Source organism: Pseudoalteromonas luteoviolacea S2607, assembly GCF_001625575.1.
GTDB classification, from domain to species: domain Bacteria; phylum Pseudomonadota; class Gammaproteobacteria; order Enterobacterales; family Alteromonadaceae; genus Pseudoalteromonas; species Pseudoalteromonas luteoviolacea_E.
On record NZ_AUXV01000056.1, the window covers coordinates 634386 to 692056 of the forward strand.

Sequence of the window (57671 nt, forward strand, 5' to 3'; positions counted from 1 at the left end):
GAAGGAATTTTTGCAGGACGCGCATTACCAGGTTGTTCATCGGTCGTTACTTCAACATCACCTTTGCGTGTAGAAATGATGTGTGGAATAACTTCATTGTCAAAACTGCCATTTTCAATTGCAGCATTGGCTTTGCTTAAAGAATTCAGTGCGAACTCATCCATATTTTCACGAGTAATACCGTACTGATCCGCAGTGTCTTGGGCAAAGCAACCCATTGCTTTTTTATCATATGCATCTTCAAGACCATCAGCCATCATGTGATCTACTACCTGACTATGGCCCATACGCATACCGCCACGAGCATTAGGCATGAAGTATGGCGCATTTGTCATACTTTCCATACCACCCGCTATCGCTGATTTGATGCTACCTGACTTGATTAGGTCATGCGCAAACATCGCCGCTTTAAGACCTGAACCACATACCTTATTGATAGTTGTTGCGCCAGTTGAACGTGCAAGACCCGCATGTAACATCGCTTGACGCGCAGGTGCTTGGCCAAGTCCTGCTGGTAATACACATCCCATGATAACTTCATCGATGCTGGCATCCGATAAACCAGTATCATTCATTACAGCTTTTATTGCAGTTGCACCTAAATCAGTTGCTGCTGCACCTGAAAGGCTCCCCATAAAACCACCCATAGGTGTACGTTTTGCTGCTACAATGACTACGGCTTCGTTACTCATTTAAAACTCCTGTTAACAAGCAAATAGCTTGCTTTTAGTAATCTATTACGTCGAGCATACCTAAAATTTACGTTTACGCCAACGTAAATCTAAAATCAAGCATTTTGCGTTTTTTAAAAATGTAAAGTTTACTTGCACAGTTATCTTGCCACGATGGCATTTTACTGCGCATTCCCTTGCTATATCCGATGTTGAAGAGCAATTTAACAAAGCATATAGTGCCTTATGCGAGCTAAAAGTAGTTCAAGATCCAGATTTTGCATATGCGACTAAAGCATGATGCAAAAACGACACTTTACCTTTACGTAAACTTCACTTATATTGGTCTAATCAGTTTCGAAGTAAGTGTGTAAATAATGCAAGACACCAATAAAGAACCAACCTACTCAATAAGCGAGCTCGCTAAGGAATTTGACATTACCACACGAAGTATTCGTTTTTATGAAGATCAAGGATTACTTTCGCCAGAGCGTAATGGCCAAACCCGAATATATTCAAAAAGGGACAAAGTTCGTCTCAAACTTATTTTGCGTGGTAAGCGACTTGGTTTTACGCTTGCCGAAACTGGCAGACTATTTGAGTTATATGATGCGGACAAGTCCAGCGAAAAGCAGCTACATACAATGCTGCAACTAATTGAAGAGAAAAAAGCAGATCTCAGTCAACAGATGGATGACATAAAAGTCGTATTGATGGAACTTGTCACGGCTGAAAGACGCTGCTTAGATACACTAAAAGAACTACAAGACTAATTAATAGACAGTAAGTGTCTGTCCGGAGTGGTTATATTAAATACACTCCGGTTCCCAAACGGGGACGAAGTACACAATCTCACACAGGATGACAACAAATGAGCACTGTATCACTATATAAAGAATTGAACTTTGGGCTTGGCGAAACAGCAGACATGATCCGTGATCATGTTAATAATTTTGCTACTAGCGAAATCGCGCCACTGGCTGAAAAGACAGACCAAGAAAACGCCTTCCCGAATGAGATGTGGCCAAAGTTTGGTGAAATGGGCCTACTGGGGATCACGGTGCCAGAAGAGTTTGGTGGCGCAAATATGGGCTACCTTGAGCATGTTATTGCGATGGAAGAAATTAGCCGTGCAAGTGCATCAATAGGTTTAAGCTATGGCGCACACTCAAACCTGTGTGTAAACCAAATTAACCGTAACGGTAACCAAGCACAAAAAGAAAAGTATTTACCAAAGCTAATCACTGGTGAGCACATTGGCGCATTAGCTATGAGTGAGCCAAATTCAGGCTCTGATGTGGTTTCTATGAAACTAAAAGCCGAGAAGAAAGGCGACAAATATGTTCTAAATGGCAATAAAATGTGGATCACAAATGGTCCAGATGCAGATGTTTTTGTTATCTACGCAAAAACTGAGCTAGACGCTGGTCCTCGTGGTATTACTGCTTTCATTGTAGAGCGCGATTTCCCTGGTTTCTCTACAGCTCAAAAACTAGATAAATTGGGGATGAGAGGCTCCAATACTTGTGAGCTGGTTTTCGAAGACTGTGAAGTACCTGAAGAGAATATCCTGGGTACCTTGAACGAAGGCGTAAAAGTATTGATGAGTGGTTTAGACTACGAGCGCGTCGTACTAGCTGGCGGCCCTCTGGGCATTATGCAAGCTTGTATGGATGTGGTTGTACCTTACATCCACGAACGTCAACAGTTTAACCAATCAATCGGCGAATTCCAGCTGGTGCAAGGTAAAATCGCAGATATGTATACACAAATGAATGCTGCACGCTCTTATGTGTATACCGTAGCAAAAGCGTGTGACCGTGGTGAAACAACCCGTAAAGACGCAGCGGGTGCAATTCTATATGCAGCCGAGCTAGCGACCAAATTGGCGCTAGATGCGATTCAACTTCTTGGCGGTAACGGTTACATCAACGAGTACTCAACTGGTCGCTTACTACGTGATGCAAAACTGTATGAGATTGGTGCCGGCACTTCAGAAATCCGTCGTATGCTTATCGGCCGTGAGCTATTCAACGAAAGCCGTTAAGGAGAATTGGCATGACAGTATTAAATACATCGATTAATACGCATGACCAACAGTTTAAAGACAACCATGACGCGATGGCGTCATTGGTTGCCGATTTAAACGATAAGGTCGCAAACCTGAGTCAAGGCGGTGGTGAAGCACTCATCGCCCGCCACCAAAGTCGCGGGAAGCTATTTGTCCGTGACCGTATAGATACCCTGCTCGACGAAGGCTCTCCATTTTTAGAAATATCCCAATTTGCAGCGTTTGGCGTGTATGAACAAGACATTCCTTGTGCTGGCGTTGTTGCAGGCATTGGCCGTGTTAAAGGCGTCGAATGCATGATTGTAGGTAATGACGCAACGGTGAAAGGTGGTACATATTTTCCTCTGACCGTTAAAAAGCATCTAAGAGCACAAGAAATTGCCGAGCGTTGCCACTTACCTTGTATCTACCTTGTTGATTCTGGTGGTGCAAACCTCCCCGAGCAAGATGAAGTATTCCCTGACAAACTTCACTTCGGGCGTATCTTTTACAATCAAGCGCGCATGTCAGCAAAAGGGATACCGCAAATTGCGGTAGTGATGGGCTTGTGTACAGCGGGTGGTGCATATGTGCCAGCTATGGCAGATGAAAGCATTATCGTAAAAGAGCAAGGGACAATTTTCTTGGCAGGTCCCCCCCTTGTGAAAGCAGCCACTGGCGAAGAAGTGAGTGCTGAGGACCTTGGTGGTGCTGATGTCCACTGTAAAGTATCCGGTGTTGCCGATCACTATGCAGAAAATGACGAGCATGCACTCTCCATAGCTCGCCAGTGTATTGAAAGACTGAACCACCAACGCCCTACCCAACCTATTCTAAAAGACGTTAAACCACCCAGATATGATATTCGTGAAGTTTACGGCATTGTCGGCACAGATCTTAAAAAGCCATTTGATGTTCGTGAAGTGATTGCACGTATTGTAGATGACTCTCAATTTGACGAGTTCAAACGCTATTTTGGTGAAACCCTCGTTACAGGATTTGCAGAAATATTTGGTCGTCCAGTTGGCATTGTGGCCAACAATGGCATTCTATTTTCTGAGTCTGCACAAAAAGGGGCTCACTTTATTCAACTTTGTGCGCAACGTGACATTCCACTACTGTTTTTGCAAAACATTACAGGGTTTATGGTTGGCCAGAAGTATGAAGCTGAGGGGATCGCCAAGCATGGTGCCAAAATGGTAACCGCTGTGTCTTGTGCTGATGTCCCTAAATTTACCGTTTTAATCGGTGGCTCATACGGCGCCGGCAACTACGGCATGTGTGGTCGAGCATACGAGCCGACCATGATGTGGATGTGGCCTAACGCGCGTATCTCAGTGATGGGTGGTGAGCAAGCAGCTGGCGTCTTAACACAAGTTCGTCAAGATGGTTTAGCACGCAAAGGCATGAGCATGAGTGATGACGAAGTCGCTGAATTCAAAAAGCCAATTGTTGAACAGTACGAAAAACAAGGCCACCCATACTATGCAAGTGCACGACTCTGGGATGATGGCATCATCGATCCAGCCGAGACAAGAAATGTGCTGGGGTTAGCGCTAGAAGCGGCTGCTAATGCACCGAGCAAAGAATCTAAGTTTGGTATTTTCAGAATGTAGGGGGCGTACATGTCTGTCACTTTAAATATTACAAAAAGCAAGGTGGCGATTTTAGAATTAAGTCGCCCTGAAAAACATAATGCATTCAACGCAGAAATCATCGCAGAACTCATCAAAACAATTGAGTACGCCAATGAACTCGACGTAAAAGCTCTAGTATTAAAAACCCAAGGTAAACACTTTTCTGCAGGTGCAGATTTAGCTTGGATGAAGTCAATGGCGGATAACAACTATGAAGAAAACGTCGCCGACTCCATGGAGCTTGCTAAGCTAATGCACGTGCTGGCCAGTTCATCGCACCCGACACTTTGTTTAGTGCAAGGTGCAGCATTTGGTGGCGCGCTGGGCCTAATCGCATGTTGTGACATTGCAATAGCTACAAGCGACGCAAAGTTTTGCCTAAGTGAAGTAAAGCTTGGACTTATTCCAGCAGTTATCAGTCCATACGTCATTAAAGCGATTGGTGAGAGACAAGCACGCCGTTACTTCTTAACAGCAGAGATATTTAAGGCTGAAAAAGCCCTTGAACTCGGTTTAATACATGAAATTACCGATGACCTAAGTCAAAGCGAAACCCACTTTATCGAAACGTTACTAAATAACGGACCTATGGCTGTGAAAAGTGCAAAGTCACTGATTAACGAAGTTGCGGGTAAGCAAGTTGATACATCTCTGATTGAGCACACCGCTAAACGTATTGCGCAAATCCGTGTTAGTGAGGAAGGACAAGAAGGCCTCAGCGCCTTTTTTGAAAAACGCGCACCCAACTGGCAACCTGCGGCTAGCGAATAAGGAGTTAAGCATGTTGAAAAAGATTTTAATCGCTAACCGTGGTGAAATTGCTTGTCGTGTTATGCGTACGGCAAAACGATTAGGGATGAGTACTGTCGCGGTCTATTCAGACGCGGACGCAAATTCACTTCACGTACAAAATGCGGACGAAGCCTACTACATTGGCGCAGCACCCAGCAAAGACTCCTATTTGGTTAGCGAACGCATATTAGAAGTCGCAAAACAAAGTGGTGCGGATTGCATTCACCCAGGTTATGGCTTTCTTTCAGAAAACGACACCTTTGCCAACGCATGTTATGATAATAATATTGTTTTTGTCGGTCCGCCTGCGAGTGCCATTGAAGCTATGGGTTCAAAAACTCGCGCTAAAGAGATCATGGCACAAGCCAATGTACCCCTAGTACCTGGCTATTACGGTCAACAGCAAGACACTGAATTTTTAACTGCCGAAGCCGAAAAAGTTGGTTACCCTGTACTTATCAAGGCTGCTTTTGGCGGCGGCGGTAAAGGCATGCGTGTCGTGAGAAGCGCGGATGAGTTTCTCAGTGCACTAGAAGGTGCTAAACGTGAGGCGCTTGCAAGCTTTGGTAACGACCTCGTTTTATTAGAACGCTTTGTTGATAAGCCTCGTCATGTTGAAGTACAAGTATTTGCGGACAATCACGGTAATTGCGTCTACTTAGGTGACCGTGATTGTTCGTTGCAACGTCGCCACCAAAAGGTCATTGAGGAAGCCCCTGCACCAGACTTAAGCGATACACTTCGCAAAGAAATGGGTGAAGCGGCTGTACGCTGCGCAAAAGCCATAAATTATCGTGGTGCTGGTACTGTTGAATTCTTGTTGTGTGGCGATGAGTTTTTCTTCATGGAAATGAACACTCGCCTTCAAGTAGAACACCCAGTAACGGAAATGGTAACAGGTCAGGATCTCGTAGAGTGGCAAATCCGTGTCGCCAACAATGAACACTTACCTCTAGAACAATCTCAAATCGCTTTACAAGGCCACAGCTTCGAAGCGCGTATTTATGCTGAAGATCCAGAAGAAAACTTTATGCCCTACTCTGGCAATCTTGCACATTTGAGTTTTCCTGATGCCCAACGCGGTGTGAGAATCGACACAGGTGTACAGCAAGGCGATGAAATCAGTCCGTTTTACGACCCGATGATCGCTAAGCTCATTGTGCATGGGCATGATAGGCGTACTGCGCTACTTAAATTGCGTTCGGCATTAAATGAAGTTCACTTAGCAGGCGTAAAAAGTAATATTGCGTTTTTGCATCACCTTGCGGAGCACCCTACCTTTATGGCTGGTGCGCCTGATACCCATTTCATTGATACTCAAACGGATGAATTAACGGCCTCTAAAGCCCCTAGCGATACTTTAGTATGTTTAGCAAGTATTGCTTATCTTGCACACAAACGAGCGCCAAAAATGCAATCGCCATGGCAACAAGTCGGCTTTAGGCTCAATCAGCCTCGTAAACTCACCGTGCCATTTACCGAGCATTTTGTGGTTGCACAAGCGCAAGGCCACCACTGGCAGGTACACTATCAAGATTTTGAACACCGTGTTGAAGCCAAGCTTGATGGCCATACGCTTATAGCAAATATCGATGGCAAACGTTTAATTGCGGATGTGCTCATTAGCGAAACTGACATCACAGTTATGTACGGCCCATACCAGCACACTTTTGAACTCAAGACCAAACACTATGTCAGTGATCATGAGCATCAAGAGGCGCCACTTGCTGCGCCACTGAATGGTACTGTTGTTAAACATTTGCAAGAAGTTGGCGCTCAAGTATCTAAGGGCGACCCAATCGTAGTCATCGAAGCCATGAAAATGGAATACACACTTAATGCGCCATTTGATGGCACATTGTCGAGTTACTGTTTTGATGAGGGCGAGCTTGTAAGTCATGGGGCGATGCTCGCTATCGTAGAGGAAGCGTGATATGCCAAATTATCCAACGCAAGTAAAAATTGTTGAAGTTGGCGCACGTGACGGCTTGCAAAATGAAGCCGCAGTTTCAACCGAGGACAAAGTGAAGTTGCTCAATGCCCTCGCTGACGCTGGTCTTAAGCACCTTGAAGCCGGCGCATTTGTGTCACCCAAATGGGTGCCACAAATGGCAGACTCAGCAGATGTAATACAAGGCTTAACTCGACATGACCATGTTGAAATAAGCGCGTTAACACCGAACTTAAAAGGTGCTGAACTCGCGCTTGCAAACCAAGTCGACGAATTTGCAATTTTTACTGCTGCAAGTGAAGCTTTTACTCAAAAAAACATCAACTGCTCCATTGAACAAAGTATAGAGCGCTTTCGACCAGTCGTTGAACTTGCTCAAAAAAACAACATAAAAGTAAGAGGTTATGTTAGTTGTATCGCAGGCTGCCCATATCAAGGTGAAGTTGACCCCGAGCAAGTTTTATCGGTCTGTAAACAATTATTGGCACTTGGCTGCTATGAGATAAGCCTTGGCGATACGATTGGTGTTGGCACGGCAAATCAAATAGAAAACCTGCTCAGCTTGCTACTCGAACACATCCCTGCTCAAAGGCTTGCAGTGCATTTTCATGATACGTATGGACAAGCCCTTGCAAATATCCATAAAGCGCTTGAGATGGGGATCTCGACTATCGATAGTGCAGTCGCAGGGCTTGGAGGCTGCCCTTATGCAAAAGGAGCGTCAGGAAATGTTGCCACAGAGGATGTTATTTACTTGCTCCAAGGACTTGGCATTAGTACCGAAATTGATTTAGAAAGGCTTGCAAAAGCAGGTTGGCAAATTTGCGATGCGCTTAATAAGGCACCTGTTAGCAAGGTATCTTTAGCACTTAAAAATACCTGCCAATCTTAACAATAAGACAATATTGACAACGAGGAGTGGGCTAATGGCCGGTTTCGATAAAGTAGTTTCCAGCTACGCAGAAGCGATGGAGGGTCTTAAAGATGGAGACACCATCATCGCAGGTGGTTTTGGGCTATGTGGTATTCCAGAAGGTTTGATTGCTGAAATTAAACGCAAGCAAACTAAAGAGCTAACAGTTGTATCTAACAACTGTGGTGTTGACGATTTTGGTTTAGGCATTTTGCTACATGATCGCCAGATCAAAAAAATCATTGCATCGTACGTTGGTGAGAATGCCTTGTTCGAGCAACAGCTACTTGATGGCATCATCGATGTAGAATTAACCCCACAGGGAACTTTAGCTGAAAAGATGCGTGCCGGTGGTGCAGGCATTCCTGGCTTTTACACCGCGACTGGCTACGGTACTCCCGTTGCAGAAGGAAAAGAAGTCAAAGAATTTGACGGCCGCCCGTATATTCTGGAAGAGTCTATAACTGGTGAATTTGCCATTGTAAAAGCGTGGAAAGCAGATCGCTATGGCAACCTTGTATTCCGACATACAGCAATGAACTTCAACCCAATGGCAGCAACAGCTGGCAAAATTACGGTCGTAGAAGTGGAAGAAATTGTTGAGCCTGGTGAACTTGAGCCAAGCCAAATTCACACCCCTGGCATTTACGTAAATCGCGTTATTAAAGGCGATTTTGAAAAACGCATCGAACGTGTAACCACGTGCAAGTAAGGAGATCACCATGGCTTTAAATCGTGAACAAATTGCAATGCGCGTCGCGCAAGAATTACAAGATGGGTATTACGTAAATCTTGGTATCGGTATTCCTACACTTGTCGCAAACTATGTGCCAAGCAATATGGAAGTAATGCTTCAGTCTGAAAATGGTTTGTTGGGTATGGGCCCGTACCCAGATGAAGACCAAGTTGATGCAGATATGATCAACGCGGGTAAAGAAACCGTGACAGCTGCGACAGGAGCAGCTATTTTTAATAGCGCAGAAAGCTTTGCCATGATACGTGGTGGTCATGTAGACTTAACGGTATTAGGTGCATTTGAAGTGGATCAGAGCGGCAATATTGCTTCTTGGATGATCCCGAAAAAGTTAATCAAAGGCATGGGTGGCGCGATGGACCTTGTCGCTGGCGCACAGAATATTGTTGTGACCATGACCCATGCTAGCAAACACGGCGATTCCAAATTACTTGAGTCATGTACACTACCATTGACTGGGGTAAATTGTGTGAAAAAGATTGTCACAGACCTTGCTGTGTTAGAAGTAAAAGATGGCGCATTTCATTTGCTTGAGCGTGCGCCAGGTGTTAGTGTTGATGAAATTATCAGCAAAACAGCAGGTAAACTTATCGTCGATGGCGATATTCCTGAAATGCAGTTTGCAGAATAGATTAATCAATAAGGTCAAAGACCTAGTCAATAACTAGCATAAATGTACCGACCTCATTCCCAGTGCCAAAGGCGCTGAGTTACCCAAAATCCCTCGCAAGAGGGATTTTTTTTTACCCTCCTGCCGTATCATAGGTTTATTTCTGAATTAGCCAAGCCATTTTACGCACAATTGCACATCACAACATCTTGTAACACTTCCTCGCCATACTTCCCCTTGAGAAACTTCACACGACCTCCATATTGGTAGTTATGTGCAAACGTTTTTATCTAGCAAGAGTAAAATTAGTAAGTAAACTTTAAAGAGGTGACTATGAAACGCGTGTTACTTTTCTTAGCGACAAACTTAGCCATCATGGTGGTTTTGTCCATTATCTTATCTATCCTAGGGGTCTCCTCTAGAAGCTATGCTGGCATGCTGACCATTGCCGCCGTATTTGGCTTTGGTGGTGCCTTTATCTCACTGTATATTTCTAAGTGGATGGCAAAAAAATCCACTGGTGCGTATGTCATCGATCAGCCGCGCAATGAGACAGAACATTGGCTTGTGCGCACGGTCGCCGAGCAAGCACAAAAAGCGGGTATTAAAATGCCTGAAGTCGCGATTTACGACAGCCCAGAAATCAATGCTTTCGCCACAGGCCCTAGCAAAAATGACAGCCTAGTAGCCGTAAGTAGCGGACTTTTAGCAGGTATGAGTCAAAGTGAAGCTGAAGCCGTATTAGCCCACGAGGTATCACATGTTGCAAATGGTGACATGGTCACATTGACACTGATCCAAGGTGTAGTTAATACGTTTGTGATCTTCATTTCTAAAGTGCTTGCCAATATCGTTGACGGATTCTTAAATGGCGATGAAGAAAGTGAAGGGTTTAGCTGGACGTATATGATTTTCGATATCATATTCCAAATGCTATTTGGCTTCCTAGCTTCAATGATTGTGGCGTACTTTAGCCGTAAACGCGAATATGCAGCGGATAAAGGGGCTGCTGACCTCGTGGGTGCGCACAAAATGAAAGCAGCATTAGAGCGTCTTCGCAGCAACCAAGAATCGAAACTCGAAGGCTCGATGATGGCGTTTGGTATTGCTTCGGGTAAAAGTGTGATGGACCTGTTCTCTTCTCACCCTCCACTTGAACAAAGAATCGCTGCATTGTCATAAATCATAATGTAAACATTTTGTATATATTATAACCAAAGGCCCACTCGGGCCTTTTTCATGACGATTTACAATTAATTAAATTTAGCCATTTATCGCCACGTCATTTTCTCAAATCCGTTATAAAAAATAATATTGTTATACGACAACGGCATATATAGTTCGCAACCTTTATTTAAGTCGAAAGTCGCATTCAAACAAACTTCTTAGAATTAAATCCAGTAAATACAGCGTAGTATTTTTAAACAAAATAGCTTTATTCTCAAATTAAGGTTAAAAATTAACCTCAATTTAATTGTAATATTAATTTAAACCATACTTTTTGCGTGTATCCATACCGGGCCCATTTGTTTAAAATATGTAACCCATTTTATTGACATAATAGCAATATTAAATTTCACATAAGGTAAAAAAGAAGTATGCTAATCAAAACCCGATTACTCATTTCATTTATGCTTATTGGCTTAGTGCCAGCGGGCATACTCGCGATGATCTCACTGTGGACTGCGTCTTCGGCGCTTGAGGAACAGGCATACAATCAGCTCACATCCATTAAACACATCAAACACAAACAAATCGATGACTACTTAACGGCTCGAAAAGGTGACTTGTCTGTTATCGCCAAAAAGTGGCAACTAGTTGTACAACAGAACTCAGATCAAACTAATGCGCAACTCGCGCATAATTACCACTCTCTTTTTGACACATTTATCAAGGAAAAAGGGTTTTACGATCTGTTTGTAATAGAGCGTAACGGATTGATCAGTTACACCGTTGCTAGAGAATCAGATTATCAAACGAACCTCATCACTGGTCCTTACCGAGATTCTGGCCTTGCAACGCTCTTTAATCGTGTAGTGGCCTCAAATCAATTTGTGATTTCAGATTACAGCCCGTACGCCCCGAGCAACCAAGAGCCAGCAGCATTTATAGGTATACCAGTCGTGATTGATGGACAAGTGCATTCTGTCATGGCTTTACAGCTGTCTATCGATGCCATCAATGCGATTATGCAACAACGTGATGGTATGGGAGAAACGGGCGAGTCTTACCTTGTTGGTGATGATTTACGTATGCGCTCAGATTCTTATTTAGATCCAATTAATCATACCGTTATTGCAAGCTTTGCTGGCACCGTGGCAGCCAATGGCGCAGACACTGAAGCTGTTAGAAAAGGCCTACAAGGAATTTCTGACACTGAGATCATCATCGACTACAACGGCAACCCGGTACTCTCTGCTTACCTCCCCTACACTTTCGCTGGATTAAAGTGGGTTCTACTTGCAGAAATCGATAAAGCAGAAGCGTTTGCACCTGTGCATAAATTGTATTGGGTAATTGCAATCATCTTTGTACTCACGGTGTTGAGTGTTGCAACTGCTACTGTGATAATTTCGCGCGCTGTACTGCGCCCGTTAGGTGGAGAACCAACTGAGATGCGTATGATCAGTGAGCGTATTGCCTCAGGTGATTTGCGTGAAAACTTTGGCACTGAGCAACACGCTATCGGTGTTTATGGTGCAATGAAGCAAATGAATACCTATTTAACCAGCGTCATTGGTACAATTGTAGAAACCACGTCGCAGCTAGCGTCTACAGCAACACAAACCAGTGCGGCAAGCGAGCAAGCAAATGCCAGCTTACAAGAGCAGCATGCCAATATTGAACAAGTTGCAGAAGCCATTCAGCAAACCTCATACTCCATTGACGAAGTAGCTACCAATGCACGCAATGTAGCTGATCTTAGTCTAGATGCTGAACAAACTTCTCTATCTGCTAACCAGACACTGCGCCAAACAGTCTCACAAATGGAGTCACTTAACAGTGCAGTTGAAAACTCTGAATCAGCGATTAAAGAAGTAGAATATAACACGCAAAATATCAGTCGCGTTATCGAGGTTATTCAGGCAGTAACAGAGCAAACAAATTTACTTGCCTTAAACGCTGCAATAGAAGCCGCACGCGCTGGTGAGCACGGTCGCGGGTTTGCAGTAGTTGCAGACGAAGTTAGACAACTTGCGCAAAAAACCCAGGCATCTACCGCAGATATTGAAACGATGATTGCTAATTTACAGTCTACGTCGCAAACTGCTGTATCTGAAATGCATGCATCAGCCGAAGCAACGAGAGAAACCATTGCAGCAGCAAATGACAGTGCCGCACTTTTAGAGCAAAGCGTCAGCCAAATTAACCAAATTGCGCAAAGTGCCCAAACCATCGCGCAGGCAGCGCAAGAACAATCTGCAACCACAGAGGAAATTTCATATAACGTGGAATCTATCCGACAAGCCGCTATTGATAATGCCGCGGGTGCTGATCAAGTGACTTCTGCGAGTCTTGAATTAGACAAGCAATCAAAAACTTTAAAACAAGTTACTGCAAGCTTTAAACTACCAAGCAATTTTGGCTAATATGCTATAGGCAAGCGCTTAACTGCGCTTGCTCAACCCCAATGTAAACATGCTCGCCAATACCAACATTGCGCTAGAAACAAGTAAGCAGGCCTGTAATCCATATAGCTGAAAAACCAGTCCAGATAGTACCGTGCCTATTAAACGCCCCATTGCATTGGCCATGTAGTAAAAGCCCACATCCATTGATACACCATCACTGTCTGCGATTTTCACGATTAAAAAACTGTGCAATGAAGAATTGACAGCAAACACAGCTCCGAAGATCAATAAACCGCCGATTATCACCAGTTTCGGTTGCCATTCTAGCCATAACCCCAGCGCTAAAAGCGCAGGAATAAAGGATAATATTGCTACCCAAAACAAAGCTTGTTTAAAGCTACTCCCTGTATTTTTTGTGATTTTTGGTGCATATGCTTGCACAATTCCATAAGCGATCACCCAGCTGGCCATAAAGCCACCAACCCACCAATGATCCCAACCAAAAGTTGACGCTAAGAAAACCGGTAAGGCAATGACAAACCAAACATCACGCGAAGCAAACAAGAACATTCTCGCTGCTGCCAATAAATTTAGCTGTCTGCTTTTAGATAAAATTTCGCTGAATTTAGGTTTGTTCTTTTTCTTTCCTAAGTCTTGCTTAAGCAAAAATAAACTCATCAGCCATGTTACGGTGAGCATAGCCGCCATGAACCATAGCGCGCCTTGAAACCCCAGTAAACTGAGCAATAAGCCACCTAGAAAGAAGCCGACACCCTTGAGTGCATTCTTAGAGCCCGTCAGAATTGCGACCCATTTGTACAAGGTACTATCTTGATCTTTAGGCACTAACAACTTTATGGCACTTTTAGCACTCATTTTATTAAGATCTTTTGCTATGCCTGACAATGCCTGCGCAATCATTACATACGCAATGGACAGCAGTTGCTCATCAAGTGCTAACATCGACACTGCAACAATCTGCAAAAAAAGCCCTATATTCATTGTTTTGTTAAGGCCTAGACGGGCACCCAGCCACCCACCTAATAGATTGGTTACAACACCGAAAAACTCATAAAATAAAAACAATGAGGCTATCGCCAGAGGGCTATAGCCTAGCTGGTGAAAGTACAATACCACCAGCATACGTAGCGCGCCGTCAGTCAAAGTAAATGACCAATAGTTACCTGTTATGACTAAATATTGTTTTATTTCAGGTGACAATCTTGAACTGAGCGACTGAGTCATTTAATTACCCCCAGCGCTTCGCTACAACTAGACGGACTAAGTCGGCCGTACGATTTGCATAACCCCACTCGTTATCATACCAAACATATAGCTTCACTTGAGTGCCATTAACAACCATGGTTGAAGGTGCATCGATAATAGCGCTTCGAGGATCTGTCTTGTAATCAATCGAAACCAATGGACGAGTTTCAAAGCCTAAGATACCAGACAGTTCACTGTTTGCGGCTTGCTCCATCCAACCATTGATTTCTTCAACCGTGGTTTCACGACTTACCTCAAATACACAATCTGTTATTGATGCATTGGTTAAAGGTACCCGTACTGCGTGACCGTTTAGCTTCCCTTTTAACTCTGGGAAAATATGCGTAATAGCAGTCGCAGACCCTGTAGTTGTTGGGATCAAACTCGTCCCACAAGAACGCGCACGGCGCAAATCCTTATGAGGGGCATCGATAATAGTTTGCGTATTGGTGATGTCGTGGATTGTCGTCATCGAACCGTGTTTAATGCCAATATTATCTTGAAGTACTTTCACTACAGGCGCTAAACAATTAGTTGTGCAAGAGGCAGCAGTGACAATCTCATGGTTTTGAGCATCAAAATCATGATGGTTAACGCCCATTACCACATTTAGGACACCCTCTTCTTTCACCGGAGCCGTTACAACAACTTGCTTAACACCTTGTGCAAAAAAGCCAGCAAGCTTTTGTTTACTTTTTAATTTACCAGAAGCTTCAATCACCAAATCACACATTGACCAGTCATTTTCTGCCACGCTTACGTGTTGCGTCACCTCAATACGCTGATCATTGATCACCATGTCGTTACCCTCGACCAACGCCTCGTGCGACCACTTGCCATGAACAGAATCAAAGTTCATCAAATGTGCGAGAGTAATCGCATCGCCTGCAGGGTCATTGATTTTGACAATCTCGATTTCATTCGACTCAAACAATGCGCGCATCGTTAAGCGCCCCATTCTGCCGAAGCCGTTTATTCCTACTTTAATCTTCACCTTATGGATACTCCAATTGATAATAAGCAATGCTGTAAAGCACCAAATTTAGTCAAATATAAACCACTTTGCAGCCAATATTCTGCACCCAAGTACTCATTCTTGACCTCACTCAATATACGTCAAATCATATATTCGTTTTTCCATATATACAACCCTTTAAAAGTGAACCTTTTGTATTATTTTGGTTAATTTTATTTGAAATTTATTCTTAGTTTACTAACATGAAAATGGAAGCAATGAGTAAATGAAATCTTTAAAGGAGCTAATTATGAAGCTTAAAGTCAACAAAAGACCACTAAAGAAACTCAATTTCGACAAACTACCGCTAGATAGAAAACTAACCCCTTTGATTGGAGGTGCCGGTTTGAGTAACGGCCCGACACAAGAGTGCGAATCGTATTATCACTGTGATTCAGAAACCCCTTAATTCGCGTTATTAGACACCTATATTGCAAACGTCATGCGACTTCCCCATCATGACGTTTGCCAAAACCTCCAAGACCTCCCCCAATTACCTCTATTAATGGTAAACTAGGCACTATCTGAGTTGTTTCGAGTAATTAAGATTGGATAAAAACACCTATATTCCAGAGAACTTTATTGATGACGTAAAAAGTTACATCCCACCCCACCTCACCATTGAGGATTTTCTCAGTAGCTGCCAGGAACCTCTTCGACTTTCCATACGCGTTAATACACTCAAAATGTCTGTCGCAGACTTTGAACTCGAAGCACAAAAAATCGGTTGGCAAATCACACCTATTCCTTGGTGCCCTGAAGGCTTCTGGCTTAATCGTAGCCCTGAAGAGGAAGCCGCTTTGCCAATTGGAAATACTGCTCTTCATTTAAGTGGTTGTATATATGTCCAAGAAGCAAGCTCTATGCTACCTCCTTTGGCTTTACGTGAAGAGATTCAAAGTATTCAAGACAATGAGTTTGCTGTGCTAGACGTTGCCGCAGCACCGGGCTCGAAAACATCGCAACTTTGTGCGCTGATGGATAATCAAGGCCTTTTAGTTGCAAACGAGTTTTCGTCTTCACGATTAAAAGTACTCGCGGCGAATATGAAGCGCATGGGGGCATCCAATGTCGCCTTGTCACACTTTGATGGCAAGATCTTTGGCGACTATATGTATGAGTGCTTTGATCATATATTGCTTGATGCACCTTGTTCAGGGGAAGGCACCGTTAGAAAAGATCCAAATGCACTCAAAAACTGGTCTATCGAATCTAACGTAGAGATAGCAGAGGTACAAAAAACGCTCATAAGAAGTGCTTTCTTAGCCCTCAAACCGGGTGGCTCCTTGGTTTACTCCACATGCACACTCACACCGCTAGAAAATCATCATGTATGCGATTATTTACTAAACGAATTTGGAGGCGCTGTTGAAATAATACCGCTTGCGAATCTGTTCGAAAATGCAGAAACAGCCACAACAGAGCAAGGTTATCTGCATGTGTGGCCGCAAATCTTCGACAGTGAGGGTTTCTTCATTGCTAAGTTTGTTAAAAAGTCTTCTGTTGACAATGAAAACCAACAAATTAAAAAGGGCTCATTTCCTTTCGAGCCTTTCGCATCAAAAGCACAGCAGGCATTTAATTCTTACCTTAAAAAGCAATTTAAGATAAGTGAACTCCCTGGCAACTTGATGCAAAGAGACAAAGAGCTCTGGCTATTCCCTGAACAACTTGATGTTTTAAAAGACAAGATAAAATACGCAAGATTAGGAATAAAACTCGGCACCATTCATAAAAACGGTGTGCGCCTTGAACATGAACTAGCCACCGCGTTTGGCCATCTAGCTAGGCAAAACACACATGAACTCACGCAATCACAAGCTGTGGATTACTTTCAAGGAAAAGACGTTCGATTGGATAAGCCATCTGTGCAAGCTGGTGAAGTGATTTTGACGCTATGCGGCGCCCCTGTTGGGCTTGGAAAGTGGCAAAAAGCAAAAATTAAAAATAATTTACCGCGAGATATTATTGCACAAGGCCAGTTGATAACTTGGGTATAACCTGAATAGAACTTTTTGACAACTTTAAGATTATTAATTTATATGCGCGTAAGACAATGATTTATATATGTTTTAAAAATGTCAGATTGTTTGTAAGTTTTCAACAGTATTAACTACACTTAATAGACTTTCTACTTCTCCCTTATATGTAATAGAAGGTGTTAAAGTTAGCGCACGGCTCCATATGAGCCTTCCCCTACGCCCAGATTCACACATTACTGGGCGTTTTTTTTGCCTGTTTATCAAAGTATCCTCAATCAGATATGTTCATAAAATTGTCACAAAACTAAATTCATACACATTTGAAATGTCATTTATTGTTGATTTTTAATTGCCAAAACATACAATGCATATATAAATTGCTATACAACGTACATTATGGGTATTGTGAAAATTTCTGATGAGCTCCACGAAGAGGTCAGGCTAGCTAGCCAAGTTATGTCTCGCTCAATTAACTCCCAGGCTGAGTTTTGGTTGAAAATCGGTCGCCTTGCTGAGCAAAATCAAGACAAATCTTTTTTAGAGCTAATCCAAATAGAACTAGAGCAAGTAAGAAAGAAACAGAATGAAACCAGTCATAATTAAAAGTGATGAGCACATACAATGTATGAAAGCGTCAGGGGCACTGCTCGCAAGCGTATTTAAAGCCCTTGATGAGTACATTAAAGTCGGGATGACGACTATGGAGCTCAACGATTTTGTAGAAACTTACATAACGGAAAACCTTGGCGCAATCGCATCAACAAAAGGTCAATATGGCTACCCTTATGCCATAAATGTATCTGTTAATGAAGTCGTATGCCATGGTATGCCCAAAGCCAGCCAAAAAATAAAATCTAGCGATATTATCAATATTGATGTGACGCTAAAGCACAATGGGTACTTGGCCGACTCTAGCAAAATGTATGTGATGCAAGATGCCTCACCTCTAGCCAAAAAGCTTGCAAAAGAAACTTATCAAGCTATGTGGGAAGGGATTAAACGCGTTAAACCGGGTGCTAAGCTAGGAGATATCGGTCATGCCATACAGACCTATGCTGAGCGCAGGGGCTACAGTGTTGTTAGAGAGTTCTGCGGTCATGGAATTGGCAGTGAAATGCACGAAGGCCCAGACGTACTCCACTTTGGCAAAAAAGACACTGGCCTAGTATTGAAACCGGGTATGACCTTTACTATTGAGCCAATGATCAACCAAGGTTCACACAAAGTCAAAACGCTTAAAGATGGCTGGACTGTTGTCACCAAAGATAAAAAGCTTTCAGCTCAGTGGGAGCACACTATTCTAGTGACTGATAATGGTTATGAAGTTTTGACTTTACGACACGACGAAACTGTGACAGGTATCTAGCACATAGTTACAACTTGCACGAGCGCTTTAACAATTAAAACTCAGTTAAAAGAGTGGTTTTATCAAATGCAAAACAACTACACCTTGAAAAGACATAGGGTTTTATTTGCACTTTTGTGGCTTGAGAAAGGAAAAATCATCGGCACATTGCTTCCGCTCGTGTTTACTTTTTTGATTGCATTTGATTTTCAGTCTAGGTTTTTTAATTGGCAACTCGCATTAAGTTGGGGCGTCCCCACTCTCTTAATTGGTTTTGGGTTTGGCTTTTTGTTCGATTTCAGCCGTTGTTCTGACTCAAATCACAGCCAACGTTATGATAAGAGTCCCCCTCCCCCGAAAGATGGCAATGGCCCACTGGATTAAGAGCAAATTAACGCGATCATAATGAACGCTCTTTAGTAACTCTCCCATTCCACGTTTCTATAATCACAATATCACTCGAGATCCTGCCGAGTGTCATAATTCTATGACTCTGCATGTTTATGCTAGCGCAAGTTTTAAGCAGTTGTTTTGCTGCGCAATAATACATTATAAGAAGGAGTATGGAATGAAGCGTATAAATCTTGGTCTCATATCATGTGCACTCATAGCTGGTTTAACGGCGTGCAATGGTGATGATGGTGCACAAGGCGCATCTGGTAATGACGGTACAAATGGTGCAGCTGGAAAGGATGGCAACTCAGGTCTTTCAAGCCTTGTAAATCAAACAGAGTTATCGATGGGCGACAGTACCTGTTTCTTTGGCGGTATTGCCATAAAGTCTGGCCTAGATACCAACGATGATGGCGTATTGGAAGATTCAGAAGTATCACAAAGCAACTCAGTATGCCAGCCTTCTCCTTTAACAGCGCAAGGGGCAGCCTTACCTTATACGGCACTTAGAAGTGACTTACCAAATGGTACGGTTGAAGGCAGCGTATTCGAAATTCGAAATGGGGGATTCGGCTCGGATATGGTGGCCCACCCCCAAAACAAGAATCAGTTTTATACTTTGACTGATAGAGGACCTAATGCAACCTTTACGGGAGATTATGGCAAAGGCAAGAAGTTTCCTATACCAGATTATACACCGCGTATTGGACTATTCGAGTTACAAAAAAATGGTACCATCAAAAAACTGAAAGACATTCTACTCAAGCGTCCGGACGGCACACCAATCTCTGGGCTTCCGAATACCAGTAGTTTTGGCGGTACCGGTGAAACCCCATACACAGCAGACGGTCAACCTGTATTGGTAGATCAGACAAAAGCATTCGATGAACTCCATAACCCTATAAAGCTAGATGATTACGGGCTAGATGGCGAAGGGCTCGTAGCACTGGCTGATGGCAGTTTTTGGATAAGCGACGAGTATGGACCCCACATCGTACACTTTGATGCAGAGGGTAAAGAAATCGAACGTATCAATGCCTTTAAAAATGATGAGCGTGTATCTCTTCATTTGCCGCAAGAGTTTTCAAATCGAAGAGCGAATAGAGGTATGGAAGGGCTTGCAATTACGCCAGATGAAAAGAAGCTTATCGGCATTATGCAGTCGACAATGTACAACCCGGACAAAGCGGTAAAATCATTAGATGTTACACGCATTGTGACAATAGATTTAGAAACAAGACAAATAAGTCAGTATTTATACAAGCAGGAAAAAGCACAAAATTCCAACTCTGGCATTGTCGCGTTATCAAACACAGAGTTTCTCGTTATCGAGCGTGACGGTGCGTTTTATCGACAGAGCCCCGAAGCAATGAAACGAATTTATAAAATCGATTTATCAGCTGCAACCGACCTAGAACACGTTAGCGAGAACAACGACCTGTCCCAAGATCCTGAGCTTGGCCTATTGATATCGGGAAAAACCATCGAACAAACAATATTAGAAACGAGTTGGGATACCCTCTCTACACACGACATACAGCCTGTCAGCAAAACATTAGTACTAGATCTAGTCCTAGAGATTGCCTACCCACACGATAAGCTGGAAGGAATGTGGTTAATTGATAATAGTCGCTTGGCAGTGATTAACGATGATGACTTCGCGACCTGGTCTAGCAACGGGATTCTAGAGCAAAAGTATTTGGATGCAGGGCGCACCCAAATCGATGGAAACAAGCTCTACCTGTTTGAAAATCTGCAACTCAATCAATAATTATAAAAGCGGCGAAAGCCGCTTTTTAGATATAAAGGCCTGTTATGAAAAACTTCTTCATTTTTTTTACCCTAGTCGCGCCGCTTAAATTACTCGCCGCTCCAACTATTGGTTCTAAAGAATACAAAGTCATGTTGAACACAGCGAATTTTTCAAAATCTAATGAACACCAGGTGGTCAATCAAGTATTTGATGAGGTTACTGAATTAACTTTATCCGCAACAAGTAAGCCACTGCTAGGCACTTCGTATTTATCAAAAGTGCGTCAAGTTCACTTTTATGATGTTGCACAAGTATGTACATTAAAACGGCTGGGGTATGTATTCAGAGAACGCATTGAGAATGGCAGTTCAGAGGTCACTTTAAAATATCGTCATGTGGATAGCTATTTGTCTAACTTTGAAGATCTTTCGAGTCAACATAGTGAAGCCAAAACAAAGCTAGAGGCAGATTTTAGTATCGCAAATAACGGAGTATGGAAAGTTGTTTATGGGCACTCGACTAAAGTACCTAACAGTAGAAACATCAATGAAGTAAAAGATATTAACAAACACTTTGTAGGCTTTGAGAGTACCTATCAAATATCTGACTCGACACCTCTGAGTCCGGTTTCAGGATTGGCTGTATTTGAACGAGTCTACGCAGGGTATAAGGTTGATCTAGGTAGACAAGAAGCTGAATTTTCACTCACCCTTTGGTATCAAAATGAACTTGCCGAAAAACCACTCGTAGCTGAGCTCTCTTTCAAATATGCAGATAAGCAAGGTGATTTTAGTAAAACCGTAACGCAGCGTGCAGCGCGCTTATTTGAAAGCATCGCAAGTCAGCTTAGCTATGCAGATAACACCAGTGTGACGAAGACACAATTTATATATCAATATCAACCAAGCTACTGCACTTAGTGAATAAAATGCAAAAAAGAAGGGCTAACAGCCCTTCTTTTCACTCTAGAGAATATTAAAGACTTCAATATCTCTTGGCGCAGCGCCCGCAATGGGTGTTTTAAACAATATAATTTGTCTGCCGGACTTATTTACCATTTTGTAGTTATAAACTACACCTGATGGTAACCAACATTGCCCATCAGTCCAAATGTTGCATTCTGTTATGTTTGCACTACCGTCCTCCAAATATTCAACGGGTTGAAGGAGGGGCTGGTCGAAATTGTCATATGTAAAGGCTACTTCCGATTCTTCGAATTGAATGACTTCCCCTGTATAGGGGTTTTGGAACTTTTGACCTAAATGGTCTTGTAGTCGAATGCCTTCTTGAACTTCTGTCAAAATCTTTAGGCTGGCAAAAGTTTTTAGAGGTTCTGAACCAATGGCATACTCAAATGTGTCGATTAAGAACAACAAATCACTGTTTGGGATGTTAGCTAAATTGAATTTACTTGATTGGCTATCTAGTTCTATATCAAGGACTCCGCTTGAAATCGTATAGCTTGCTTCTCGTGTTACCCCTGAATCAAGCTCTAGAATTACACTTCCAGGTCCTTTCGTAACAAAGTAACTCAAAGACTCTGATTTTTGACTTCCTTGCTCGTCAACTTTATTTTCTAAGCCCAGCACTGTTACATATCTTGAATTCTCGGTTAAAGCTACATCGGTTGCTTTCGTTATGGCACTGAGCGCCATCATACCTTGCTGAGGCGCTAAATATGCATCTATATAAGCCTGAGCTTCTGGTGTAGGTGCAAGCTCTGGATCGTCATAGTCGCTGTGAAGCTCACCCTCATAGTTTGTATTGAAAATAGCATATTTTGTAGATGCATATAAAAGCTCTAAACTTTTATAAGTATTACGATATAGGTATCCTGGACTCTTTGATGCAATAGATTCTGGAATATTTACAAAGACATTACGTTTTTTTTCTGACAGAATTTTCGAAACTTTACCGTCTTCAAATGCAGCGTACACTCCAGCTGTAAAAATATTTGCGACATTATCCGGCCCATAATGAAGTAATTTTGCATAGATGATAGATTCAGACTCACCCGTTATGTCTATTTTGCTCACCCCCGTAGACTTTCCTATATAAGACGACGTTGAAATTCCATATTCAAACCCATCAGCAATGATTGGTTCTATTTGCTTATATAAGGTTTTGATCAGTTGCCCTTGATTTTGAGGCTGATAAACGACGCGTATTTTATCTTCTTCTTTTGCAATAACTTTAAAGTCAACCAAAACACCTGCCGCACATATGCTTGGTTCAGCAAGTGCGTCCTCATATTGGCAATCATAAATGCGTGTTTGCAACGTTCCCTGTGCATCTTCTTCTAGTAACAGCTGCCCAAGCTTTCCTTGATTAATGGCCATGCCTTTATTTGCACCATTAAAGGCTAGAACTAAACTCTCATCTTCAGTTGCCCAACCGCCTAGGAGTAGTTCATTTGTAAGCGTATGCGCTTCCCATTGTTCTGGGTTTTCATTAATAGTAACCTGTAGGTCAAACCCTGTGGTTGCTTTACCATCTGAAAGCTCGATTTTTACAGCATGTTGGCCAACATCAAACAGCGTCGGAGCAAATTTCAACGTTAAAGTAGCGCCGCTCACCTCTGATGTTATCCAAGATTGTGCTGACTCTATCGAAATACCGATAGCATCGCCGTCACTATCATGAAGCTTATACTCGAGACTGCCACCTTCGACAACAAAGAATTCGCCAACGTCTTGACCAACAATAGTAGGCGCTGTGTTCGCGACAATATTTGGCTGGGTTTGTTGCTCGGATTGTTTTGGTTGAGTTTCAGACTTTGACGAGCCACCACACCCGATTAAGGCCAAAGAAATGATACTGACAAGTGCAATATTTTTCATTCGATTACTGCCTAATAATTTCTAATTGCCGAGACTTTAAATCAAAATCGCTGGCATATAAACAAATAAATCATTTAAAAATAAAGATTAAATATTGAGCAGAAAAAATACTAGTAATAGTATTGTCAGATTGGGAGTGCTCCAATATATTTAAACTTTTTAATACGTATTTTTTAGTAAAAACCCACCCGCATAGCACATGACTTTGACTTAGTAGCACTCTAAAGATTGCTGTCGCGTTGTCTCTTCTTTTTCTGTTTTATCTTGATGCTTTACATAACATCTTATTATTTTTTCAATTGCACCTGCCGAGTCTATAAGATACCCATGTTGCCAGAAATGGTTTCCCCAAAGCTTTTTATTGCGTAAATATGGGAATTTTACGAAAAGCCTTATTGTAGTTCTGCCTTTTAGTATTCCTATCAATTTGTTACGCTTCCATCTTCAAGGTATTGAATATATTGAAGGAATAATAGTAGAACATTCGCCTCAAACAGAGGCCCGCGTATGCGTATCTGGCTGGTGCGACTTATTAGGCCCCAAGTCTCGTATTAACTTTGCAATGGGTCTTTCGAAACATCGGTAGGAAAAATAAGCTGCCAAAATACTTAAAGCTAACGATAACAAAAGTTTTGCTACATCTGACAAATCAAGCTGGTTAACTTTGATAATAATTGGAAGGTGCAATAAATATAGGGAATAAGATATTTTTCCAATAAAATCTCCCAGTTTATTGGCCAAAATCACATTGCTATTGGGAACTAAAAAGACGATACAAAAGAAAACTGTACTCATCACTAACAATACTTCGTAACTTAGCCACATTCTGACTTTATCCGTAGTATTCAATGGGGAGAATGCTGGATACATCAACGGAATTAAACATAGCGATAATATGAACCAATGCTTTTTCAAGTACTCAGGCACTTTTAAGGAGCGGTAATGTAGCCCAAAAACAACTCCAACAAAAAAGAATGGCAAAGTTCTAAGTACGCTAAAAAGATTGTATGGCACCCCATTGATATCCCCGTAAATTTTGGGGAAATTTGTTAAGAACAGTAGAATCATAACTGCAATAATAGAGACATAAATATACCCTGTGCGGCGCTTAGCAAATGCCCAAAAAGCAATGAAAATTAAATAAAACTGTATCTCAGCGGGAATAGACCAAAGTACACTTTCACCATATAAAAATAGCAAGTGGCCTAGCAAAGTATTGAAGTCAGGAATCGCATACAGGCCGTCATAACCTGATAAAGTTAAAAAGTATGACCCAAAAACAACAACCAAGTACAAAGGCAATACTCTGCCAGCTCTAGCAAGGAAATAGCGAATAATATTGCCTTGGCTGAAATCCTTATCTAAGTAGAGGTAAGACATTAGAAAACCACTCAACATAAAAAAAAGCATAACGCCGTATGCCCCAGAGCCACCGCCCAGAACACCATCTAGCCAGTTAGTTATATCACTAAAGTGAGTGATAAAAACTATAAGCGCAGCGATTCCTCGTAACGTATTCAGTTTTCTAATTTCCAACAGCGACTCCTCAACTCCAAGCTTTCGGAAGCTCTAACGCCCCATTAGGGTGCCAATAACCAGAAAGTTAAAGTGTAATTAGGTAATGATAAAACAGCTTAGCTCCCCCCGATGTTGAGCTATTCAACTCGGAGGGAAAGCGCTACCTTAAGATGGCAACTCGTTCTACATCCTGCATAGAAGCGTAGTTTGATGTGACAACTCTATCACCTGCTTTTAGACCCTCAAGGACTTCTACAACAGATGTATTTCTGCGACCAAGTTTAATGTCGCGCTTAATTGCGTGCTCTCCAGATTCATCCAGAACGAACGCCCAACTCCCGCCAGTTGTTTTCAGGAAACCACCATTTGTTAGCAGTAATGACTCACTTTTTTGACCTAAAGATAGAGCAAGCTGGATCGTTTGACCTCGTCTAACTCCCTCAGGAGCTCCTCCAACGATGGTTAAGTCAACTTCAAACATCCCATTTGTTACTTCTGGATAAACGCTCTCAATGATCGACTCATAGTCTTCTCCATTGAGTTTGAACGAAGCGGTCTGACCTACTCTCACTCTGTTGATGTAGAATTCATCGATCTGGGCAACTATTTTACTCGCTCCCATTTCATCGATTTGCCCTAGTCTTTCACCTTTATTTTTACTTTCACCAATTTCAACTGAAAACGATGTTAAATGGCCTGTAACAGGCGCTTTAATGAGAAGGTTACTTAAGCTCTTCGTTGATATAGCTAGATTGGTTTCTAGCTTTTGTATCTGATCTTCTATTTGGACGATTCTTTTCCCCCGAATAGTTTCTTCCAGCTCCTGCTTGGCAATTAGGTTAACCAACAGTTCCTCGCGGTATTGAAGTTCATCCAAAATCGCTTGGTATTGGTGATCAGAAACTAAAGCATCATCTGCCAGCACTTGATAACGCTTTTTATCGAGTTTTAGTGTTTTGATACGGTATTTGATATCAATTATTTCTTTTTCCGTAACTAATTTTTTAGTTTCCAAATTGTTTGCGATATTACTTAGGTTATTCAACTGTTCAGTAATAGACGTGTTGTTTCTAGAAACATTCAAATATAGGTCCGAGTTTTGTAATTTAAGGATCGGTTGACCTTTTTCTATCATTGTACCATTGTCGACATAGATCTCTTCGACAACACCACCAGCGACGGTATCTAGAAAAACTGTACTGGCAGGTTCAATTTCGCCCCTTACTGGCACAACATCTTCAAAAACTCCTTGTTTTACAGTAGAAATAATGACTTGTTCTTTTTTTACTTTATAGGTACTAATAGCCGCATCGCTTACACCAACATAAAATAAATACACGACACAAAGCGACACGGCCGCGATGATGCCATACTTCAAATTGAACTTTCGTTTCTTTTCTATTACTCGATCCATAATTTAATTCTGTAAAGCCTTAATAATCATTGTTGGTAGTTATTATTTATGCGTATTGTTTAGCGGATAGGTTTTGACTTCTTTCTATTTTAGAAATTTTTCCTTCTTCCATAATGATCAGCTGATCACTATATCCATAATATCTATCGTCGTGCGTAATTGCTACAATTGCTTTACCTTTTTCTTTCAATTCAGGCAATAACTGTTTATAAAATACATCCTTGTAATGTGGATCTTGGTCCGCTGCCCACTCATCAAATAAATACAGTTCTGTATCGTCTAGGTAGGCCACTATCAATGCCAACCTTCTTTTCTGCCCATCCGATAACGAAAGTGTCGAAAAAACACCATTCTTAAACTCAACTTTACCTTCAAGACCAAACAGTTTTAGATAGTTATTTACCTTCTCTTCTGCTCCTTTATCTTTAATTCCGTACAGACGTTCGAACAAGAAGTAGTCTGAATAAATAGAAGTAATGTACTGACGGGCTGAGTTCATATTCTCTAAATTGATTTGCGTTTCGCCAAAATAAACAGAGCCGCTGCTTGGTAAATAATGGTGCGTAATAAGTTTGCTTAACGTTGACTTTCCAGAGCCATTCCCACCAACAATGAAAGTGATCTCACCCTTTTTAATTGAAAAGTCAACAGGCCCTAACGTAAAGCTGCTATTAGCGTGCTCATAACATACTCCTTTAAAAGAAATGTCGTTCCAGCTTGCCAATGCTTGGACATGAGGGTTAGCGTTTTCTAGTGGAATATCTTTGAGTAACTTTTCTACTTTTCTAATTGAAACACCCGCCAGGGTCATTTGTGGTAGTAGGTTTAACAGCAAACCAATTGGACCTGCTATATAGAGCAATGCCATGATGACGCCAATCAGCTCTTGAGTAGATATTGTGTGGTAATTAATGAACACAAAGCTCACCGCACCAATCACAAAAAAGCTAATTAAGTCTCCATAGTTTGCCGCAAGTTTCAGTGCAGTATTCGCTTTTTTATCCAGAGCAACAACATTCCTCTCCCACTTTAACAGCTCTTCATTTAGGAAAGCTTCGCGCTTGGTTTTATTCAGTTTTAACTCTTTAATACCAAAAATCAGTCCGTGCATAGACTTTTGCAGATTGTCTACGCACTTCCTAGAACGGTCAAAATATCGTTTGCCTATGAGCACGGGGATTTGATAAGTAATAACGCCAAAGAAAATACACTGAATAACAAATACAAAGGCATTGCTGCTCAGGTATAGCAAAAAGGCGAGCATACCAATCATAGTGACGCCACTAATAAGTAAATCAGGGATCACTCTCGCACCTTGCACAATGCGCGGTACATCAGTTGTTAAGGTGGCGATAAGCCTCGCCTCACCAATGGATTCAACATTATTTAACGGAGCGTTTATGATTCGCTGGTAAACCTTCTGTCGTAAGTTCGATGTAATGTCCATCGAGATACGAGAAAGGATCACTTGAGATAAGCTTCTCGATATGAGTATAAATAAGCTGATACAGAAAAATAGCTGAGCAATAGGATAGTTGCTTACTTCTAAACCAAAAAACATATCGATATCGCTTTCCGCCGACTGTAATAAAGTCGATTCGGCTTCTAACGTAGTGAGCACTAGCGGAATAAGCAGTGCATAACTTGCGCCGGCAAGTCCACCTAATAACATAGATAAAAAGACTCTGTTCGGCGCATAATTAGTGAAAATAGAAAATAGTTTCAAGAGGTAACCTTTTGCTTATCTTTATTATTGTTTTTGTTTATTTACGGCTTGCAACACAAGTGTCTTTTTAGAAGTTGTGTTGTGAGTAAACGAAGTAAATTCTACATCCCTGAATTTAAATAGCATATCGTCATAATGTGGGCTTAGCACATTACCCGACTGACCTGTTGAATTCATGAAGTAGTGCTCAGTGTTCACCTCATTGAGCATGAAAATCTGGCGGAAGCTCGCTCCTAGCGTTTGAAGATACCCCTTAGATTGTTCGAAATGAGAAATAGCAACATTGATCGAGTCACTTGAGCCGCCATTTGGAATTTGCCGGCTAAAAATCAATTCCAAGAATTTAAACTCATTTAATGGAAAATGGCCGTACGAAGCACTATTTACGTTACCCCACTGCCAATCATCCATGTTACTACCTTCAAGTTTACTCAAGCGTTTGAGACTACCGTCTAGCGAATTAGATAACATATCGTGGCAACTCTCTACCTCATTGGTAGATACATCATCACACCATGTTAACTGCTCTGAAACGAGTACATGGTGTAAACGTTCTAAAGTCATCTGATTGGCCAGTCCTTTCAAAAAGCTTTCTTCAGTCGCGTTCCCCCAACTACTCGCCAATTCATCGTGAAATATTTCTGCCCGAAGCAGCTCCATCCACACGATGAAAATAGTGGCTGCTTGGCTATCACTGCTCATGTCTCCATTCCAGTTTGACACATAATCTAAAGCTTGTTTCTGGCGCTCATTACGCGGTTTAAATTCTTTTAGGTATTCCAATATGGTCCTACTTGGCAAATTAATTGTGTCAGCTTGCATCTTGGCAACATCCTCAAAAGATAAATTGCCTTTTGAGCTTGCGATTTTATTCTCTAATAACTGTTCAATACGGTCAGCTCTCCCTGGTGGAGCCCAGTCTCGAGAGATGTAATAAGGGTAATCAGGCACATCGATCTTGTTGTTTGCGTTAATAATATAGCCTTTTTCAGGATTATATATTTGTGGCCACTCAACGGGGGGCACATAACCCTCCCATTTACGTTCATTGCTCCAGCCTAATCGTGGTAAAGCGCTTTCGCCTCCTCTGCGCATGGGTATTGCGCCCACACCAAGGTATCCTATGTTGCCACTGGTATCTGCATAAAACATGTTTAGATTGGGTGATATCATGTCACTTAGCGCTCGTTTATATTCATCCCAATTCGCTGCGTAGTTAAGTGCAAAAAACGCATTGTATGTGGTATCACGCTCTTCCAGAGCGGTCCATTTTAGTGCTATCGGTTGATCAGATACTCGAAATATATCACTGATAATAGGGCCATTCTGACTCTCTCTAATTTCAATCTCTACGGGTTTAATGGGCTTACGCAAATGGTGTGGGAAGTCAGCTCTGACGGATATGGTTTCCTTTCGAGTGCTAAACTCTAACCATTTCTCATCAAAGCGATAGATACTTTTATCTTTGTGATGCGGACGTTCAATGAATAAATCTTGGTTGTCGGTCATCATAGCGGTACCGCCCCAAGCAATATCGTTATTTTTACCAAAAACAACAATGGGCAACCCAACCAATGTCATACCGGTTGCGGCAAGTTTGTCTCCCTTTAAGCTCGCGGCAAACCATAAAGACGGTGTTTGTAAGCCAAGGTGAGGATCGTTGGCTAAAATAGCATGCGCATCTTTCGTATGCTGCGGAGCTATTACCCAAGCATTACTGCCCGAGTATTCCAGCCCGATGCGTAAATCTCGTTCAATGTCACTTTGTAATTGAGCAATTTCATGTAGCCCATAAACGCTGTTTTGACTGACCGTCAGTTCCGTCTCTGCAATATGAGGCATGATGCTCTTCAACATTTCATCATCTAGTAGTTGATGTGCTAATAGCGTCGAAATTTCCTTTCGAAAGTTGCCACTTAGGTTAAGGGCAAACAGCTTAATCCACGCGATAGAATCTTTCACTTCCCATAAACTAGGGGTCACATCAAGTATGTGGAATTCAGCGGGTAGTTTAGGGTTGCTGTTAATCCAGGCGTTGATACCGGACACATAAGAATCTAGCGATGCTTTAGCTTGAGGGTTCAATGATGCTATTGCTTTTTCAGCGCTAGCACTTAACCCTAAAGTTCTAAACCAAATATCTCTTTGCAGGTATTCTTTGCCAAGCACTTCACTCAAGCGCCCTTCCGTCATACGTTTTTGCATCTCCAACTGCCACATGCGTTCCTTTGCATGAATATAACCTAGGCTGAAAAATGCGTCTTGGTCACTCATAGCCACAATGTACGGTACACCGTAATCATCACGTGTAATTTTTACATCCGCCCTCAACCCTTCAACACTCAGTGTACCCGTTTCTTCAGGCAGGGTTTCTTGTAAATATCCCCATACGAAAGCAAATAGCATGGCAATAGGCAGTAGGACTATTAAAAAAAGCCTCAAAAACATCGGGTGTTTATTAAGCATAATCTCATCTTGAATTAGTATTAAACAACAATTAATGGCTTATTATTATTAACATATAGCCATAAACTTCTTTTTCTAACTGTTCTGCTTTCTTCATGACGACAGTGTCATATAGTTAGCAGCTTACCTTTGCAAAACTTCAATATTCCATTATAAGTTGCCTTTATTTATTATTATTTTTGCAATTTCTTTGGCTCCTTCACCTTTTAAGATGGAGAAATGATTACCAACAATAGATGTATATTTTAACGTGTGTTCTGAAAGTACCTGGCTGAGATATGACTGATATTCTACCGGAGAGTAAGGGCTCTCAGTTGCCAGTATCATAGACATAGGTACTTGTGGTTGAGACACAATTCGGTACTCAGTAAACAGCTTAGCCTGATGCTGCCACGTTTTAAGTGCACATTCTGGGAGCCCTGCTATAGCGGCGTCTGCGCGCGGTCTTTTAACAACAGAATCACGTAGCTTATGCTGTTCAAAATATGTATCGATCATGACAACATTGACTTCACTTCCTCGAGAATTCAAATGCTGGGCCAGCTCTAACGCTAATACGCCACCATAAGAATGACCCACTATGGTAAAGCTGCTGTAATCCACATTTTCTAAACATGCTGCGAATGCAGCTATGTTTTGTTCAATTGAAGAAAAAGGCGACTCGCCTGTTACTAGACCTTGATGGCGGAAAACAGATATTGCAACCTTATCATCCATCAGGTTGTCGGTGATTTCCATAAAGTCTTTTGCTGTTCCGGCTGCACCAGGAATCAAGAAAATGCCATGCTTTGCTCCTTGCGGTGCACTTACCTCAGTTAACAAACTAGATTCATCTAGTCCTGATTGCATTGAATCAAGACTTAACGCCTGAGCACGTATCGTGCTATCACGAAATAGTGTCTGTAACTCATATGCCTTTTCAAATTTGCTTTGGATTGCATAAAGCAACTTCACCAATAGCAATGAATGACCACCCAGCTGATAAAAATCAGCTTCGGCACTAATTTGTTCGATATCTAGACTCAGAAGATCTGCCCATATCTGTGCAAGCGATTTTTCGGTATCTGTTTTTGGTGCTACATATTTACCATATAACGAATTTATCTCTGGTTTGGGAAGCGCCTGTTTATCTATCTTGCCGTTCGGTGTAAGCGGTAATGAATCCACCGCAATAATGGTCGCCGGAACCATAAAGCTCGGCAGCTTTTCGTGTAGTTGACTGTGTACTGACATCGTAAGCTGATTGATTTGCTCTTCATCATTGAGTGGCGTAGTAATATAGCCGATTAGACTTTGGACACCATGTTCACCTGAGAAAGTTGTTACCGTACTGCGCCCACCACTACATTGAGCCAGTGCCCTTTCGACTTCGTCAAGTTCGACTCTAAAGCCTCTTAATTTGATCTGTTCATCATTGCGACCAATAAACTCGACATTGCCATCAGCAAGATAACGAACCAAATCACCCGTACGATAAAGTCTGCTCTGTGTATTATTATCAAATGGGTTTTGAATAAATCGCTCTTTGGTTAACTCTGGGCGATTTAAATAGCCTCTTGCCAGTCCATCACCACCAACATATAACTCTCCAATAGTGCCTTTTGGTACGAGGCCGTAACTTTCGTTTAAGACAAAATATTGTACGTTATTATTTGGCTTACCTATATGCACATTCGAGTGACTATTTAGCTCACCCATTGAGCTACAGATTGATATTTCAGTAGGTCCATAGCCGTTGATAAAGACCTTCCCCTCTTGAGTCCATTTTTTCACTAGCTCATTCGAACAATGTTCACCACCTACAATCACCACATCAATAAATGAACAAGACTCGGCATCCAAGCTATCAAGCATTGAAGGAGTCATAAATAGATGCGTCACATCGGCGTATTGAGAAAGTTCGTTTTGGAATGACAAAGTGCTGGCAAGTCGCATTTGTGCACCAGATACTAAAGCAGTCCACATTACCCATATTGCCGCATCAAAAGCGGTCGAGGTTGCTTGGTAGATCGATGAATTCGCATTGATATGTACTCTGGCTGCGTTATCTACAATCGTATTGACCAAACCTCGGTGTTCAACCATAACTCCTTTTGGCTGGCCTGTGGATCCAGACGTATAAATAACATAGGCCAGAGAGCTAGAGCGATGTGACTCAGCCACAGCTAAGTTATGTGCACAATAGCAGGCTATTTCTGATTTAAATTGCTCATCATCAAGGCACAACACGTTCAGTTCGCTCAGTGCATCTATCTGCTGGGCGAATTCAGTTCTACTAACAACATATCGGATTTGAGAATCAGCGAGCATATACTTGGTCCGCTCTTGCGGATAATTCGTGTCGAATGGCACATATGCCCCTCCGGCTTTCAATACAGCAAGTATCCCAACAACCATGTCTAATGAACGTTCTAGATAAATACCAACGAGCGTTTCTTTGCCAACCCCTTGTTCACGTAGATAATGCGCTAATCGATTTGCTGCACTATTTAGTTCCCGATAGGTCAGTGAGTTATCGTCAAGTACGAGTGCGATGCTGTCTGGCGATTTTTCCACTTCTGACTCAAACAATTGATGAATGAGTTTATTTGATGGGTAGTTGGTCTTGGTATCATTTAGGCTATGCGTTAGATTATGCACTTCTTGTTTCGATAGCATGGGAAGGTCTTGTATCATCTCAACACTATTATCAACTAAAGCAGTTAATGCATTCACCAAATGAGTAGCCAAAGACTCAATATTTTGCTGACTAAATATTGACTTATCATAAACCCAATTAAAGCTTATCCCCTGCTCAGATATTGCAGCATTAATATCTAAATCAAACTTGCAAGAGATACCATTTCTTTCATACCCGCTAAAGTTCACGCCAGGCAAAGTTAATACCTCTTGCTCATTGGTATTCATACTGAACATGATCTGGAATAGCGGCGTATATTGTCTGCTACGCAGCACATTGCAGTGTTCTACAAGCTGCTCAAACGGAATGTCTTGGTGTGCTTGTGCCTCGATATTAACTTTACGCACCTGTGCCAAATACTCGTTCACGCTCTGGGGATGTGTATTGACACGTAAAACAAGAGTATTGACGAAAAAGCCAATCAATGGCTCTAAATCAACATGTGTTCGGTTAGCAACAGGTGTACCAATGACGATATCCTGACTATTTGAATGCCTAGATATAACAAGTGATAAGACAGCATGAAACAACATAAATGGCGTCAGTTGCTGCTGCTTTGCAAACTCCTCTATGCGGTTTGCTGTCGCTTTATCAATCTGGCAGCTAACAGCCTGCCCTACATGCTTTTTAACTGTAGGCCGAGGTTTGTTGAGGGGCAAACCATGCACAGCAGGTACCGCTTCAAGTTGCGTTAGCCAGTAGTTCAGCTGTGTTTCTAATACTTCCCCTTGCAGCCACTCTCTTTGCCACTGCGCGTAATCAGCATATTGTATTTTCAGATCAGGCACTGGACTGGGCTGGCCAGCAATTGCGGCTTGATACTCTAAAGCAAACTCCTTGATTAACAAACCCATAGACCATCCATCGGAGGCGATGTGATGCATATTGAATAATAACACACCGTTATCTTCGCGCTCTGATAGCTGTATGAAAGTTGCACGTAACATAATGTCTTGACGTAAATTGAAAGGCCTTGCGATATCCTGTTGTACTATGGCATCGACCTGCTCTTGTTGCGCTCTTTCATCGACATTACTCAGATCATGTTTCACCAAATTAAATTCAACGCCGTCAAGAACAACTTGTACTGGTTCATCAACTTGGGTATCAAATACCGTTCTGAGTACTTGGTGACGTGCAATGATATTAGACATCGCCAATTGTGCGGCAGCTAAGTCAAACTGTCCTGAGACTCTCGCAACCATTGGCATGTGATACTCTGGGCTTGCCCCTTGGAGCTGATTGATCATCCACAGACGTTGCTGAGCAAAGGATAGGGCAACTGGCTCGCCAGACACCCTTGCCGTCGCTTTGAGCTCTGGGGCTAACAAGCTTGCACCAGTCTGTGCATCCAAAGTACTTGCCATTTTACTAATCGTTGTGTGTTCAAATAGCTGCTGAACACTGAGTTCTTTATCAAGCGTATGTTTGATCTCTGATATTAAGCGGATAGCCAGTAACGAGTGTCCTCCAATATCAAAAAAGCTTGTGCCTGTGCTAATAGCGTCAACCTCTAGCTTCAATAGGTTAGCCCAAATTTGTACGAGTGAGCGTTCAGTGTCGGTGGTCGGTGCAACGTGTTCCCCCTGACCCTGCATTGTCGCGATGCTTGGCTGCGGTAAGGCTGCTTTATTTACTTTTCCATTCGGTGTCAGTGGTAAAGAGTCTAGCACCGTAATGAAAGGTGGAATCATATGAGCAGGTAATTGCTCTTGTAATTGCGCTTTTAAATCACTCTTAAACTGTCTGTCATCGGCATTATAAGACTGCTCTATTGTGATATATCCCGCTAACTGCTCTGAGCCGCTTTCACCGACGACGATGACGGTACAAGCATTCACATGCTCGCATCGACTCAGCGCATGCTCAATTTCACCAAGTTCAACACGAAACCCTCTAACTTTTACCTGATCATCATTGCGACCAATAAACGTTACATTTCCATCTTCAAGATAACGTACTAAATCACCTGTTTTATAGAGTTTGCTATTTGGGTTGTCAGACAATGGGTTTGTAATAAATCGTTCTTGTGTCAGTTCAGGTAAATTTAGATAGCCTCTCGCTAACCCATCCCCTCCGATATAGAGCTCACCTACGGTGCCCATTGGTACGATTTGAAGTTGGTCATTTAAGACGAGGTACTGAACATTTGCGCTAGGTTTCCCAATATGGGGGGGGGAGTATTGCGTCAATTTACTCATAGAGCTGACGATGGTGACTTCTGTAGGGCCATATGCGTTTAAAAATACTTTCCCTTGTCGCGACCATCTATTCACTAAATCTTGTGAGCAGTTTTCACCACCAACGATGACTACTTTGATGAATGGACAGGCATCTACATCTATACTCTCTAGCATCGATGGAGTCATAAACAAATGCGTTACATCAGCATATTTAGTCAGTTCAGCTTGGAAAGAAAGCGTACTAGCTAACCTGACTGTCGCACCCGCAATTAACGTATTCCAAATAAGCCATATTGACGCATCAAATGCTATCGATGTGGCCTGATATGATATCGCTCTGGGCTCCATTTCAACACGACTTACATTATCCATAATCGTATTGACTAGACTTCTGTGCTCGACCATTACACCTTTGGGGGTGCCTGTCGAGCCAGATGTATAAATCACATATGCCAAGTTTCTACTGTGTTGGCGAGTCAAGAGTGTAGGGTTTTCTGCCGAGTACTGGTCAAACTCTTGTTGAACCCTTACATCATCTAACCTCACCATATTTATTTCATTGGCGAAAGATAACTGTTCAGCTATCTCAGATAGGGTCAGCATGTGCTCTATTTGAGTATCCTCTAACATATACTCAAGTCTTGATTTCGGGTATTTTGGGTCTAGCGGCACATATGCAGCGCCTGCTTTTAAAATGGCCAGTATACCCACCACCATTTCTAAAGAACGTTCAACACAGATCCCCACAAGTGTTTCAGTGCCCACTCCTTGAGCTCGTAAATAATGTGCTAGTCTATTCGCATTGGCATTTAGTTCACGGTAGGTCATCGTATGGTTTGCGAACACCAATGCCAGGTCACTAGGCTGACTAAGGGCCTTTTCCTCAAATAACTGATGGAATAACGCTTCTCTCGGATATTCTGTTTGCGTACTGTTGAGTATATGCGTTTGATAATGTATTTCTTGATCAGACAGCATAGGCAGTTGCGACAGTTCAGTGATACTCGGATTAGAAAATTCACTTAATAATTTTGTGAGATGCTCAGCCATTGATGTGATGTGGGCGTGAGTAAACAGTGACTCGTCATAAACCCAGTTGAACGTAATTCCTTCATCACTGATTGCAGCATTGATATCCAAGTCAAACTTACAAGCAATACCAGAACGCTCATAAGGCGTAAAATTGACACCTGGCAAGCGCAAGGCTTCACGACTAATTGTATTCATACTGAACATAATTTGAAAAAGTGGCGTATATTGACTGCTACGAGTTATATTGCACACTTCCAACAACTGCTCAAACGGCAACTCTTGATTTGCCTGAGCATCAATATTGACCTGCCTGATATGAGCTAAATACTCACTCAATGAATTTTCACTTGTATCGACCCGAAGTACCAATGTATTGACAAAAAAGCCAATAAGTGACTCAAGGTCAGCATGCATGCGGTTTGCAACGGGTGTTCCAATCACAACGTCTTGGTTATTTGCATGCCTTGAAAGTACTAGGGCTAACGCAGCGTGAAATAACATAAAATTGGTCAGCTGGTGCTCTTTTGCGAGTTGATAAAGCCGCTCAGAGGTTGCTTTGTTTATCTGACTACTGACGACTTGGCCCTTGTGTTTTTTAATTTTCGGGCGTGTTTTATCAAGTGGTATGCCATGTAGTGTAGGAACGTGACTAAGCTGTTTCTGCCAATAAGCTAATTGTCGGTCTAGCACTTCCCCTTGCAACCAGTTTCGTTGCCAATGAGCGTAATCTGCGTATTGTATTTGTAGTGCAGGAAGTGGGTTCGCTTTACCTGTCAATGCGGCCTCATACTGAGCCTCAAATTCTTTGACTAATAGCCCCATTGACCAGCCATCTGACGCGATATGGTGCATATTAAATAATATAATGCCCTTATCCCTTTGTGCCGAGAGCTGTATAAATGCCACTCGAACCATAACGTCTTTACTTAGATCAAATGGTTGAGAAATATCCAGAGTGACTAGGTTAGCTACTTTTTGTTGCTGTACCGACTGGCTAAGTTCACTAAGATTATGATGAATGATTTGGAAGCTTACATCATCGCGAATTACTTGCTCTAACCTGTTGTCGTGGTGCAAGAATACAGTTCTAAGCACTTCATGACGTTCAATAATGTTTTGCATAGCTTGCTGGGCAGCAGCTAAATCGAACTGCCCAGTGACATGAAAGGCCATTGGCATATTGTATTCAGGACTACCATTTTGCAGTTTATCGATTGTCCAAAGTCGTTGTTGTGAAAATGACGGTGCAATGGCAGAATTTTTTTGTCTGGCAATGGGCTTAAGCGCGGGCATTGCTGGATTCTGATCTGCTTCTTTATCTAATACGCTTGCAAGTGACTCAATGGTTGGACGCTCGAAAAGTTGATGAATGCTCAGCTCTTGATGTAGTTCACTTCGTATCTCAGAAATTAGACGGATCGCCAGTAAAGAGTGACCACCAACCGAGAAGAAATTAGCATCCGTACTGATGCTTCCCGCTTCAAGATTAAGCAGTTTAGCCCAAATGTTAACCAATGCTTCTTCAGTTACGTTTTTTGGTGCAACATACTGCGTGTACTGCGTGTTGCCTTTAGGCTCAGGAAGCGCCTTTTTATCAACTTTGCCATTGAGAGTTAGCGGCAACATCTCTAGCACAACGAGAGCCGATGGCATCATAAACTCAGGTAGCTTTGCTTTCAGCTGATCCATTAGAGAAACGATCTGTGGGTGACTGTCGCATGAGTCATCGGCATTATCAATTGTGACATAACCAACAATGCTCTGTGCTGCGCCCTCGCCCCTCACTATAACAATGCTAGACGTTACGCCGCGACATTGGCCTAATGCGTATTCAATTTCGCCCAGTTCAATTCTAAAGCCACGTATCTTGACTTGCTCATCATTGCGGCCAACAAACTCTATGTTGCCATCCATCGAATAACGTACAAGATCACCTGTTTTGTAAAGTTTTGTGCCGGAGTCATTGCTTAAAGGATTATTAATAAATCGCTCGGCGGTTAAGTGAGGCTGATTTAAATAGCCTCGTGCTAAACCAGCCCCTGCGATGAATAACTCGCCTACGGCACCATATGGCACAAGCTGTAAATGCTCATCCAGTATGTATGCCTGCGTATTTGCGATACATTTACCTATGGCTTTAGTGCCGTGAGAAAGCAATTGATAACTGCTATTTACACAGGTCTCAGTCGGGCCGTATGCGTTGATTGCACGCTGCTGCTTGTCATCACAATAAGCCATTATCTTATTAAGTTGGGTATATGTGAGTTCCTCACCACTTACGATCAGGCTCGGGAAATACAGATTTTGCGAACACAGCTCGGACATCACTTCTAACACCATGCTCGGTGTAGAATTGTAGACTGGGATTTGGTGTTCATTAAGCAATTGGGCAATGTCTTTCGGTGATTTTTGTTGCTTTTTGCTTAGTACGAATACCGTAGCGCCTAACCACAATGACACAATGCTTTTTAACGACGCATCAAAACTATAAGATGCAGACCAAAGCCACTTTGTTGGCTCTACATTTAGATCTGCCAATTGAGATGTAAACGTCAAGCCGAAGTTGGTAAGGTTACGATGCTCTACCAATACACCTTTAGGTTGTCCAGTTGAGCCCGAAGTATAAATGACATAAGCCAAGTTATTGTGGTCTTGCTGAGGCAACTTCTGCGGATTGGTTACCGGATGTTGGTAGATTGCTTGTTGCTGCTGTGGGTCGTCCAAAAGAATAGCTTGCGCGTCATGAAGATTACCCAATTGTGGGGTGACATTCACTTGGCTTAGCACATACTTTACTTGAGTATCCTCAAGCATGTGCTGCAATCTGGCCTGAGGGTAATTTGGGTTTAGTGGAACGTATGCCCCCCCAGCCTTCAATACAGCGAGGATCCCAATAACCATGTCCAAAGAATGCTCTACACACAGGCCCACCAGAGTCTCGACTGTTACCCCTTGTTGGCGTAGGTAATGTGCTAGTTGATTGGACGCGGCATTTAATTCTTGGAACGATAAGTGCTTACCCTCAAATACTAAGGCCGTCTTTGAAGGATGCTTTGCAACCTGTTCTTCGAATAGCTCGTGAATAAGCTTATTTTCTGAGTGCTCAACGTGCGTTTCATTGAGCGTATGTGTTAAACGATACTTCTCTCGCTCTGATAGAATAGAAATATCTTTGAGCATTTTCACATTGTTATCTGCCAATGTACTCAATACACGTGCTAAATGAGATCCCAAAGAACAAATATACTCGTGGCTAAATAGCGATACATCGTATACCCAATTAAAGGTGATCCCTGTCTCAGAGACTGACGCTTTAACATCAAGGTCAAACTTATTGAGAATGCTTCCACGGTCATAAGCACTGAAACTCACCCCTGGTAAGTTTAGTGACTCTCGATCGTTGGTATTCATGCTAAACATGATCTGAAATAATGGATTATACTGGCTGCTACGCTGAACCTGAGAATGATCTATGAGCTGTTCAAATGGGATATCTTGGTTGGCCTGAGCATCTATGTTGACTTGTCGTACGTGGGCCAAATAATCACTCATAGTTTCGTGATCGGTATTGACGCGTAAGACTAATGTGTTAACAAAAAACCCAATTAATACTTCTAATTCAGCCTGCATTCTATTCGCAACAGGCGTACCAATTACAATGTCGTGATTATGTGAGTGTTTCGACAACACAAAAGCAAGCGCAGCATGAAACAGCATAAATGGCGTGAGTTGATGCGCTGAGGCTACTTGTTGTAAGCGGTCGGATGTTGCTTTATCTATCTCAACGCTAACTGCCTGACCAATGTGTTGTTGAACAGCTGGACGCTCGCCACTTAATGGTAGGCGGTGTACCCTAGGTAAAGACTCCAACTGTTTGGCCCAATAGCTAAGTTGCTTATCCAGTACTTCACCTTGCAACCAAGTGCGCTGCCAATGCGCATAATCTGCATATTGAATCGCCAGATTTGGGAGTGGGCTGCGACCACCTGATACTGCTGCACTATATTCAGCGGCAAACTCTTTTATGAGAATACCCATGGACCAGCCATCAGAAGCAATATGATGCATATTAAACAACAGCACCCCTTCACTTTCTTCAGATGATAGCTGTATATGGGTTGCTCGAATCATTATATCGTTGGCCAAATCAAATGGCTGTGATACATCTTGTTGGATCAGTTTTGAAACGTGGTCTTGCTGTTGCTGTTCGCTAGATTTGCTCAGGTCGTAGCGATTTATGTGAAATTCAAACTCGTCATGAATAAGTTGAACAGGCTCTTGATTTTGTGTAGAAAAAGTTGTGCGTAACACTTCATGACGTTCAATAATATTACACAGTGCTTTTTCCGCAGCATCCACCACAAATTGACCACGCACCTTAAACGCCATTGGTAAGTTGTATTCAGGGCTGCCACTGCGCAGTTGCTCAATCAACCATAGCCTTTGCTGCGCAAAAGAAAGCTGTTGTGATTTGGCATTTATCCTTGATATTGCAGGCCGAGTATTTTCATTGAAGCTGTCTTTTGACAGGTACTCAATAATTTCGGGCTTGTGTTTTAATACATCTTGCTTGGTACTTTCAGGAAAACTATCTACAGTTAAGCGATACTTTAAGTTTTGACCTTCAACATACAAGATTACGCCTTGCAATGCTGCATTCTCAATGATTTTTCTTACGCTCATAGTGTCCCTTCAGATTTAAATTCAGCACTCTCTTTAAGATCACTCAGCATTTTTCTTAATTGCAGATCGTCAATCAATCCAGCCAACTTGCTTATTGTTTCGAATTCAAAAATTTGGTTCACCGCGATTTCTAAGTCGAATTGCTCTCGAATTGCAGCTAGAAGTTTGATCGTCAATAATGAGTGTCCGCCTATTTCGTAAAAATTGACTGTAACACTTAACTTACTACTATCTACTTTCAATAATTTAGACCAGATTTGAAGTAGCGACTCTTCTGTTTCTGACTGTGGTGCAACGTAGTTTTGCTGACCCAAGCTTGCATCAGGATCTGGTAATGCTTTTTTATCTATTTTCCCGTTTGTGGTCAGTGGCAGTTGGTCCAGTAGCATAAACATCGATGGAACCATGTAGTTTGGTAGCATTGTGTGTAGTTCGGCACGCAAGTTATGTATCAGCGTGCTTTCGTTTCCAACGATGTCGCCTTCCACAGCTACGTATCCAACTAAGCTTTTGTTTTCTTCCGAGCCCTTGACTAGCACCACGCTATTTTTCACGCCATTACATTGATTTAAAGCACTTTCCACTTCACCCAATTCTATTCGATAACCACGGATCTTAACTTGAGTGTCATTACGGCCGATAAATTCAATGTTGCCATCATCGAGATATCGAACTAAGTCTCCGGTTCTGTATAGTTTGTTTTCTGGGTTATCATTAAACGGATTTTTAATAAAACGCTCAGCAGTCTGAGATTCGCGATTCAAATACCCTCTGGCAATGCCCGCACCACCAACATATAGCTCCCCAACACTGCCCTTAGGTGCTAATTGCCTTGAAGGGCTTAAGATATAAACATCCACATTACTAATAGGCCGCCCGATATTGATATGAGCGTTTGGTGAAAGTCTTCCTGCGGTCACACAAATAGAGGCTTCTGTAGGACCATAAGCATTAATTAATGTAAAACGCTCAGAGAACTTATCGATCAACGACTCACTCGCTTTATCACCAGCTACGATCAGTGTTTGAATAGCACTATTGTCCAAAGTCATGTTGTTCAGTAGCGAAGGTGGAAGCGTAATGTGCGTGATGCCTTGGTGCTGTATCATAGCTTCGAGTTGAGTCGTATCACTCACAGCTTTCGCATGGCACAAGTGCAGCTGAGCACCGCTCAATATAGCCATGAATATTTCCGATACCGAAGCATCGAAGCACATTGATGCAAATTGGAGTACTTTGCTTTGAGGCGAAATAGCAAAGGTGTCTATTTGAGATAGGATGGTATTGACCACACCATGGTGCTCGACCATAACTCCCTTAGGTACGCCGGTTGAGCCCGATGTATAGATGATATAAGCCAAACTATGGGAGTGATGCTCCGTTGAAGCAATAAGGTTGCTTGTTGAGTAGTTGTCAAATTGTTGTTTATCTATGAGAACTACATTTAGGGCATCGGGTAGAGAAACCTGCTCAATTACTGAGGTATTGCTAAGTAAATACTTAATTTGGGTATCTGCAAGTATATGTTGTAGCCGCGCACGAGGATAATGAGGGTCAAGTGGTACATATGCTCCTCCTGCTTTAAGCACAGCTAATATGCCAACTATCATATCGAAGGAGCGCTCAACACAAATACCTATCAAAGTCTCCGTCGTTATACCTTGTTCACGAAGGTACTGTGCGAGCTGATTAGCTCTTTCATTCAACGTGTTATATGTCATTGTCGCGCCATCAAACACCAAAGCAATATTATCTGGCGTGTTAGCGGCTTGATCTTCGAACAGTTCATGGAGCAGCTTATTAGGGTAGCTGATTTGGTTACTGTTCAAAGTAGACGTCAATTGAAAAACTTCATGCTTTGATAGCATGGGTAATTCTTCTAAATCTGTTACATGGCTTTCAGCGAACCCCTCTAATAGCTGAGCTAGATGCTTACTCAGTGTTTCAATATGATCATGACTAAATAATGACTCGTCATACACCCACTGAAATGAGATACCTGCTTCAGTAATATTTGCTTTAATATCTAGGTCAAATTTGCAGTTGATGTTCGAGTGTTCATAAGCGCTAAAACGAATGCCAGGTAGCGATACCGAAGCTGGCTCATTAGTGTTCATGCTAAACATTATTTGGAACAAAGGATTGTGTTGGCTGCTACGGGGTATGTTGCAATGCTCAACTAGATGTTCAAAAGGTGTGTCTTGATTTGCCTGAGCATCAATATTGACCTGTCGAATGTGGGCCAAGTACCCTTCAAGCGTCTTGTGGTTTGTATTGGTGCGCAGTACGAGTGTGTTAACAAAAAAACCAATAAGCGTCTCAAGCTCTGCCTGCATGCGATTCGCAATCGGGGTGCCAATTACGATATCTTGGCTATTTGAATGTCTTGATATCACCAAAGCTAAGCTTGCATGAATCAACATAAAAGGCGTGAGCTGATGTGCATTCGCAACTTCCAATAAACGCGCTGAGGTCGCTTTGTCAATGTTGAGAGAAACTGCTTTCCCTTTATGCTGTTTAACTTTTGGACGAGGCTTATCAAGGGGTAGACTATGTATTACTGGCACATTTTCTAATTGCTTTTGCCAATAATTTAGTTGTTTATCTAATACTTCACCCTGTAACCACGTTCTCTGCCAATAGGCATAATCAGCATACTGTATGGGTAATTCTATAGGCGCACTGATTTTGCCACTTACAAGCGCATCATATTCTGCTGCAAACTCTTTGAACATGAGCCCCATCGACCAGCCATCAGAGGCGATATGGTGCATGTTGAACAGCAGCATACCTTCGTCTTTTTGAGGTGAAAGCAATAAATACGTGGCGCGCACCATAATATCTTTGCTCAGTTCAAACGGTTTAGCGATTTCTTGTTGTACAAAGCTGGCAATATGAGTGTCTTGTTCATGCTTATCCAACTCACTCAAATCATATTGTTGTAAACGAAAATCAACGTGTTGCTTTACCAGTTGAATAGGAGAACCATCATGTGTACTGAACACCGTTTTCAACACTTCGTGGCGGTTGATAATATGTAGCATGGCAGTTTCAGCTGCCGCTAAGTCAAACTTGCCTGCCACTTTAAGTGCCAATGGCATGTTGTACTCTGGGCTTCCACCTTGCAGTTGGTCCAGCACCCACAACCTTTGCTGAGCGAAAGAAAGTGGCGCAGAATCTGAAGTCGGGCGTTTTGAGATTCTCGTTACTGCAGCTGTGCTAATCTCATTTTCTATGGTCTGATTTTTTAGGTACTCTATTATTTCTTGTTTATTTTCAGAAATATTCTTTTTTAACTTATCTGATAGACTACCTTTTTTGGCCTTATATGCTAGTCGATTTTCCTTAAGGTATAGATGAACCTGATTAGAGACAGCTTCATCTAATATCTTTTCAACTTTATTCACTAAAATATACCTTCTTCCATCGACTCATCATCCAAATCAAAGTCGATGTTTTCATTATTATTATATTGAGTAAGTTTATCAACCAACTCACTAAGCTGATAAACTGTAGGTTTATTAAATGCTGACTTTAACTCAATTGATATAGAAAATGCTAAATTAATTCTTGTAACTAGTTTGGTGAGTGACAATGAATGGCCACCCAGTTCAAAAAAGTTATCTTCAATACCAACTTTGGACAATGCTAATATATCACACCAAATATCACACATTTTTTTCTGTGTTTCTGTTGTTGGTGGTTTATATTCAGTCTCAGAAGTTTTAATTATATGCTTTGGAAAAGACTTTTTATCAATTTTGCCATTTGGAGTTAATGGGAATGACTCCATAACTACCACATCTTTTGGCACCATATATTCAGGAAGCTCTTCGACTAGAGCCTGCTTGAGTGTAGCCACCAGCTGCTCAGTTGAGCCTTGCTGTTGAAGTTGGCTGTGCTCCGTTATGTAAGCGATAAGTTGCTTTTGACCATTTTCAAGTTCAGGTGCCATCACTAAAACGTCATTCACTAGCTCATTTGCGGCAAGCACCTTTTCAATTTCGCCTAACTCAATTCGAAACCCGCGAATCTTTACCTGATTATCTTGTCTACCCAAAAACTGTAAGTTTCCATCCTCTTTCCAACAGCCAAAGTCCCCTGTTTTGTACATTTTCATATTGGTTTTTGATGAAAACTCATCATCTACAAAGTGGGCTTGAGTTTGTTCCGATAAGCCAAAATAGCCGTCACTGACACCTGAGCCACCGATGTATATCTCGCCTACCTCACCTGGAAAAGCAAGTTGATTATCTTTGTTTAGTATGTAGATCTTAACGCCTGGCAGAGGTTTACCTACGGGAATGCTGATGCCTGATAACTCCTCACCATTGAGCGTATTTAAAACGGTTGCACAAACGGTGGCTTCAGTCGGTCCATAATGATTAAATAGTTGAACGCGATGCTCTGTAAGCTCAGCGAATTTTTTCACCTGCTCAACGGTTACCGCCTCTCCACCGAACATCACCATTTTTAAGCCAACTAATTTTGCTTCAGAGTCATTGAGCAATGCCAGATCTTCAGTCCAGCGTCCCCATAATGACGCAGGGGCGTCAATGGCAGTTATCGCGTGCTGGTTACAATAGGCTATTAATTCTTTCGCGCCTAGTTCAGCTGGATTTGAATGCAAAACAAGTGTAGAACCACTGCTCAAAACGGGGAATATATCCCCCACCGAAGCATCAAAAAATAGCGGTGGGATCATAAGTAGGTGCTGGTCATCGAAATCATGGCTATGTTTAAAGCCCGCCACAAAATTCGCTAGGTTCTGATGGTTAACCTGTACTGCTTTAGGCTCACCCGTCGACCCAGATGTATAGATCGCATAGGCTGGCTGAGCCCCCGATATCGTCGTATTGGCTTTGCCCGCTGCACTTTCGATATCTTCAGTGATAAACTGAGCAATGTTGTTACACATCAACTGCGCTTTTGAAGTATAAGCTTTTGGCGTCAACAAGGCTTTGGCTTCAACGTTTTCAACCATAAACTCAAGGCGTTTTTCAGGTTGATTAGCATCTAGCGGAACATATGCCGCTCCTGAGGCTATAACGCCCAATACTGACACGACTGACTCTACATTTAGCCCAGTAAGCACAGCCACATAATCGCCATTGCCAATACCATTTTTCTGCAATGTCACGGCAATGTCATTCGCTTTCGTAACAAGATCTTTATAGCTGATTTGTGTTGTCGCATCTTTAACTGCGATATGGTTGGGGGATTGCTTTTCGCTGGCTAATATCTGTTCGCATACAGATATATTACCTACATCAATAGGGTCAGTTTGAAGGGTTTCGAGTAAATAGTGCTTTTGTTCTGGTGAAACACTCAACAAAGAAGAGATCGGGCTTGTATTAATATCGTCGGGTGTTATTTCAGCGATAGTTGACAATATACGTTCAAGCTGCTGGTTATATACAGCAATTTTCTCTTCATTAAAAATACTGCCATCATAAATCCACTGAATATCCATACCATTTTCAGATAAATTAACTGCTAGGTTGATATCATATTTTGCAGGTAAGTCCTGATCTGGTACAGAAGAAAAAGTTACATCTGAAAAATTATTAGCAGCTTGAAGTTTGCTTTCTGCCTCATTTTCAAGACTACTTTCAACATTTAAGATAATTTGAAAAAGTGGAGTATACGCACTATCTCGCGGTACATTGAGAAAATCTACTAGCTCATCAAATGGCACTTCTTGATTATGCAAAGCATCAATGTTTACCTGTCTAATATGATGTAAATAGTCAACAATACTCTGCTCAGTAGTATTGGCACGCAGGATCAGGATGTTAATGAAAAAACCGACTAGCGGCTTCAGCTCTGCCTGCATTCTGTTTGCAACCGGGGTGCCAATTACAATATCACTGCTTTCGCTGTTTCGAGACAGAACCAGTGATAAAGCCGCATGCACAAGCATGAACGGGGTCATTCTAAAGCGCTTTGCCACTTTGCCAAGTCGCTCAACTATGCTTGATGATAAATGGCCACTGTATAATGACCCAACATTGTTCTTGACCATAGGGCGAGCATTATCGAGTTCTAGGCTGTGTACTACTGGTAAGTTCTTTAACTGCGCTTGCCAATACTCATATTGAGAAGTTATTTTATCTTTGCCCTGCATCCCCTCATGCTGCCATAAAGCGTAATCGCTGTACTGTAAGGCTAGATGCGGTAATTGCGCTTCAACTCCCTGACTATCGGCTAAGTACAAATGACAAAATTCATTGATCAATATGTTCATTGACCAGCCGTCTGACGCAATATGGTGGGTCGTAAAAATTAAGACTCCATCAAGCTCTAAGCCCACTTTATCAAGATAGATAAAGCTGGCTCGCATCATTAAGTCATTTTTTAAATTGAAGATCTTATATCTATCTTGACGCAAGATATCTGCTAACTCACGCTCTTTTTCATCTTGCGCAAGGGCCGACAAATCGTAGCGTGATAGCTTAAACTCTACATTATCTCGGATCACTTGTGATGGGCCAGTGCCTTTGTCTTCAAGCACGGTTCGTAAAGTAGCATGTCGTCTAACAAGCTCTGAAATTGCCTTTTCGGCAGCGTCGACATCAAACTTACCTTTAACACGCAATGGCCTAACCATATTGTATTCAGGCGTTCCGCCATTTAGCTGATCTATAATCCACAGGCGCTTTTGCGCATATGATGCGGGGATAGAGTCCACCTGAGCATGCGCAGTCACAGCTGGGCGCGTTACCAGTGGCTCTTGTTTACTGAGCCACGCGATAATTTCAGGCTTGTGCTTTCTCATCTCTTGCAATAGGTCTGCATTTAATAAATGTGACTTGCCTATTACTTTAATTTCAGAGTTATCATCAAGGTAGAGCTTGATACCAAGCTCTTGAATTTTTTTAAGTAATTTTGAGAGCATTTATAAAGACACCTCTGTTTCGTCGCTCTCGAGCGCGTGTTGACCCTTTGAGCTTACTTCAAGCCTCATCTTTGTATTGTCTATGTGTTCGGCTAGCAGCTCTATGTCTTGGAAGTTGAAAACATCGCGAATACTGATTTCTACATCTAGTTGACTGTTAATTGTATTAATTAAGGTCACCGCCAAAAGAGAGTTTCCTCCCAGTTCGAAGAAGCCCATCTTGACGCTGATATCAGGTGCATTTTTCCCCAATAATGACGAAAATATAGAAATGAGTGTTTCTTCAGTGGCTGTTGATGGCGCAACATAACCTGTATCTGCCACTTTGGTGTCTGGCTCAGGTAGTGCTTTTCGGTCTAATTTGCCACTGCTGGTGTACTTCAGTTGCTCAACAATCACATAGGCGGATGGCATCATATACTCAGGTAAAACCTTCGCTAAGTGTGACTTTGCCAAATCGATTATGTCTTGCCCTGCGACGTCAGTGGTTACAAGGTAGGCAACTAAGTTTGCACTGGCCGCTTCTCCTTTCACCGCAACAACGACTTCTTCGATGTTCTCCAAGTGCAGCAATTGTGCTTCTATTTCTCCAAGCTCAATTCTAAAACCACGTACCTTGACCTGATCATCAATGCGACCCAGATATTCTAAATTTCCGTCTTTGACGAAGCGAACAAGGTCACCGGTCTTATACAAACGAGCGTTATTTTCTTTACTAAATGGATTAGTAATAAAACGTTCAGTAGTGAGCTCAGGCTGGTTGACATAACAGCGAGCGAGCCCTACCCCGCCAATATATAGCTCACCACAGGCACCCACCGGCACTCTGTTAAGGTACGGGTCCAAAACATAGAATTGAATGTTACTAATTGGCTTACCGATGGGAACAGTGGTTGCTTGGGTATCTCGCTCGGTTGCCCAATAACTTACATCAATCGTTGCTTCTGTAGGGCCGTATAAGTTGTGTAGCTCTGCCGGATGCAATTGATGGAATCGGTTGACCAAGTCTGACGATAATGCTTCTCCACCACAAAAAACTCGCTTGACCGATAAGCACTTCGACCATTGGTCGTGCTGTAACATAACAGCAAGCATTGAGGGCACAAAATGTAATGTAGTCACTTGTTGCGCCATAATTAAGTCACAAAGATAACTTGGGTCTTTATGCCCCTCTGCTTTAGCAACTACCAGCGTTGCGCCTGCAATAAGTGGCCACATAAACTCCTCGACTGAAATGTCGAATGTAAATGGTGCTTTTTGCAGCATTCGGTCTTCACAACTGAGCGCATAGTCAGACTGCTGCATCCAATTGATTCTATTAACGAGTGCCTGATGCTCAACCATTACCCCTTTAGGTTGTCCCGTCGAACCTGATGTGTATATGACATAGGCCAAGTGCTTTGATGTAAGCCCCAGCTTTATAGGATCTGGATTATCATTTGTGTAGCCCATAAGATGCGTGTCTGTCGATGGGTCATCCAAAGCGATAAATGTGCAGTCCTGATAATCAGTGGTTTTTGCAAAGCGTTTTTGCCCAATAATTATGCTCGGGCTGGCGTCTTGAACGATATAAGACAGACGCTGTGGCGGAAGTGTAGGATCCAAAGGAACGTAAGCTCCACCAGCTTTTAAAGTCGCAAGTATCGCTACTATCATTTCTACGGAGCGCTCGGCACAGATGCCCACTAAGCTGTCTGGTCTTACGCCCTGCTCTATTAGGTAAGCAGCCAATTGGTTGGCGCGCTGGTTGAGTGTTGAGTAACTCACTTGTTGGGTTTCAAATACAACGGCTATTGATTCTGGTGTACTTGCCGCCTGAGCTTCAATTTGGCTATGAATACAGAGGTCGTGTGGGAAATCGACAGCGGTATTATTCCACTGTTTTAATAGTGATTGATTTGCCAAAGACAACAAAGGTAGCTCAGAAACCGGCTTTTCAGGCTCACTTACAATACCCTGTAGTAGAACCTCAAAGCTTGCATTGATTTGCTCTATCTCTTCTTGTGTGAATAGATCCGTAGCATAGAGCCATGAAAACTCGAGGCCTTGGTTGCTTTCTTTAGCCGTTAATGTAAGGTCAAATTTGGAGTAAGCCTCTGGAAACTCAATAGTTTCAACATCAATGCCGTTTAGCGTTTCATGTTGAGCACTTTCATGAATCAATGAGAAAGTCACCTGAAAGAGAGGGTTGTAACTGTCACTTCTTTCTGGGTTGAGTTTATCAACCAACATATCAAATGACACCGCGTCATTTGCGTAGGCGTCTAACACATTTTTTTTAGTTTGTTCCAGTAGTTGCTTAAACCCATGCTTAGGATCTACCTGAGTTCTGAGCACTAATGTGTTTACAAAAAAGCCAATCAAAGGCTCTATATCTTTAACATTGCGCCCTGCTGCTGGGCTACCAATCACAATATCACTTTCTGCACTCCACCGACTTAATAGTAAAGAAAATGCGCTTTGCAGAACCATGAACAAGCTGGCATTATTTTCATTCGCAAGCAGGTTTAATTTATCTTTTAGTCCTTTATCAGTCTGATATTTTGATACTTCTCCTACATAGGTTGGCCTTGCAGGCCTTGTGCGTCCTTTAGTTAATTGATGTACTTTGGGAATATCATGTAATTGTGTCTGCCAATACTCTAGCTGCTTTTCAAGCTCACCACTTTGAGACAATTCATGTTGCCAGTATGTAAAATCAATATACTGAATTGGCAGTTCTGGCAATGTGTTACCATTCCCTGCGCTAATAGACTGATATAATTGTGTAAACTCTTTTATTAGCACACCCATAGACCAACCATCAGATGCGATATGGTGGACTGTCAACGCCAGTACATATTCATTTTCTGAAAGCGTGATAAGCATCACTCTGATTGGCCACTGAGTATCCAGTGCAAAAGGTAAATTTACTTCTTGTTGCACTATTTTTTTCATTTCCTGATCGCGAGCAGCCTGCTCGAGGTCAGTTAGATTGTGATGTTGAATTATTACACTCTGCTGTGAGTGAATTTTTTGATGTGCTGTATCACCCACGAGTACGTAAGTCGTTCTCAGTATCTCATGGCGCTCGACAATAGTTTCTAGTGTCTGCTGTAAAACTTGTATGTCCAAGCTGCCAGTCAGCTTCAAAACTGCGGGTATATTGTACTGTGGACTACCACCACTAATTTGGTCTGTCAGCCATAATCTTTGTTGTGCGAAGGACAGCTTGGCAAACTCGGGGTCGACAGAGCACTTTGCTATCTTTTGACTACGTTGCGTTTGATTTTTATTAAGCTGGTCAATTAATTGCTGTTTATTTTCTCGGATCAGCTCTAGTAGCGATGGTTCAACTGCTTTGCCTTTGGACTGTATTTTTAATTTGTTGTCATTAACGCCAAGGGTAATATTGTTGTCTTCTAGCAATTGAATCAATTCACAGGTTGTCATACCTAATTCCTATTTTTAAGTAACTACTTCGTGGCACTGGCTTACATCCCGTAAGACAGTGCCAACATAGATTTTTTTTATGAGGTTTTATTCATACTTCAATGATTTAACGGGCTCTGAATTAGCAGCTTTAAAGCACTGCAAAGCGACAGTCAGACATGCCACAATTACAATGCTGATGCTGACTGAAGCATACATAAAGAATGAGAAATCAACTCGAGATGAGAAAGTTGTCATAAACGAATTAATGGCCAAATAGCCAAGTACGCAAGATGCTAAACATGCAAAAATGATGGGTTTGATGAAATCCCACGCTAATAGCGCGACGATTGACCCTGATGTAGCACCTAGCACTTTACGTACACCAATTTCTTTTGTACGCCTTTGTGTCGCATAAAAAGCGAGCGCATACAGGCCCAGTACCGCCATACCAATCGTAATAACGCTTGCAAAGAGCGCCGCTTTACTAATGCCGGCTGTTTTGGAGTTGATAACATCATTAAAGAGCTGTTCGTAGAACACGCGGTCTACAGGAACCCCAGGGTGGTGTTTTGCCCAAACAGCATCAATGTGATCTAACGCCAACGCGACTTTATTGGGGTCAATTCTGATGATCAGACCGCGTAAATTCGAGTTACTTGCTTTTAAAATACCCGTCGAACGGCTGGTATTTTCTACACCACCACTCATTCTAAAGTCATCAATAACGCCAATAATGCGATATTTGTAGCCATCTTGTTCCAAAATTTCGTCTATAGCCTGCTCTGGTGCAGAGAACCCGAAACGATCAGCCGTAGATTTTGTAATGACCACGCTGTAGGTAGGTGATTTGTCTACCGCACCTTCCATAAACGGCATGAAATCGGCTGGGTAGTCTTGTGAGAACCCACGACCAGCTAATAGGTTTAAGTTGAAGGTTTCGATGTACTTATCATCGACGAAGATAGTACTTGCTTGTACTGACTCCTCATCGCTCTTGCCTTCAAGTTGCCATGAACTATATACACCCGTTCTAAGTGGTGGAGCCGCAGATTTAGCAACATTGAGTACCGCAGGATCACTTAAAAAGTCGTTGATCATTGCTTGGAAGTTAAACTGGTTTGGATTCAGCCTGTTGTATTTGCTGTCTAACGTAACGACGTTGAAGCGATCAAACCCTACATCCATGGTTTTTAAGTGTGAAATTTGTAAGTAGATAGCCAAAGCCAACAGTATCAATGTACCTGAAAATGCAAATTGGATAACCGTTACAATCGTTCTGCCACGACCCTTGCCGTTGCGCAGCAGGTTGCCACTGAGTACCTTTGCCGTTTCAGCGCGAGACAGGAATATCGCAGGAATACTGCCAGCAACAAAACCAATTAAGGCAATAAATAAAACCAAGATAATAAGAAAATCAACTTGGAAAAGGTTTTCTACTGTCAACGCAGTATTTGTCAGGTTAGCGTACGCAGGCAACACGAGATAAATGATTGGGATCGAAATCAAAAACGCAATTGTAGTTAACAGATATGACTCAGTTAAAAATTGTACGTAAAGTTGACCAGTTTTAGCACCAAGAGACTTTCTGACACCAATCTCTTTCATTCTCGTTGGCAATTGAGAAATTGATAAGTTGATAAAGTTAATTGCAGCGCTAACTAAAATAAGGACCGAAAATAAAGATAGTCCCCACAATACAACCTTGCGGTTATTGCTTCTTGATTCGTTATTGACCTGACGTTCACTTAGATAAATATCAGCCAATGGCTCTAACATCAGAGTCAGATCCATCTTTTTTGCTCTTGCTTGTTGTTGTTCAGGGATATTGCGTGAAACAAAACTTTTTAAGTCTTGGCTGATTTCTTGTGCTGCAACATCATTTTCGACGGTCAGGTAAGTGGCCGTTCTTCCGAACCTAAACCAAGATGGATTATGCATAAAGTTTTTGCCATAGCGTTGTTGGCCACTCAATGCAGAGACGATTATGTTTAAATTGATATGTGTGCTTTTCGGCAGGTCTCTAAAAACGCCGGTGATCTTTAATGAGACTTTATCATCCAATAAAAGCGTTTCACCGACCGCCGGTTTGTCGCCAAAATACTGTTCAGCAACGGACTCACTGATAATGACCGCATTGGGTGCGTTGAGTACATCTGTACTATGTCCACCGATAAAGTCTAGATTAAATATGTTTAAGAAATCTGACTCGGCCCAATAATAGTTATGCTCCATTGACTTCATGCCTAACGCAAATTCGCCAAAGCCGCCAGTCACCCTTGCAATGTGCTTAATCTGGGGGTAATCCAACGCCATTTTGGGAGCAATGGGCTCCGCCGTTCTAGCGGAGTTAACTCGGTGGTCAGTTGTATAGCTAGTACCCACGCGATAGATATTTTGCCAATTGGAAAAGTGCTTATCATAGCTATTTACAAAATGTACATGCATCAAAACAAGGATGCTACATATCAAACCAATCGCTAAGCTAAGTATTTTAATAAACGACAAAAAGGCCGAAGTTTTTATATTTAAAAATGACGAATGCAGATAATGTCCGAACATCTAATTCACCTCTTGTGCTGCAGCCGTTTTATCTTTGACTGTGTCCATACCGCTTTCTGGCACTAAAGTGCCATCAAGGATGCGAACGATGCGCGATGCAAAGTTAGCATGTTCACTTGAGTGCGTTACCATTATGATGGTCGTGCCTTCGCTATTTAACTCTTTAAGCAGATGCATCACTTGGTCACCGTTGGTTGAGTCCAAGTTACCAGTGGGCTCATCCGCTAGTAAAACCTTAGGTTCTCCTACAATAGCTCGAGCAATCGCAACACGCTGTTGCTGACCGCCTGATAGCTGCTTGGGGTAATGGCTCGCGCGGTGATCCAAAGCAACTCTTTTTAGTACACTCTCTACTTTGTCTTTTCGCTGCGCGGCAGGGACTCCTTGATACCGTAAGGCCAGTTCAATATTTTGAAAAACAGTAAGCTCGTCAATTAAATTAAAGCTCTGAAATATAACACCTATATTTGACTTTCTGATGTCTGCACGCTGGTTCTCAGACCAGCCTGCTAACTCTTTCCCATTGAAAAAGTATTGCCCCGATGAAGGACTATCTAATAGTCCAAGCATATTCAGTAGAGTTGACTTGCCGCCACCTGAAGGGCCCATTATCGAAACAAAGTCTCCTTCATTAATCTCGAGGTCAATGTTATTTAATGCTGTAGTTTCAATGTTGGAAGTTTGATGAACTTTTGTTATGCCCTTTAACTGAATTAGGGTTTTTGTTGTTTTCATTTTGTTCTCTCTACATAGTATTAAAGGGGGAGCAACCCCCCTTATTAAATTTCAATTTCGAAAATTTCTTCGTTGTTTGCTGGATCGCTGTCTATCTTCTCGTAGCCGAAATGCGCAGCAATTTCACTGGCAGGCTCACCCAAGAAGTCCTCGGTGATAAACTCTCGCCAACGCTGCGCAACATTGTTGTCTATCTGTTTGTGATCATGAAACTTGACATCTCCGAGCATTTTTGAAAGAGGATGAATGGCGTCGGTCATTTTTCCTTTTGCGTCTTTTGTTGGTTCCAACATCTGCGGTGTGAACTCAATATTCAAAAATTCACAAAGTTCTCTCGTTACTCGTTCAGGCTCGCTTACTAGTTCTTCAAACGTAACAAGGTGATGTCTATCACTCGAAACATTCTCTAAAAACTTGAGAATATTCTGGTGACACAACGCCCAAACTAACTCACCGAGTTCTATCTCAGAGTAGTCGTGATCGTATGGGAATAGCAGCTGCGAGATCTTCACTTCTTTAAATGAGTTAATCATGCCGTAAGGATGACGAACCAAATGAATATACTTAGCACCTTCAAAGTCTTCTTCAGCTCGCTTCAGAGTCTCTAGATCTAAAGCATAGCTCGCAGTCTTATCGACTAGGACTTTTCCTTCGATATTGCTTTGTAAGAATCCGTAGAACTCCTTGGTAGACATATTTTGTGCTTCTAATGCTTCCATTGTAGAGACAGCTTCTTCCATTGAGCAGTTGTTAATTGCCATTAGGAAGCGGATTACGCCCTCAAGCCTGAACTCTCCTTTGAGTGCTGCGAAATGCTGCTTTCTTTCTCGCAATGAATTGAAAGACAGCAACTCTAGCTCTGGTGGAGAAGATAAGTCAGGACTACCTGCAAGCATTGCTCGAAGTAGGGTTGAACCGGATCTGGGTGGAGATAATACAAAAACAGCTTCACTATTTTTATTTTGATCATCTGCCTGTTTGGCTTCAAGGCTCGGGATAACCTGTTTTAAGCTCTCTAAATCAGCGTTAGTCAGTAGTGCTCCTGAAGCGCGCTTTTTATCTTCGCTGATGTCTTGCTCCGTCAATATACCGCACTCTACTAAGGCCTCTCCATAGTGCTTTTTAAGGTACTTAGCTAAGTCAACAACTGTGGGAGCTTCGAATACAGCAACCACATAAATGATTTGATTAAGCTTGTCCTGAAGCAAATTCACCATAGTCGCCGCGAGTAAAGAGTGACCTCCTAAACTAAAGAAGTTGTCATGTCTTCCAACGCGCTCAACATCTAGAATATCTTCCCATAATTCACATAACATGGCTTCTACGGGGGTCTCAGCGGGCGCGTATTGCTCCTGCTGTCGATTAGTTTCATTTGGCGCAGGTAATCGCTTTCTGTCTACTTTGCCATTTGCGGCTTTTGGCAAATCCGCTAAGAAAACAATGAAAGCAGGTACCATGAACTCAGGCAACTTAGATTTTAGGTATGTTTTTAGCTGCGAGGTTTTAGTTTGCTGTTCAATTTCTGAAAGCTCAACACCCGAAGCTGAAATATATGCAACCAAATGATCCATTCCGTTGTTATCGTTCCACACAGCAACCACAACCTCTTCGGTATCGTGAAGCTGTGCGATATGCATTTCTATTTCAGGTAGTTCGATACGGTATCCATTCACCTTAACCTGTAAGTCTGTTCTGCCAATAAAGTCAATATTTCCATCTGGCATCCAACGAGCATAATCACCTGTTTTATATAAACGTTTTAGCACAGTACCATCGACTTTGCACTGTATAAAGCGCTCATTCGTCAATGCTGGTTTGTTGAGGTATTCCCTCGCCAACCCTTGACCCGCGATATATAGCTCACCTTGTACACCAACAGGGCTGGGTTGCATTTGTTCATTTAAGATATACAACTGTGCGTGCGGTACGGCTTTACCTATTGGGACAGACGTTCCACTATGATTTTGTTCACAGTGATAAACACTACTCCACACAGCCGCTTCTGTCGGCCCATATTCATTACTTAGAATACAAGTGCCGCTGCTGTGTTGTTCATGATGCTGATGTACCAATGCTGGTGGACACTCTTCACCTGCAACAATGACTCTTTGCAGTGATGCAGGCATTGGCATCTTCGCATTAAGCATGCTGCGATATACGCTCGGCAATGTCAGTAAATGACTGATGTCCTCACTGTTCATTACACTATTGACCTTTGCAAGGTCAAAGCCATCGTCCATATCAATGATAACCAGTTTCGCACCACTGACTAGTGACCAAAATATACCCGCCACAGAGCTATCAAACGCATAAGATGAAAATAGTGCAAAGCTACTTGGTGTTTCAGGATACTCATGTAACCTTGATGCCGTTGAGCTGGCTAAGTTGTGATGTTCAACAGCCACCCCTTTAGGTTGTCCAGTGGAACCTGAGGTATAAATGATGTAAGCCAAATCTGTGGTGGCGACACTCACCTCTTTCTCTAGCAGGTCTGAGTCTGCATATTTAGATAGTAACTGGCGGGACTGTGTACGTCGAATATCAAACAATTCACAGTCAAATGCACCAAACTTACCACTTAAGGACTCTTCAGTTAGGACTATCTGCACATTAGAGTCCTCAACCATATAGCTCAAACGTGTATCTGGGTATGAGGGATCGAGCGGTACATATGCACCACCAGCTTTTAAAATCCCTAAAATACCTGCAACTATTTCCACGGAGCGGTTAACACACAAGCCAACTAAGGTGTCTGCTTTGACCCCCTGTTCGATTAACAAACGCGCTATTTGGTTAGACCACTCATTCAGTTCTTGATA

At 42.2% G+C, this 57671-nt stretch carries 32 protein-coding genes and 1 pseudogene (2 of these 33 cut by a window edge); 17 read left to right on the forward strand and 16 right to left on the reverse strand.

The window, feature by feature from the left end; translation table 11 throughout:
• A protein-coding gene (locus N480_RS19750) for a thiolase family protein (RefSeq protein ID WP_063374144.1) crosses the window boundary here: on the reverse strand, window positions 1–692 show its 5' portion. It extends 487 nt beyond the left edge of the window; the window shows 692 of its 1179 coding nt (coding positions 1–692); its start codon is at window positions 690–692; the stop codon falls past the left edge of the window.
• 356 nt (window positions 693–1048) lie between these two features.
• On the opposite strand from N480_RS19750, the gene N480_RS19755 reads away from it, so the two are divergent.
• The 10 genes from N480_RS19755 to N480_RS19800 all read left to right on the forward strand — a co-directional run bounded on the left by N480_RS19755 (window position 1049) and on the right by N480_RS19800 (window position 12968).
• Entirely contained in the window at window positions 1049–1444 is a 396-nt protein-coding gene (locus N480_RS19755; protein ID WP_023400459.1) for a MerR family transcriptional regulator, read from the forward strand.
• Between the two features lie 98 nt (window positions 1445–1542).
• Entirely contained in the window at window positions 1543–2718 is a 1176-nt protein-coding gene (locus N480_RS19760) for an isovaleryl-CoA dehydrogenase (protein WP_063374145.1), read from the forward strand.
• 11 nt (window positions 2719–2729) lie between these two features.
• Entirely contained in the window at window positions 2730–4337 is a 1608-nt protein-coding gene (locus N480_RS19765; protein ID WP_063374146.1) for a carboxyl transferase domain-containing protein, read from the forward strand.
• Window positions 4338–4346: 9 nt separating this feature from the next.
• Complete coding sequence (locus N480_RS19770; RefSeq protein WP_063374147.1) at window positions 4347–5129, forward strand: enoyl-CoA hydratase-related protein; 783 nt, start codon at window positions 4347–4349, stop codon at window positions 5127–5129.
• A 10-nt stretch (window positions 5130–5139) separates the two neighbouring features.
• Complete coding sequence (locus N480_RS19775; RefSeq protein ID WP_063374148.1) at window positions 5140–7083, forward strand: acetyl/propionyl/methylcrotonyl-CoA carboxylase subunit alpha; 1944 nt, start codon at window positions 5140–5142, stop codon at window positions 7081–7083.
• Window position 7084: 1 nt separating this feature from the next.
• Window positions 7085–7993 (forward strand): hydroxymethylglutaryl-CoA lyase, encoded by a 909-nt coding sequence (locus tag N480_RS19780; protein WP_063374149.1) that lies wholly within the window; start codon window positions 7085–7087, stop codon window positions 7991–7993.
• Between the two features lie 34 nt (window positions 7994–8027).
• Window positions 8028–8726: a CoA transferase subunit A gene (locus tag N480_RS19785; RefSeq protein ID WP_063374150.1), complete on the forward strand. Its 699-nt coding sequence runs from the start codon at window positions 8028–8030 to the stop codon at window positions 8724–8726.
• A gap of 10 nt (window positions 8727–8736) precedes the next feature.
• The gene (locus N480_RS19790) at window positions 8737–9399 is read left to right on the forward strand and encodes a 3-oxoacid CoA-transferase subunit B (protein WP_063374151.1); all 663 of its coding nucleotides are present in this window, start codon (window positions 8737–8739) and stop codon (window positions 9397–9399) included.
• Window positions 9400–9711: 312 nt separating this feature from the next.
• Entirely contained in the window at window positions 9712–10560 is an 849-nt protein-coding gene (htpX, locus tag N480_RS19795) for a protease HtpX (protein ID WP_063374152.1), read from the forward strand.
• Window positions 10561–10976: 416 nt separating this feature from the next.
• Entirely contained in the window at window positions 10977–12968 is a 1992-nt protein-coding gene (locus N480_RS19800; protein WP_063374153.1) for a methyl-accepting chemotaxis protein, read from the forward strand.
• 18 nt (window positions 12969–12986) lie between these two features.
• On the opposite strand, the gene arsJ is transcribed toward N480_RS19800, so the two are convergent.
• Together arsJ and N480_RS19810 are read right to left on the reverse strand one after the other, a co-directional pair.
• On the reverse strand, window positions 12987–14195 hold the full coding sequence (gene arsJ / locus N480_RS19805; RefSeq protein WP_063374154.1) for an organoarsenical effux MFS transporter ArsJ: 1209 nt from the start codon (window positions 14193–14195) through the stop codon (window positions 12987–12989).
• Window positions 14196–14199: 4 nt separating this feature from the next.
• On the reverse strand, window positions 14200–15210 hold the full coding sequence (locus tag N480_RS19810; protein WP_063374155.1) for an ArsJ-associated glyceraldehyde-3-phosphate dehydrogenase: 1011 nt from the start codon (window positions 15208–15210) through the stop codon (window positions 14200–14202).
• Between the two features lie 271 nt (window positions 15211–15481).
• Here N480_RS19810 and N480_RS25470 point away from each other — a divergent pair, with 271 nt between their 5' ends.
• The 7 genes from N480_RS25470 to N480_RS19840 all read left to right on the forward strand — a co-directional run bounded on the left by N480_RS25470 (window position 15482) and on the right by N480_RS19840 (window position 21624).
• Window positions 15482–15640: a hypothetical protein gene (locus N480_RS25470; RefSeq protein ID WP_155730558.1), complete on the forward strand. Its 159-nt coding sequence runs from the start codon at window positions 15482–15484 to the stop codon at window positions 15638–15640.
• A 139-nt stretch (window positions 15641–15779) separates the two neighbouring features.
• Complete coding sequence (gene rsmF / locus N480_RS19815; RefSeq protein WP_063374156.1) at window positions 15780–17231, forward strand: 16S rRNA (cytosine(1407)-C(5))-methyltransferase RsmF; 1452 nt, start codon at window positions 15780–15782, stop codon at window positions 17229–17231.
• A gap of 378 nt (window positions 17232–17609) precedes the next feature.
• Entirely contained in the window at window positions 17610–17816 is a 207-nt protein-coding gene (locus N480_RS19820; RefSeq protein WP_063374157.1) for a ParD-like family protein, read from the forward strand.
• Window positions 17797–18579, forward strand: a complete 783-nt coding sequence (gene map, locus N480_RS19825) for a type I methionyl aminopeptidase (protein WP_063374158.1) — start codon at window positions 17797–17799, stop codon at window positions 18577–18579. Before N480_RS19820 ends, map begins: the two co-directional genes overlap by 20 nt.
• Window positions 18580–18645: 66 nt before the next feature.
• Window positions 18646–18942, forward strand: a complete 297-nt coding sequence (locus N480_RS19830) for a hypothetical protein (RefSeq protein ID WP_063374159.1) — start codon at window positions 18646–18648, stop codon at window positions 18940–18942.
• A 184-nt stretch (window positions 18943–19126) separates the two neighbouring features.
• Window positions 19127–20722, forward strand: coding sequence for an esterase-like activity of phytase family protein (locus N480_RS19835; RefSeq protein WP_063374160.1), 1596 nt, complete (start codon window positions 19127–19129; stop codon window positions 20720–20722).
• A gap of 44 nt (window positions 20723–20766) precedes the next feature.
• Window positions 20767–21624 carry a hypothetical protein gene (locus tag N480_RS19840; RefSeq protein WP_063374161.1) on the forward strand — a complete coding sequence of 286 codons (858 nt, stop codon included), beginning with the start codon at window positions 20767–20769 and terminating at the stop codon, window positions 21622–21624.
• Between the two features lie 45 nt (window positions 21625–21669).
• Here the strand turns inward: N480_RS19840 and N480_RS19845 are convergent, their stop codons facing one another.
• The 13 genes and pseudogenes from N480_RS19845 to N480_RS19900 all read right to left on the reverse strand — a co-directional run.
• Entirely contained in the window at window positions 21670–23544 is a 1875-nt protein-coding gene (locus N480_RS19845; protein WP_063374162.1) for a hypothetical protein, read from the reverse strand.
• 210 nt (window positions 23545–23754) lie between these two features.
• Window positions 23755–23970, reverse strand: a pseudogene (locus N480_RS25130) (transposase); the annotation flags it as partial.
• Between the two features lie 63 nt (window positions 23971–24033).
• Complete coding sequence (locus N480_RS19850; RefSeq protein WP_063374163.1) at window positions 24034–25080, reverse strand: acyltransferase family protein; 1047 nt, start codon at window positions 25078–25080, stop codon at window positions 24034–24036.
• 142 nt (window positions 25081–25222) lie between these two features.
• Window positions 25223–26476 carry an efflux RND transporter periplasmic adaptor subunit gene (locus tag N480_RS19855; protein ID WP_063374164.1) on the reverse strand — a complete coding sequence of 418 codons (1254 nt, stop codon included), beginning with the start codon at window positions 26474–26476 and terminating at the stop codon, window positions 25223–25225.
• Window positions 26477–26522: 46 nt separating this feature from the next.
• Window positions 26523–28202: a cyclic peptide export ABC transporter gene (locus N480_RS19860; RefSeq protein WP_063374165.1), complete on the reverse strand. Its 1680-nt coding sequence runs from the start codon at window positions 28200–28202 to the stop codon at window positions 26523–26525.
• 24 nt (window positions 28203–28226) lie between these two features.
• Window positions 28227–30668 carry a penicillin acylase family protein gene (locus N480_RS19865; protein ID WP_063374166.1) on the reverse strand — a complete coding sequence of 814 codons (2442 nt, stop codon included), beginning with the start codon at window positions 30666–30668 and terminating at the stop codon, window positions 28227–28229.
• A gap of 150 nt (window positions 30669–30818) precedes the next feature.
• Window positions 30819–41246 carry a non-ribosomal peptide synthetase gene (locus tag N480_RS19870; protein WP_063374167.1) on the reverse strand — a complete coding sequence of 3476 codons (10428 nt, stop codon included), beginning with the start codon at window positions 41244–41246 and terminating at the stop codon, window positions 30819–30821.
• The gene (locus N480_RS19875) at window positions 41243–44653 is read right to left on the reverse strand and encodes a non-ribosomal peptide synthetase (RefSeq protein WP_063374168.1); all 3411 of its coding nucleotides are present in this window, start codon (window positions 44651–44653) and stop codon (window positions 41243–41245) included. The genes N480_RS19870 and N480_RS19875 overlap by 4 nt, the downstream gene beginning before the upstream one ends.
• Entirely contained in the window at window positions 44653–48144 is a 3492-nt protein-coding gene (locus tag N480_RS19880) for a non-ribosomal peptide synthetase (RefSeq protein WP_063374169.1), read from the reverse strand. The genes N480_RS19875 and N480_RS19880 overlap by 1 nt, the downstream gene beginning before the upstream one ends.
• Entirely contained in the window at window positions 48145–51576 is a 3432-nt protein-coding gene (locus tag N480_RS19885; protein ID WP_063374170.1) for a non-ribosomal peptide synthetase, read from the reverse strand.
• A gap of 87 nt (window positions 51577–51663) precedes the next feature.
• The gene (locus N480_RS19890) at window positions 51664–54117 is read right to left on the reverse strand and encodes an ABC transporter permease (RefSeq protein ID WP_063374171.1); all 2454 of its coding nucleotides are present in this window, start codon (window positions 54115–54117) and stop codon (window positions 51664–51666) included.
• Complete coding sequence (locus N480_RS19895) at window positions 54118–54852, reverse strand: ABC transporter ATP-binding protein (RefSeq protein ID WP_063374172.1); 735 nt, start codon at window positions 54850–54852, stop codon at window positions 54118–54120.
• Window positions 54853–54896: 44 nt separating this feature from the next.
• A protein-coding gene (locus tag N480_RS19900) for a non-ribosomal peptide synthase/polyketide synthase (RefSeq protein ID WP_196761521.1) crosses the window boundary here: on the reverse strand, window positions 54897–57671 show its 3' end. Its footprint extends 20208 nt past the window's final position; 2775 of the gene's 22983 nt are visible here — the last part of the coding sequence; its start codon lies beyond the right edge, outside the window; its stop codon occupies window positions 54897–54899.

Bases quoted from the DNA above. Each gene is read 5' to 3' on its own strand.
- N480_RS19770 (WP_063374147.1), top strand. From the start codon at position 4,347: ATGTCTGTCACTTTAAATATTACAAAAAGCAAGGTGGCGATTTTAGAA.
- N480_RS19895 (WP_063374172.1), bottom strand. From the start codon at position 54,852: ATGAAAACAACAAAAACCCTAATTCAGTTAAAGGGCATAACAAAAGTT.
- N480_RS25470 (WP_155730558.1), top strand. From the start codon at position 15,482: ATGAAGCTTAAAGTCAACAAAAGACCACTAAAGAAACTCAATTTCGAC.
- N480_RS19830 (WP_063374159.1), top strand. From the start codon at position 18,646: ATGCAAAACAACTACACCTTGAAAAGACATAGGGTTTTATTTGCACTT.
- N480_RS19880 (WP_063374169.1), bottom strand. From the start codon at position 48,144: ATGCTCTCAAAATTACTTAAAAAAATTCAAGAGCTTGGTATCAAGCTC.
- N480_RS19865 (WP_063374166.1), bottom strand. From the start codon at position 30,668: ATGCTTAATAAACACCCGATGTTTTTGAGGCTTTTTTTAATAGTCCTA.
- N480_RS19890 (WP_063374171.1), bottom strand. From the start codon at position 54,117: ATGTTCGGACATTATCTGCATTCGTCATTTTTAAATATAAAAACTTCG.
- N480_RS19755 (WP_023400459.1), top strand. From the start codon at position 1,049: ATGCAAGACACCAATAAAGAACCAACCTACTCAATAAGCGAGCTCGCT.
- N480_RS19765 (WP_063374146.1), top strand. From the start codon at position 2,730: ATGACAGTATTAAATACATCGATTAATACGCATGACCAACAGTTTAAA.
- map (WP_063374158.1), top strand. From the start codon at position 17,797: ATGAAACCAGTCATAATTAAAAGTGATGAGCACATACAATGTATGAAA.
- N480_RS19820 (WP_063374157.1), top strand. From the start codon at position 17,610: ATGGGTATTGTGAAAATTTCTGATGAGCTCCACGAAGAGGTCAGGCTA.
- N480_RS19840 (WP_063374161.1), top strand. From the start codon at position 20,767: ATGAAAAACTTCTTCATTTTTTTTACCCTAGTCGCGCCGCTTAAATTA.
- N480_RS19785 (WP_063374150.1), top strand. From the start codon at position 8,028: ATGGCCGGTTTCGATAAAGTAGTTTCCAGCTACGCAGAAGCGATGGAG.
- N480_RS19870 (WP_063374167.1), bottom strand. From the start codon at position 41,246: ATGAGCGTAAGAAAAATCATTGAGAATGCAGCATTGCAAGGCGTAATC.
- N480_RS19855 (WP_063374164.1), bottom strand. From the start codon at position 26,476: ATGGATCGAGTAATAGAAAAGAAACGAAAGTTCAATTTGAAGTATGGC.
- N480_RS19800 (WP_063374153.1), top strand. From the start codon at position 10,977: ATGCTAATCAAAACCCGATTACTCATTTCATTTATGCTTATTGGCTTA.
- arsJ (WP_063374154.1), bottom strand. From the start codon at position 14,195: ATGACTCAGTCGCTCAGTTCAAGATTGTCACCTGAAATAAAACAATAT.
- htpX (WP_063374152.1), top strand. From the start codon at position 9,712: ATGAAACGCGTGTTACTTTTCTTAGCGACAAACTTAGCCATCATGGTG.
- N480_RS19845 (WP_063374162.1), bottom strand. From the start codon at position 23,544: ATGAAAAATATTGCACTTGTCAGTATCATTTCTTTGGCCTTAATCGGG.
- N480_RS19790 (WP_063374151.1), top strand. From the start codon at position 8,737: ATGGCTTTAAATCGTGAACAAATTGCAATGCGCGTCGCGCAAGAATTA.
- N480_RS19775 (WP_063374148.1), top strand. From the start codon at position 5,140: ATGTTGAAAAAGATTTTAATCGCTAACCGTGGTGAAATTGCTTGTCGT.
- N480_RS19780 (WP_063374149.1), top strand. From the start codon at position 7,085: ATGCCAAATTATCCAACGCAAGTAAAAATTGTTGAAGTTGGCGCACGT.
- N480_RS19835 (WP_063374160.1), top strand. From the start codon at position 19,127: ATGAAGCGTATAAATCTTGGTCTCATATCATGTGCACTCATAGCTGGT.
- N480_RS19885 (WP_063374170.1), bottom strand. From the start codon at position 51,576: ATGACAACCTGTGAATTGATTCAATTGCTAGAAGACAACAATATTACC.
- N480_RS19760 (WP_063374145.1), top strand. From the start codon at position 1,543: ATGAGCACTGTATCACTATATAAAGAATTGAACTTTGGGCTTGGCGAA.